This window comes from Fibrobacterota bacterium (assembly GCA_019509785.1).
Taxonomy (GTDB): domain Bacteria; phylum Fibrobacterota; class Fibrobacteria; order UBA11236; family UBA11236; genus Chersky-265.
Genome location: JAEKLQ010000063.1, coordinates 57,672 through 115,342 on the forward strand (window position 1 = coordinate 57,672; position 57,671 = coordinate 115,342).

The following is a 57,671-nucleotide window of genomic DNA, read 5'->3' on the forward strand; positions in this document are numbered from 1 at the left end:
GGAGGAGATCGCGGCCATGGTGACGGCGCATCAGGCGGACCTGGTCATCTTCGACGAGGACCTGAGCGGCTCGCAGGTGAAGAAGCTGGAGACCAAGATCGCATGCAAGATCCTGGACCGCAGCGGCATCATCCTGGACATTTTCGCCAAGCATGCCAAGACCGCGGAAGCGAAGGTGCAGGTCGAGGTCGCCCAGTTGGAATACATGCTGCCGCGCTTGACCAACGCCTGGAGCCATTTGTCGCGCCAGGCGGGCGGCGTGGGCATCGGCATGAAGGGGCCGGGCGAGACGCAGCTCGAGACCGATAAGCGATTGGTGCGTAAGCGCATCGCCGAGTTGACGAAGAAGCTGGAAAAGATGGAAGACATCCGCGCGGCCCAGCATGATCGGCGGCTTCCCACCTTCCATGCGGCCATGGTGGGATATACCAACGCTGGCAAGTCCACCTTGATGAATTCCCTGACCAAGGCGGGCGTGGAGGCCGCGGATAAGCTGTTCGCCACCCTGGACCCTACCACGCGTAAGGTATATCTGGGGCCCAAGCGGCCCGCCGTGATCTCGGATACGGTAGGCTTTATCCGCAAGCTGCCGGTGGGCCTGGTCTCGTCCTTCAAGAGCACGCTTTCCGTAGTGGCGCAGGCCACCCTGATCCTGCACGTGGTGGACGCCCACGCCGCCGACTTCGAGGAACAAATGGAAATCACCGCGCGCATCCTCGGGGAGCTGTGCCCGGAGTCGGTTCCGCGGGTAACCGTCTACAACAAAATCGATCTGCTTGATCCGGAACGCCTGGAGTACCTGCGTACCCATCATCCGCAGGCGGTGTTCGTTTCCGCCGAGGCCAAGCTGGGCCTGGACGCGCTTAAGGATCGCATGCTGGAGCACTACGAGGCCGGGCGCTTCGCGGATGCGCTGGGGGAAGCCTCCCAGGCCGCGGGCGCGGCGCCCGTCGGCATGGCGCCATGGAACGGGGCGCCAGGGACATCGGACGGCGGCGCCCGCGACGATGACGGGATCGGCTAGGTACCCCTTTTGGATTTGAACCAGGTCCTAAGCCCCGCCTATCTCTCCAGCCTGAAGGGGCTGGCCCTCAAAGCGCGCATGGTGCTGGAAGGGACCATGGCCGGTCGGCACCTCTCCCCCTTCCACGGATTCTCTTCGGAGTTCGCGCAATACAAGGGTTACGTGCCCGGGGACGATCTGAAGTTCCTGGATTGGAAGGTGTACGGCCGCAACGATCAATTGGTGACCCGGCAGTATCGCGACGAGACCAATGCCAGCGTGTACCTGGTGCTGGACAGTTCCGACTCGATGGGTTACGCGGGCGGGGGGCCGGTGACCAAGTTGGAGTATGCCGCCGTGCTGGCGGCCTCCCTGGCCATGATGGCCTTCTCCCAACGCGACGCCGTCTCCATCGCCTTCGGGGCCGACGGGCCGGAGGGATTCCTGCCGCCTCGGAACAATGCCGCCCATCTGCGCCTGGCCCTCCAGATGTTGGAAGACATGCGGCCCCACGGCCGCACCGATCTGGAATCGCTTTTCGGGAAAGTGGCCGCCCGCCTGAAGTCGGGAAGCATGACCTTTCTCTTCACCGATTTGTGGCAGGATCCGAAGGCCATCCTGACCGGCCTCAAGGAGGTTCGCTTCAAGAACCAGGCGGCCTCCCTGGTGCAGATCCTGGCTCCGGCCGAGATCGCCTTCCTGGACGGCAACAACATGGAACTGATCGACATGGAGACCAAGGAGTCGGTGCGGTTGTCGGCCCGCCATATGAAGGAACAGTACCTGGAGACCTTACGGGCGCATACGGAAGCGTTGCGGGCGGAGTGCTTCAACCTGGACGTGAAGTTCCTGCGGGCGGAAACGACCCGGCCCTACTACCAAGCCATGCGCGACCTGCTGCACCGGTCCTGATCCGTGTTCTCCCTGCTTAGCCCCATCAGCCTGTGGTTCGGCGCATTGCTGGCGGTGCCCTTGGCCATCCACTTCCTGGGCCGGCAACGGTTGGAGCGGCAGCCCTTCCCCAGCCTGTTGCTGGTGAAGGAAGGCTTCGCGAATTCCATGCGGCGCCACCGCCTGAAGAATCTTCTCCTTCTGATCATCCGTACCTTGCTGATCGCTTGCATCCTGCTGGCCTTGTCCAATCCCGCCATGGAATCGAAGCGGGCGGGCGCCAAACCCGATCAAAGCCTGGCCTTGATCCATAACGGCATCTACGGCAAGTTGGCCCCCATCGAAGGCGCGCCGGCCTTCGGAGGGACGGCATCGCCGCGCGGCAAGGATCTCCTGGAAACCCAACGCCTGCGCGTGCATGGCTTGGACTCGGCGCAAGGGACCCGTACGCGGATCTTTACCGTGATCGAGGATGGGCCGGGCGCCGGCGAAGTCGCCGAGCGCTTCGGCGATTACGGGGACGCGGTCCGCCGCTTATTGTCGGCCTTGGGGCCCGGGACCGCCCTGATCAACCTTCCCGTCTTCGCCTGGAAGGACGTATCCGCTTGCCAGGCCGATCTCCTGCGCGCGCTGCAAGAAAATACCGGGCTGCAACTGGCGCTTACCGACTTCTCGACCTTGTCCCCGCGCGTATCCGCGTTCGAGGGCTTGCGCGCGACCCCCGCCGCCGATGCGCCCACCGTCGCCTTATCGGCCCGCCTATCCCCTGCCGCCGCCGCGGGGGGCAAATCCCAGGTCTGGCTCGACGGGCGCCTGTTCCAGGAGGCAGCCGCCGCCGGGGGTCGCGTGGAGGTTACCCTGCCTTTGGGCGCGGGGCCGCGCACCGAGGGCCGCTTCGCATTCTCCGGCGGCTTCGCGACGGCCGATTTCCATTTCTGCTTTCCCCAAGCGGGAGCCTGGTCGCTGGCGCATGCGGGTAGCGCCCTGGTCTCCTTGCCCAGCCTGGGCCGGGAGACTTATTTCCGTCGCATTGTCCACGTGGCTTCGGCCGGGGAAGTGCCTTGGGGAGGGATTTCCCCTGCATCGGGAGGCAAAGCCGCCGCCCCGGCCCCATTGCGGCTGGTCTATTTGGCGGCCGAGCGCGCGGCTTCGCCCGAGGCCTACTCCCGCGCGGTCGAGTTCGTAAAGCGGGGCGGCCGCCTGATCGTGGCGGCGGGACGCGAAAGCGACATCCCCGGGCTCAACCGTTTCCTGCTGCAGCCCTTACGCTTGGGTCACCTGGGGAACCTGGTGGATACGTCCGGGCCGGTCAGCGCCGATCGCGCGGCGCTCGCTCGCGTCGGGAGGGCTTCCGGGGATCCCGCGGCCGCCGCGGGGAACCTGGGAACCGTGCGTAAACGTTATGCCTTCTCCCCCGATTCCGGGACCGTCGTCCTGCTGGCGCAGGGAGGGGCGGCGGTACTGGCCGAACGGGACTTCCACCAAGGCCATGCGTTGCTCTGGACCACCGACATCGATGATCTGGAATGGACGGATTTAGGGGTGAGCGCTTTGGTTCCCCTCTTGCATCAGGCGTTCCAGGAGGCGGCCGCGGGCGAACGCGCGGCCAACCTGGCGGTCGCGTCCGATTCGATCTACGCGTTGAACCTGGCCGAGGGGGAGGAAAACTCCCGGCCCGAGGCGCGCGATCCCCTAGGGCGTCCCTTCTCCCGGGTCCGCATCGACGGGGGCCGGATGCGGCTGGGGCCATTCGACAAGCTCGGCCTGTACCGGGTGATCCGCGGCGAGGACACGAACGCCTTCGCGGTGAACCTGATCCCCGCGGGGACGGCAACGCCTACGCCGGCTTCGGAGGAATGGGCTGCCGCCGACGCGGCCGCGAAGGAAGCTTTCCTGGCCGCGTGCAAGCCTTTCTCCGGAAGGATCGCCGTGCTGGGGCAGGACGATGCGATGGCCGCGCGGACTTCGGTGCGCCGACTCTGGCCCGCGTTCCTGCTGGGCGCGTTATTGTTACTTTTCCTGGAAGGTTTGGTCTCTTCCCGCTTTTCGGCGCGACGGACACCTAACTAAACCACTACGCATGGAAATCCTAGGTACCACCCGTCTCATCGCCTTGCTGGGGGATCCCGTTTCCCATTCCCTCTCGCCGGCCATGCACAACGCCGCCTTCGATCAATACGGGTTGGACTTCGCCTACGTTCCCCTCCGCGTGCAGGCCGCGGGGCTCAAGACCGCGCTGGATGCCCTGCGCGTCTTCAACTTCCGCGGGGCCAACGTTACCTTGCCGCACAAGACCGCGGTCATCCCCTATGTCGATCAGCTTACGGACATCGCCCAGGTTATCGGCGCGGTGAACACCATCGTCAACGAGGACGGGCGGCTGGTCGGCACCACCACCGATCCCGAAGGCTTCCTGGAAGGCTACCGGGAACAGGGCCATAGCTTCATCGGACAAGCGGTGGCCATCCTCGGCAACGGCGGATCGGCGCGCACCATCGCATACTCGTTGCTGATGCGGGACCGGCCCAAGCGCGTGGTGATCGTGGCCCGGGATATGGAGAAGTCCCGGCGCCTGGCGGCGGAGATCACGGAACGCCTGGGACTCGGGCAAGGCGGGGCCTTGCCGACGCCGGAAACCGTCGCCCTGTCCGACTACGCCTCGGTTCGCGATGGCATCGACGTGGTGGTGAATACCACCCCGGTGGGCATGCATCTCATGGTGGAGATCTCCCCCTTGGCGCCCGGGAACCTGATGGCGGGCCAGGTGGTGTACGATATCGTATACGCGCCCGAACGCACGTGCCTGATCCGCGACGCCGAGGCGCGCGGCCTGAAAACCGTGGGCGGCCTGGGGATGCTGGTGCACCAAGGCCGCGCCGCTTTCGAAATCTGGACCGGCATCAAACCGGAAGCGCGCGCCTACTATGCCGCGGCCCGGGAAAAACTGTCCAGCTGCATCGGGGAACCGCGCCCGGCCCCGACCGTCCCTTCCCCCGCGGCCGGCCGCAGCGTGGCCGAGGATCCTTAAGCCCGCGATGCCCTTCCCCCTCAAGCGCAACATCTGGTTCACCGGCTTCATGGCCTCGGGCAAAAGCCGCATCGGCTCGCTCACGGCCGCATCCCTGGGATGGAAGTTCGCCGATCTGGACAAGGTGATCGAAGAAAAAACCGGTAAGACCATTCCGCAGATATTCGCCGACGAGGGCGAAACCGCTTTCCGCCGCATGGAAGTGGAAGCCTTGCGCGAGCTGGCGGGACAAGGCCCCATGGTGGCCTCCTTGGGCGGAGGGACCCTCACCAATCCCGAAGCCATCGAACTCGTGCGGCAAACCGGCGTGTTGGTGGGCCTATACGCCTCGCCCGAAGTGATCCTGGAACGGGTGAACCGCAAGGAAGGCTCGCGGCCGCTGCTGGCCGGCCTGGACGATGCCGCCAAGATGGCCAAGATCAAGGACCTCTTGGCGGCGCGCAAGCCCCTCTATGAACTCGCCGATCTCCAGTTCGAATCGGACGAGAAGATCCCCCATCATGTCCTCACCCGCCGCATCATCCATCGCTTGCAGGTGGAGGAGATGGTACCGCTGAAGGTGGATCTGGGCCCCCGCAGCTATCCCATCTACGTCGAGACTGATCTCTCGGGCCATATGGACGCCATCGCGGCCAAGGCGGGATGCCCGGCGGAATTCCTGATCGTCACCGACGCCAACCTGAAGTCCCATCAGAAGCGCATGCTGGAGCAATTGCGCGCGAGCCTGGGCGAATGCCGGATCTTCTTCTTCAAGCCCGGCGAAGAGGAGAAGAACCTCAAGTCCCTGAACAAGCTTTTCACCTTCATGCTCCGCCACCAATACGCCCGCAAAACCACCTTGGTCGCCTTCGGCGGCGGCGTGGTGGGCGATATGGCCGGCTTCGCGGCTTCGGTCTACATGCGCGGCATCCCCTTCCTGCAGGCCCCCACCACCTTGCTTTCCATGGTGGACAGCAGCGTGGGCGGCAAGACGGCGGTGAACCATCCCCTGGGCAAGAACATGCTGGGCGCCTTCTACCAACCCAAGGCCGTAGCCATCGGCCTGGACGCCTTGTCCAGCCTGCCTGATCGGGAATTCCTCTCCGGCCTCGCCGAGGTCGTGAAGTACGGCGTCATCCGCGATGAAGCGTTTTTCCGTTACCTGGAAGACAATGCGGATGCCATCCTGGCCCGCAAGCCGGAAGCCTTGAGGGAAATCGTATTGCGTTCGTGCGCCATCAAGGCGGACGTGGTGGGAAAGGACGAGCGCGAGACGGCGGAGGGCGGGCGCGCCATCCTGAACTACGGGCATACCTTCGGGCACGCCTTCGAGGTGCTGGGCGGCTATGGCCTGCTGCCGCATGGCTTGGCGATAGCTTTGGGCATGCGCGTGGCCGCGCGCCTGGCAGTATCCCTGGGCATGCTCGGGGCCGATGCGGAACGACGCCAGAACGCCCTTCTCGATCGCCTAGGCCTGCCCAAGGCGTTCCCGAAGAAGCTGGACGAATCCAAGGCCTGGGAAGCCATGGGCCTGGACAAGAAGGTGGACGCCGGCAGCCGAGTTTACATCCTGCCTACCCGCATCGGCGAAGTGGTGCCGGTGCGCGACGTGCCCAAGGCCGACGTGTTGCAGGCCCTGGCCGCGGCCCGCGAGGCGGTCGCTTGAGCATTTTCCTGGTCGGCGGTACCTGTTGCCTCGGATACCATCTGCTCAATCTGCTTTCCCACGGAAAGGGCGATCTGGTCTCCTACTCGGGCGAGGACCCCGAGCCGCATATGACGCTCCAGCATGTCACCTATATCACCGGCGATTTACTGGACTTCAAGAACCTGGTGCAGGTCCTTTCCGAACATCGGCCCACCGAAATCTACCACATGGTTTCCCAGGGGTTCAATCTCGGCTCCTCCCAAATCAAGCCCAACGCCATCCTGCAATTCCTGATCCTGGGGACCCAGAACCTCTTCGAAGCCGTCCGCCTGACCGTGCCCAAGGCCCGGGTCCTTTTGGTGAGTTCGTCGGAAATCTACGGGGCCGGGCGCGGCATCGTCGACTTGATCCATCGCGAGTCCGATCCGGCCATACCGTTCACGCCTTACGCCACGGCCATCGCCTCCTGCGAGCTCCTGGCCAAGCAATACATTTCGGCGCATAACCTGGATATCGTGACGGTGCGGCCCTTCAGTTCCACCGGCCCCTACCAGGAAAAGAAGTTCGTACTCCCTTCGGTAGCGGCCCAGATCGCCACCATCGAGATGTACGACGGGGAGACCGCCATCTACACCGGCAACCTGGACGTCTCGCGGGATTACCTGGACGTGCGCGACCAGGCCCGCGCCATCGCCATGCTGGCCAAGCGGGCCGGAAGCGGGGAGGTCTACAACGTCTGCTCCGGGAAGGCCCGTACCATCCGGGACCTGGTGCACTACCTGATCGGGTTGTCGGGATGCCCCATCGAAACCCGCATCGACCCTTCCCTGGAGCGGGCCATCGACATCCCCCTTTTGGTGGGGTCGCCCGAAAAGATCATGAGCCTGACCGGTTGGAAGCCCATCATCTCGATCGAAGATTCCTTGAAGGATTTGTATGGCGAAATTAAGGTAAGATTGCAGGCGAAAGGAACGCCTGCATAATGCTCGCTCATTGGCTCTACGCGACCACCCATTACGCCCTCTTCGAGAACCGCCTGTTCCGGGCCGGCATCGCCTCCCTCTTCGCCTCCCTGCTGGTTTTCCTCCTGATGCCCCATTGGATCCGCTTCCTGAACAAGCTGGACGCCTCTTCCGACTTCGACCATGGCAAGCATAAAGCGCCCCCCATCATGGGCGGCGCCTTGTTGGTGGCGGCCGTGGCCATCGCTTCGGTCTGCTTCGCCAACCTCAACGCCTATTCGATCTCGGCGCTGGTGATCCTTCTGGCATACGCCTTCATCGGCGGCCTCGACGACGTGATGAAAATCCGCAACAAGAAGCTCGTGGGCCAGGGCAAACTCTCCAAGGCCGATTACCAGGCCAAGGCCGACGGCATCTCCGCCCGCCTGCGCCTGTTCCTCTACTTCCTCTTTTCCCTCCTGGTGGCCTTCTTCGCGTATAAGTTCATCCCGGGGTTATCGGGGCATCTCACCATGCCCTTCGTGAAACCGGAGGTCTGGTTCCCCTACCTGCCGCGTTGGGGATTCATCCTGCTCATTTGCCTGGTCACCACCTCGAGCGCCAACGGCGCCAATTTCACCGACGGCTTGGACTCGCTGGTATCCGTCCCCATCATCACGACTTCGATTTTCGCGGGGGTGGTCGCTTACATCTCCGGCAACGCCATCCTGTCCAAGTACTTCCTCATCCCGCACATCCCCGGCGGGGACGAGCTCTTTCCCATCTGCGCCGCCATCGTAGGGTCGCTGCTCGCCTACCTGTGGTACAACAGCCCGCCCGCGGAAATCTATATGGGGGACGCGGGCTCCATCGGCTTCGGCGGGGCCATCGGCATGATGTTCGTGCTGCTCAAGATCGAACTGTTCCTGCCCATCGTAGGGGTGGTTTTCCTGGGCGAGGCGCTGTCGGTACTGCTGCAAATCACCGGTTTCAAGATTACCAAGCGCTTGAGCAAGGACAGGACGGGCCGGAGGCTGTTCCTGCGCGCCCCTCTGCACCATCATTTCCAGCTCAAGTGGAAGAATCGCTTCGAATCGGGCCAGGCCTTGAACTCGAAAATCATCTGGCGCTTCCATCTGGTCAGCATCCTCGCCCTCATCATCGGAAGTCTCATCTTCTTCAAGGTGAGATAGCGGTTCCGAGGTAATCGGTTCCGGGCGAAGAATCTTATCTTTCCCCCAAATGGCCGAGACCCCCATGCACCAGCAAGCGCGCGCCCACGCCCGTTCCCACGGGCAAGATCATCTTTTCCGTTTCTGGGACGAATTGACGGAGCCGGAGAAAGATGCGCTGGCCGGCCAAGTGCTGGCGGTGGACTTTGCGCAGGTGGCCGCCCTGCATCGCGACCTCGTAAAGGGCCGCTCGGCGCAAACCGACGCGGGATCGGAATCCGTCGCCCCCTTGCGGGCCAAGCCTTGGGAAGGCTTTTCCATCCAGGAGCGCGCCGCCTACGCCAATATGGGCATGCGCGCGTTGCGGGAGGGCAAAGTGGCCGCCTTCCTGGTGGCCGGCGGCCAAGGCACGCGTTTGGGGCACAGCGGCCCCAAAGGCGTATTCGATATCGGCCTGCCTTCTCGTAAATCCCTGTTCCAGCTCCAGGCCGAACGCATCCTGCGCCTGTCGCGCCAAGCCGGCAAGGCGATTCCCTGGTACATCATGACCAGCGAAGAGAACCATGCGGAGACTACCGGCTTCTTCAAGGACCGCCGCTTTTTCGGGCTGCCGGAGCGGGACATCTTCTTCTTCAAGCAGGGCGAAATGCCCGTGGTGGATGAGGATGGCAAGGCGCTTTTGGCCTCCAAGGGCCGGCTCTCGATGGGGCCCAACGGCAACGGCGGCTGCTTCCTGGCCCTGGCCAAGAGCGGGGCGCTGGAGGACATGGCGCGCCGCGGCGTGGAGCACGTGTTCTTCTACGGCGTGGACAATGCCCTGGTTCGCGTCTGCGATCCCCATTTCATCGGCTTCGCCATGGCCGAAGGCCATCCCGCGGCCAGCAAGGCGGTGGTCAAGGTACAGCCCGAGGAGAAGGTGGGCGTGCTCTGCCTGCGGGACGGCAAGCCTTCGGTATTGGAATATTCCGAGATGACGGAAGAGATGATCTACGCGAAGGGCGATGACGGACGGTACATGTACGATTCGGCCAACATCGCCACCCATCTCTTCACGCGGGAATTCCTGCAACGGCACGCGGCGGCGGCCCTTCCCTTCCACGTCGCGCATAAGAAGATCGCCCACGTGGACGTCTCCGGATCGACGGTCTCCCCGGAAAAGCCCAACGCCTGGAAGTTCGAACTCTTCATGTTCGATCTCTTCCCGCTGGCCGGATCCATGGCCGGCCTATTGGTGAGCCGCGAAGAGGAATTCGCCCCCGTCAAGAACAAGGACGGGGTGGACAGCCCCGCCAGCGCGCGGGCCATGCTGTTGGACCTGCACCGCAAATGGGCCTTGGCCGCCGGCATCACCGAAGATGAGCTGCGCGGCAAGATCGTGGAGATCTCGCCCTTGGCTTCCTACGCCGGCGAAGGGGTCAACCCCGCCATCATCCGCTCCCAACTCGGCAATCCCATCATCCACGTCTCATGACCGGCGCTTCGAATGAGGCGGGCGCTTCTAGCGAAGCGGGCGCTTCTGGCGAAGCGGGCGCTACCGTTGGCGCGGGCGGCAACGCGCCACGCAAGGCAGCGCTCGCCTTCATCTTCGTCACCGTGGTTTTGGACATGCTGGCCTTGGGCATCACCGTGCCCGTGCTTCCCAAGCTGGTGCTCGGCTTCGAAGGCGGGGACTCGGCCAGGGCCGCCCATATCATCGGGATGTTCGGCACCCTCTTCGCCGCCATGCAATTCCTGTTCGCCCCTTTCCTGGGCGCCGTCTCCGATCGCTTCGGCCGCCGGCCCGCCATCCTCCTTTCCAACTTCGCGCTGGGCGCCGACTACGTGCTCATGGCCCTCGCGCCCTCGGTGTCTTGGCTGTTCCTGGGCCGTACCATCTCCGGCATCTGCGCGGCCAGCTTCAGCATCCCCAGCGCCTATATCGCCGACGTGACGACCCCGGAAAAGCGCGCGGCCGGCTTCGGCTTCCTGGGAGCCGCCTTCGGGCTGGGCTTCATCATCGGTCCCGCCTTCGGGGGCCTGCTGGGCAGCATCGATGCACGTCTGCCCTTCTGGGTGGCCGCAGCCTTGAGCCTGGCGAACGCGGCTTACGGATTTTTCGTCCTGCCCGAATCCTTGCCTTCCGGAAAGCGCGGGACCTTCTCCTGGGGGCGCGCCAATCCGGTCGGAGCCATGGGCATTTTGCGCAAGCATCCCCTCGTGCTCGGCATCGCGGCGGTGGCGTTCTTCTCCTACCTGTCCCATGAGGTCCTTCCCAGCATGTGGGTCCTCTACACCGATTACCGCTACCATTGGAGCGCCCGCGCCGTGGGGTACACCTTGGCCTTGGTGGGCGTGTTCAGCGCGCTGGTGCAAGGCGGCCTGGTGCGCACCGGCGTCGCGCGCATGGGCGAGCGGCGCGCCCTACTCTTCGGTCTCGCTTGCGGAGCCATCGGCTTCGCGATCTATGGCCTGGCCCCCAGTTCCTACTGGTTCTTCCTCGGCATCCCTTTCGGCGCCCTGTGGGGCTTCGCCGGGCCTTCGGCCCAGGCCCTGATGTCCCAGCGCGTCGATGCCTCGGAACAGGGACGGCTGCAAGGCGCCTTGGCCGGCGTCCGCGGCATCACCGGTATGCTGGGCCCGACGCTTTTTACGTCCGCCTTCGCCTGGTCCCTGAAAATCCCTGATCCCAAACCGGGGACCCCGTTCGTCCTGGCTGCGGGAATGTTGGGAATCGCCACCATCATCGGCATGATCGTGACGAAGGGTATTACACCCGCCGCAATTAAATAAAGTTTTTTCTTTACTAAATAGCCCGGGCATGGTATCTTGGGATCATGCCCACCAACCCGCCCAAGCCGAATACCCTCGCCACGCCCCCCAGAAGCACCCGGCATGCCTTGCTGGATATCCTGAAACGGGAAGGCCCGCAGGAAGCGAAAGCCCTGGCTACCCGATTGGGGCCTTCTGGATTCGCTGCAAGAGGTTTACGGCGAAGGCGGCATGCAGAAGCTGTTGGACGCGCGCACGCGCCATCAGCGGGAAGAATACGCGCGCGTGGTGCCGGGGCCGGCGGACTTGAAGGACAAGGTAAAGGCGCTGGCGCGCCTGCGCGATCGCGAAGGCTATATGACCGAAGTGAAGGCCGCGCCGGGAGGCGGCTGGCTCCTGATCGAGAACCATTGCCCCATCTGCACCGCGGCCAAGGCCTGCCGCGGGTTTTGCCAAAGCGAGTGGCAGGTCTTCAGCGGATTGATGGGCTCCGGGGCCGTCGTTACCCGCGAGGAACATTTGCTCACCGGCGGGCGCCGTTGCGTGTACGCGATCAAGCCCGCGGACGGGCGTGGGATTAAAGCCAAAGCGAAACAAGGAGACGGAAAATGAAACGCGTGGAAGGCAAGCATATCGTGGTGACGGGCGCCTCCAAGGGCCTGGGGAGGACCTTGGCGTTGGAATTCGCCCGCGAAGGGGCGGCGGCTCTGATCCTTACGGCCCGCAACGCCGATCGATTGTACCAGGTGAAAGAAGAAATCCGCATCCTGGCGCCGGGAACGCGGGTGCTGGCGGCGCCGGCGGACTTGCGGCATTCCAAAGCCGTGGAACGTTTCGCGGCCACCGCCCTGGCGGAGTTGCAGGGCCGCGTGGACGTGCTGGTGAACAATGCGTCCGCGCTCGGCCCATCGCCCATGCCTTACTTGTTGGATTATCCGCTGGAGGAATTCCGGCGCGTGTTGGACACCAACCTGATCGCCCCGTTCTTGCTCACCCGCAAATTGCTTCCGGGCATGCTGGAACACGGGGGTTCGCTCATCAATGTGACCAGCGATGCTGGTGTAAACGGTTATCCGGGATGGGGAGCGTACGGCATCTCGAAGTTCGGATTGGAAGGTTTGTCCCAGACCTGGGCGGCCGAGTTGGATGGATCCGGCATCCGCGTGAATTGGGTGGACCCCGGGGATATGAATACGGACATGCACCGCGCGGCCGACCCTCAAGGCGATCCCTCCCAATGGGCCGATCCCGCGGACGTGGCCGAGGTTTTCCTCTGGTTGGCGTCCGATGCTTCCCGCGGAACGACGGGCCGGCGTTTCCAGGCCCAGGAAGATTGGCGGGCGCAAGCCTCCGGGGATCCCGCCGAACTGGCGACGGAAGAGGGTTGAACCATGGTCGCCGCTGCGCCCTTCCGTTTCGAATTGCCCGATGCCTTATTGGCCCGGGAACCCCCGGAAAAGCGGGGGCTGGAGCGAGATCAAGTGCGGCTGCTCGCGGCCGATCGGCAGACCGGGGCGCTGAAGCATACCCGTTTCGATCGCATCGGCGATCTGCTGAGGCCGGGGGATTGCCTGGTGTTCAACGCCAGCCGCACCTTGCCGGCGGCATTGCGGGCCGTTATAACCGCGGGCCCTTATGCCGGCCGTACCGTGCAACTGCGCTTGGCCCGGGGTAACGAGGATGGTACCTGGTCGGCACTGCCCTTGACCCCGGAGGATGAGCCTTGGTTGGGCGAACCGGGCGGGGCCCGCCTGGAGTTCCGATCCGCCGAGGTTAGGCCGCAGGGGAACCCGGGATCGCGCTTCAGCGCCGAAGTGGTCGGCCGCGATCCCCTGGTGGAACGGCTATGGCGGTTGCGCTTTTCCCTCCATGGGGCGGCATGGGTGGAATGCCTGTCGCGCCTGGGGAGTCCCGTGCGCTACTGGTATTCTTCCGCGCCTTGGGATCTGGATTTCTACCAGACGGTATATGCCCGGGAACCAGGCTCGATGGAAATGCCCTCGGCGGGCCGCGCTTTCTCTTGGAAGCTGTTGCTGGACCTCCGCAGGCGCGGAATCGGCACGGCTTTCCTGGTGCTGCATGCCGGGCTTTCCTCCTACCTGGACGAAAAATTCGACGCCGGCCATCCGGCTTCGGTCGAGCCCTATCGGCTGGAGGCCGAAGCGGCCGCCCGCATCAACGCGGCCAAGGAAACCGGCGGTCGTATCGTGGCGGTGGGAACCACGGTGGTGCGGGCGCTGGAGACGATGGCCGGGGCCGATGGGCGCGTAAGCGCCGGCGAGGGCCGGACCTGCTTGCGGATCACTCCCTCGCATCGCCTGAAAGCGGTGGACGGCTTGTTGACCGGTTTCCATGAACCCCAGGCGAGCCATCTGGATTTGCTCTCGGCCTTCCTGCCCCCGGATAAGCTGAAAAGCGTTTACGATGCCGCGCTGGAAGCGGGTTACCTCTGGCACGAATTCGGGGACGCGAACCTGATCCTTTAGCGGGCAGGGATAATCCCATCTAAAATCCCGGATTGCTAGATTAGCCCCATGCTAGCAGCCTTGATCCTCGCGTCATCCCTCTCCGCGGCCCCGGCCAAGCCTTCGACGGGCAAGGCTACCGCGGCTAAGCCTTCGGCCTCCAAAGCCCGGGCTGGCAAAAGCCCCGATCCCGCCTTCGATTCCACCCGCGCCTACCGTTACCTGAAGGAGCAATGCGCCTTCGGACCGCGCGTGGCCGAGAGCGAAGCGCATCGCAAGGCGCTGGAATATTTCCTGGCGCATTTCCGCGGCCTCGGTTTCCCGACCGTGGAACAGCCTTTCGTGCATACGGACATGGCCAGCGGGGCCAAGGTTCCCATGACCAACGTCATCGTGACCATTACCGGGCGGGAATCGGCACGCAAGCCGATCTTGTTTTGCGCGCATTGGGATTCCCGTCCCCGCGCGGATCAGGAAAAAAGCGAGATGCTCGCCTCCCGGCCCATCCTCGGCGCGAACGACGGGGCTTCCGGGATCGCGGTGCTGATGGAGTTGGCGAACGGGATGAAAGCGAAAGCGCCGGTGCAAACCGTGTACTTGGCCTTGTTCGACGGGGAGGATTACGGCAAGGAGGGCAGCCTGGATGAATACTTCCTGGGGGCGCGCTACTTCGCCGAGAACCCGACCGTGGGCGGCCTGGAGTATGCCTTGCTGCTCGATATGGTTGGCGATAGGGATTTGCATCTGCCCATCGAGCAGAACTCCCTGAAGCAAAGCCCCGGCGTGGTGGAAAAGATCTGGATGCGGGCCAAGGAGTTGGGCGTCTCCCAATTCGAAGCCCGGCCCGGACCCACGGTCTGGGACGATCACATGCCCCTGCAGGCCGTGGGCATCCCCGCGGTGGACATCATCGATTTCGATTACGCCCCGTGGCATACGCAAGGCGACACCCCGGACAAGTGTTCGGCGGGCAGCCTGGGCGCGGTGGGCCGCGTAACGGCCAGCCTGGCCTATCGTGGACTCGATTGAAGCGGAGAAGCGCCTGGGCTTGATCCCGGCGTCTTCCCTCATGACGGCCGCAGGGACCCGTTCGCAAGGGCCCGTCCCCCCGCCTTCCACCTCTTCCCCATCCCTATTCGTCCGTTCCGCCGGAATCCTTGCGGTCTGTTTCTTACGCGCTTTGGGGGCCGTTCCCGTCCCCTTATCCCAAGCCCTGCTCTCCCCATTCCTCATCGCTTATCGCATCTTGCGACGGCGCCACGCGGCGCGGTTGCGGGCTTGCATCACGGCTTCGCCTTTCGCGGATCGGCTCTCATTGGGGGACTATTACCGCCTCCGGCTACGGCTGCTCTTGCTGGGGCTACGCGCCCATGGCCGTACCGTAACTGCAACGTTTCCCCGTCTAGATACGCATGGGGAGGCCTTCTATGCTAAGGCTCTGGCTTCCGGTCGGCCCGTCTGCTTGCTGGGCCTGCATGCCGGGCCTTGGGAATTGCTGCATCGCTTGCCCCGGGCCCCCGCGGATCGGCCCTTCGCCATCGCCACCGCGCCGGCATTCGCGCCGGCCTTGACCGCCTTCATGGCCGCAGGCCGGGAGGGCGAGGGGAAGCGGATCCTGTGGGTCGGGGTCGCCGGCCCGAAGGGGTTGGAAGCCGGCCTGCGGGATATCCTCACGTCCAAGGGCGTGCTGGCCCTGATGGTGGATCAGGTCCCGGGGCCTGAAGAGGAATGCGAATACGTGGAACTGTGGGAACGAATCCGCGCGCCTTATCCCGCCCGGCTCTTACGCTTTCTGGAAGCGCGGGGATGCGTATTCGTGCCAATCTCCGTCCGCCTCGCGCAAGACGAGGCCATGCTCACTTACCATGGATCTTGGGATGAAGCCGGCCCGGAGCAGGTGCGGGGATTCCTCGAGGAATCCATCGCCGCGGCTCCGGACCAATGGAATTGGTCATACCCGAAGGTGTTCCCGGGCCCTAAGGCGAAACGTAGGCCGCGTCCAGCCAATTGATATTGAACCCCCCGGTCGCCATGGCGATCCGCAGGCTGTGGTTTCCGGCCGCGAGCCTGACGCCGCTGACCTGAATGCTTTTCCAGCTTTGCCATCCCGATGCGTCCGTGAAGGCGAAGGAGGCCGCTTGCGTCCCGTCCACGCTTAAGGCGGCGGTTTTGGTCCCGGCCGTTGCCGATGCCATGCGCAAGGTGAGCGTATATAAGCCGGCTTTGCCGACGGCCACGTCATAGGCGAGCCATTCCCCGGGGTCGATCCAGCCCACGTTGTAGCCTCCACCCGCGTCGGTCGTGGCTTCGATGTCCACGTTGTCCGTGCGGTATTTGCCGCCGGCATTCCCGGCGCTCAAATCATGGTAGCCCACGCCTTCGCCGCCGGCCTTATAGTCCTCGGCCTGGATGCGTCCGGGGAGCGCGATGGGCGTGCCGGTCGAACCTCCGGACAGGCTTACGCCTCCGGCCGCGAAGAACGACGCGCCGCGGCTTTGCATGAAGGATTTGCCATCGGTATAGATATCGTTCCCGTAGCTGCTCTGTCCGCCCGCCCCCGCCCCGAACAGGAGCGCGATGACGCCGGCGTCGGCAAAGGCTTTGGCGCGGGCCAAGCCGCCGTTCCCGAGGAAGTACTCGGGGCGATTGTCCTTATAGCCTTCCCGCGCCCCGCCATTGTTATACACGTTCAGATGGTTGGAATTGCCCAAGGGGATTTGCCAGAGGAGCCAGCGCTTGCCCGATTTGGCGTTCCATAGGCGCAGCCATTCCCGGTAGCGGTTCATGCTCCGCGAGGATATGGAAGCGGTGGAGGAGGTATCCCACCAGCGGATGCCCCCGTCGTTCTGGGTCAAGCGGTAGAAATCGGCATCCCGATCGCAAGGATCGGATACGAGGCCGTCGTAGGCGATGCCGGTCGCGTTGGATGCCAGTCCCAAGGGCGATAGGAAGGCATACACGTTGTCGACTTCCGGTTGGAGCGAAACCGTATAGCTGTAATTGAAGAGGTCCTTCCCGCTGGCCCATCCCGAGACGTGCATGCATAGGAAGGCGTTGTCGGCGCCTACCGCTTTTTTGATGGCGAGAAAGGCCAGGCCCCAGCCGGCCACGGTATTGGGCAAGCCCGCCAGCTCGGGCAATCCGGTGGAAGCCACGGCCGCGGCGGTGTTGGGATTTCCTCCGGTTTGCGCTTGCAAGAAGGCGTACCCGTCGGCTTCCAGCTCCACGTATACCGGCTTCCCGAAATCCTTGGCCCGCTGCATCAGGAGCTTGAAGTCGCCGAAATAACCTTTCATGGTGGCCGCATTCTGGGCCTTGGCCAGGAACTGGGCCTCGCCCCCGCCCGCCTCGCCGTTCATCTGGTAGAATTCGACGACCGGCACGGCGCCAATGCCGTCGCTCTCCTTCATGAAATTGAGGGCCCAGGAACCGTCGTACGCGCTCCAGCCCCAATTGTTGACCCATCCCTTGGTGAGGTAGCAGTAGCGGGCGCTCCAGGGCACGGCGCTGTTCTTCATCCAGGTCTGGCCGGGGTTCTCGAATAGCCCGAGGAGAAGCTTGTCCGGAAGGCCGACGGGCGAAATGGTCAGGGCCGAATAGGAAAGGCCGGGCGCCGCGTCGCCGGTGGACCCCGTTGGCGAAACCTGGCAGGAGAAGGCGAGGAAGGCGGGCAGGGCGGAGAGGAGAATTATGCCGAAGCGGCGCATAGGGACCTCCGATTTGGATTGCATGGCGGAGAAGATACCGGCGGGAGGGCCGGGCCACGGCACGATTCGCCGGCGGGAAAAGGGGTGCAGGCTCCCGGGCGCCCTCGCCGCCGTGGGGAATGGGCGCGAAAAAGAAAGGGCGGGCCCTGCGGCCCGCCCTTCGCGATCCCGTAACCGCCGCGTTACCATGCGGCGGCGCGGCCTTGGCCGCGGTAATCCCGGCCGCCGCTAGCGGTAATCCGCCGGCAGCATGCCTTCGTCGCCGCCGTGCTTCTTGAAGGCCTTGAAATAGTCCTTGGCCTGCTTCTTGTCGTACTTCTTGTCGGCGACCACGCCGGCGTAGTAGTAAGGCGAAGCCTCTTCGGGGCAGATGGAAATGGCGTACGTGCTGTTCTGCTTGCTGGTCTCGTAATTGCCCGCCGCGAAATTGACCTTGGCGGAACCGATCAGCAGATCGCAGGAATTGGGATTGCCTTCCAACGCCTTCTTGACCAGGGACACCGCTTCGGGTTTGCGGTTTTGCGCCAAGAGCACGTCGCCCATGGCGGCCACCGCCACGGAGTTGCCCGGCTGCAATTCCAGGGCGCGGCGCGCGTTCTTCTCCGCCTCGCTGGGCTTACGCAGCTTGAGCAGCACCTTGGCCAATAGGCTCAGGGCCTCGGGATTTTCCTCGGCGGCGTTCGACTTCTGCAGGAAATTCTCGGCCGCTTCGTACTTCCGCTCGGCCTCGAAGGCCATGGCCAGGCCCAGGAAACCCTTGGCTTGCCAGCTCGCATTGGCGTGCTGCGACAACTCCTTGAAGTAGTTCTTGGCGTCGGTCGAGCTTCCGTCCTTCAATAGGCACAAGCCGATATGGTAGACCGCGTCCATGTAATCCTGGTTGATGTCCAGGGCCTGATCGAAGTCCTTCTTGGCTTTCCCGTAATTGTGATCGTAGTAGTAGCTGAGGCCGCGGTAATGCCAATAACCGGCATTGTACTTGTTCATCTTGATCAGGCGATCGAGGATCTCGCGGGCGCGATCGGTCTCGCGGGAATCCACGCGCGCCTTCGCCAGGGCGAACTGGACCGTGGTGTCGCCCTTGAAATCCGAGGCCTCGATCAGGCGGATGGCTTCGCGATCGTTCCCCTTGTTGATCTGCAACTCGGCCAGCTTAGCCAACACCGGAGCCGAAGGATCCTTGACGAACACCGCGTTGATCTCGGCCAGGGCCGCTTCGTTCTTGCCTTGCTTCATCAGGCAATCCCCGTACATGAGATGGCCGGGCGTGCTGAGGTTCGCCTTCACCGGCTCCAGGAGCTTGGCCGCCGAAGCGAATTCATCCTTGCCGTATTGCATCCGGGCCAAGGCTTCCACGTAATCGGGGTTGGTCGGGGCCAGCACTTGGGCCTTCTTGAGGTAATCCTCCGCCACGCCGGGCTGGTTGCGTTCCAGGGCGATCTGGCCCAGCCAATAATAGGCCAGGTGATTGCGGGGATCCTTCTTGACCATCTCGGAAAGGATGGCCTCCGCCTTCTCGCTATTGCCTTCCTCCTTATAGATACGGGCCAGGCTGGTCATCACCTTGGGGCTCTTCTCCCCCAGGTCCACCGCGCGCTGCAAGGCCCGCTTGGCGCCTTCGATGTCCTTGGTCTCGATCAAGGCGTTCCCGTAGTTGGCCCACAGGTTCTTGTCATTGCCCTTTACCGAGGTGACCTTGGCGTACAAGGCCGCCGCGTCCGCGTACTTGCGGTCGTTGAAGCGGATGTCGGCCAGCGCCGCGGCCGCCTCGACGTTGGACGAATCCAGGCGCACCACGTCCGCATAGGCCCCTGGCAGTTCGTCGCTACTCCCCGCTTCCTTGGTCATCTGCATCTTGGCCACCGCCAACGGCAGGCTGTTCGGCTGCAACTTATAGGCCTTCTTATAGGCTACCAGGGCCGCCGGATAGCGTTTCTCGGAGCGATAGGCATCGCCCAGGTAACGCCAACCCATGGCGCTGTCCGGGAACTTGGCCAATCCGGTTTCCAGCATATGGGTGGCCTTGGCGTAGTCCTTGCGGGCCGCCAGGATCATCCCGTAGTTCATGTTGGATGCGGGATGGTTCGGGATCTTCTTCAGGATCATCTCGTACTGCGCTTCGGCCTTCTTGGTATCGCCTTTGCCGCGGTACAATTCGGCCAATTCCACCCGGTAGTCGTAATTCCCGGGTTCGGCCGCGATGAGGCGCTCCAGGATGGCGCGGGTGCCTTCGGTGTCCTGCGTCCTCTTATACAGGGTATACAACTCGGCCAGCACCTTGATGTCCTTGGTCTTGGCGTAGTAGTCCTCGTAGGCCTTGATGGCGCGCTCGGGCTCCTTGTTGGCGATATAGGATTCGCCGAGCATGCGCAGCACGTCGGGCCGGTTCAGGTCGGCGCGGTCGAGGCTGTTGATCGCCTGTTCCCAGTTCTTCTCGTCGTAATAGCATTTGCCCAGGTAGTAGAAGGCCTCTTCGCTCGGCGTGTTGCGCACGTAAGTCTCGAGGATTTCCTTGGCCTTGGCCCGCTGCTTGGTCTCGTAGAACAGGATGGCCAAAGGCAAGGACTGCTTGGCTTCTTCCGGGAACTTGCGGATGAGGACCGGTCCCAAGGCCGCGGCGCGATCGCGTTGGCCTAGCTTGAAGTAACCGTCCAAAAGCAGGAAGGACATGTCGGCGTTCAAATCGTCCTTCAGGTTCGGGCGCTCCAGGATGCTCACCGCCCCGGCGGGGTTCTTGAGATCGGATTCCAGTCGGGCCAGGCCGTAGGCGTATTCCTTATTGGCCGGGCGCAGGGCGAACAGGAAGCGCAGGCGCTCGCGGGCCAGGCCCTTGTTCTTTTCCGCCACGTAGATGTTGTAGAGGGCCGTGTTGATGGACTCGTCGTTCTTGAGCGACTTATCGGCGATGAGGAGCGGCGCCTTGGCGCGCGCGGTCTGTCCCGCCGCGAAAAGGGCCAAACCGAACTCCTTCTGATAGAGCGGATTGGTGCCGTTGAGGGCGACCGCCTTGGTCAGCAACTCCAAGGATTTTTCCTTATTGCCGATCTTCTTGTCCGCCAGGGCCGCCTTGAAGGCGAGGTCGCCGTTCTTGGGCGACAAGGCCGACAAATGCTCCAAGGCATCCGCCAGCTTGGTGTCGTTCCGTTGCTGGGTGTAGATGTCCACCAACAGGCTCCAGGGGCGGGGCTGTTCCGGTTCCAAGGTCGCCCAATGCGTCAGGTGATCGATTGCGTCGGCCTGCTTGAAAAGCGCCACCGACACCTCGGCCGCATTGCGCACCACCGCCAGGTTGTTGTGGTCCTTCTGCAAAATCTCGTTATAGAGATCCAAGGCCTTCGGGGTCTTGCCCAAGGTGAGGGCATAGTCGAACTTGAGCTGGCCGTCGTCGGGGAATTGCTCGTAACCTTGCTTGAGCAAGGCCGGGCGATAGGGCGAATCGTGGTCCTTGGCGTACTTATAGGCCTTGTCGAACAGGTCGCGATCCTTCTTATCGAAATGCACCGCGTCGAAGTAGGCTTCGTTCGCCGGCCCGGACTTCTTCATGGAGGCGTAAAGGTCGGCCAGCGGTTCCGACAGGCTCTTGTCGGTCTTGGCCTGGGCGGACAGGAAGGGCAGGAACGGGACCATCTTGGAATAGGCGCCCTTCTTATAATAGGCCTTTATCAGGATGATCTTGCCATGCGTATAGGTGGGATGGGTTTTCACCAGGCGCTCGATGCCGGTGAAGTTCCCGGAACGCACGTAATCCACTTCAGCCATCTGGAAGGAGTAGACGGGATCGGCTCCCTTCTTGCGCGTCAGCCGCACCAAGGCGTCCATCAAGGCCGCGGTGTCCTTCTGCATTTCCGCCAGGCGATGCATGGACTTCAAGGCCGTCTCGTCTTCGGCGTTGCGGGTTACCCATTCGGAGTATTCCTGCAAGGCGCCCTTATAATCCTTGGCCTTTTCCTTCTCCACCGCCAGGATGAGCTGATAGCCCTTGTACTTGGGATTCACGGCAACGATCTTCTCGACCGTGGCCACGTAGTCCTTCTGATCCCCGGAAGCCTTGTAGATGCCGGCCAGGGTTTCCAGGATGGGCAGGTTGTTGGGATCGGTCGCCAGGCGCTGCTCGTATAGGCCCTGGGCCTTCTTGGTCTGCCCGGTCTTCATGTAGGCGTCGGCGTACATGGGATCGGTGGTGCCGACGGTGGGATCTCCCTGCAACTGCCAATCGAACTCCTTGGCGGCATTGGCGTAATCGCCGTTCAGGTAATAGGCCATACCGAGCTTCTTGCGTTCATCCACGCTGGGCCCGTTGGCGGCCAGGGTCTTGAAGAGAGGCAGATTCGCCTTAATCTCATCGCGGGTATCCACGCTGCGCACGTAGGCGCGGGCATAGGTCAGGTTGTTGGGTTCGAGATGATAGGCGCGGGCGTATTTGTCCGCCGCTTCCTTATCCTTGCGCAACTTGACCAGGGTCTCGCCCAGCTTGAACCAGAGCGAGGCGTTGGCCGGGCTCGTCTTCACCGCGCTGGAGAGGGATTTCTCGGCGCCTTCGAAATCGCCCTTTTCGAAATACAGGTTGCCCAATTCGAGATCGTAGCGGGCGCGCATGCCGGGGTCCAGCACGACCAACTTCTCCAGGGTCTGGATGTAGATGTCCTCTTGGCCCGGCTTCTTGGCCACCAAGGGAAGAAGGAACTTCCAGCCCGCCGTTTCCTTGGGATTCTTCGCCAGGTATTCGCGCGCATGCGCCACCGCGACGGACGTATCGTGCGCGGCCAAATCGAGTTGGGCCAGCCGCAAGTAATACTTGTTGGCGTCGGGGTCCACGGCCACCAGGCCCTTCAGGGCTTCGCGCAACTTCTCGGGCGGCTGGGCGGTGGCCACGTAGGCGTTGTAGCGGATCTGCTGGATGACGAGATCCTTGTCCGTGCCGGGAGCGTTAACGGGGGCATTAGCGGGCGGATTGCCCGTCGCGCCGCCGGGAGGGGTGGCGGGAGCGCTGGGCGCGCCTTGCAGATAGGCATCGGCGAGCTTGCCGGCCATGGGCCAGTTCTTGGCTTCGCTCATGGCGATCACCGCGTCGCGGTTGCCGTCCAGCAGCTTGGGATTCTTGGCATAGGCGTCAGCGAAGAGGCGGTTCGCGAAGATCCAGTTCTTCTTCTTGGCGTAGCCGCGGGCCACCAAGACCTGCAGTTCGGGCTTGGCGCCGGGGAGCAAGGCGAACTTCTCCAAGGCGGGGAAGTTGGCCATCACTTGCTCGTCGGTGATCACGGTCTGCGGGAGCAAAGACAAATAAAGCTGGTTGTTCGGCTGGTTGCGCAGGGCCTTGGTCGCGTAGACGTAGGCGCGATCGCGATCGTTGTCGGCCAGGAACATCTTGGCCAGCATGTATTGGGCCTCGTGCGCCGTGGGATCGTTCTTGTCGATGGACAGCAGCAGATCGCGCAACTCGGGCTGGCGGTTCTGGGCCGTGAACAGGGAAATCAGCTTGTTCTGCACCGCCTTGTTCTTGGGATCCAAGGCCAGCGCCTTCTGGTACATGTCGGCGGCCTTGTCCGGCTGCTTGCCGTCTTCGTACAGGCGCGCCAGCTGCAGGGGATAGTCCTTATTGTTCGGGAAGAAACGCGAGAGCTGTTCCAGGTCCTCGATCATGCGCGGCACGTTGTGCATCTGGGTATGCACGGCCAAGGCCTGCTGCCATACCTTCGGTTCCTTCGGCTCGACGTTGGTCCACTTGTCGAGCAAGGCCGCGGCTGCCTGGGTCTGGTTCAGGGCCAGCGCGATCCCCAAGGCCTTGCTGATGATCTTGACGTCGGTTTCCTTCTCCAGGATTTCCTGGTAGATGGCCAGCGCCTTGGGGGTATTGCCCAAGGTGGCGGCATAGGACCGCTTGACGTCCATATCGTCGGGGAAGGCTTCGTATCCGATGCGGTAGACGTCGGGAAGGTAGGGCGATTTGTTGGCTTCGGAGTACTTCACGACCTTGGTGTAGGTTTCGCGATCCTTAGGATAGGCAAGCAGCAGATCATGATAGGCGATATTGGCCTGCAAGGTCTTCTTCTGCATGGCATACAGATCCGCCAGCGGCTCCAGCAATTCCTTGTTGGTCTTGGATTCGGCCAAGAGGAAACCCTGCAAGGGGACCAACTTGGGCATGGCATGCGTGCGCAGGTATTCCTTCACCAGGATGCCCTTGCCGACCTTCCATTCGGGATGGGTCTTGACCAGGCGCTCGACGCCGCCCACGTTGCCGCTGCGCTTGTAATCGAGCTCGGCCAATTGGAAGCGGTAGGCGGGATCGACCACCTTCTCGCGGTTGAGGCGCACCAAGGCGTCCATCAAAGCCGCGGTATCCCCCGTTTGGGTCGCCAAGCGATGCATGGCTTTCACCGAGGCGAGGTCGCCGCCGTTGCGGGACACCCAGGCGGAATATTGATCCAGGGCGCCTTTATAATCCTTGGACTTTTCCCGCTCCTGGGCCAGGGTCAATTGGTAATTCTTGTACTTCGGATCGGCGGCCACGATCTTCTCGACGGTGGTCACGTAGCCTTGGTTGTTCCCTTCGGCCTTGTAGATGTTCGCGACCGTCTCCAGCAATTGCAGATTGCTGGGATCGTCCTTCAGGCGGGCTTCGTACAGGGCGCGGGCCTTGGAGGCCTGGCCGGACTTCATGTAGGCGTCCGCCACCATGGGCTCTTTCACGGCCAGATCGGGATCGGCCGGGAGCAAGGCCTCGAATTCCTTGGCCGCGTTGGCGTAGTCGGCATTCAGGAAATAGGCCTGCGCCAACTTCTTGCGCTCGTCTCCGCTGGGTCCGTTCTTCGACAGCAACTGGAAGAGAGGCAAGTTGATCTTGATCTCGTCCTTGGTATCGACCGAGGCCGAATAGGCGCGGGCGTACTGCACGTTGGTACGATCGAGCATATAGGCGCGCTGATAGGCGGCGGCCGCATCCTTATCCTTGCGCAGCTTGGTTTCCACTTCGCCCAGCTTGAAGAACAAGGCGGCGTTGGCCGGGCTGGCCTTGGTGGCGCTAGACATGGCCTTCTCGGCGCTTTCGAAATCCCCCTTGCCGAGGTACAGATCGCCGAGCGCGAGATCATAACGGCCCTTATTGGCCGGCTCCAACTGCGAGAGCTTCTCCAGCACTTGGATCTGGGTCTCCTCTTGTCCGGCGCGCTTGACCACCAACGGGGCCAGGAAGCGCCAGCCGGCGGCGTCCTTGGGATTGCGGTTCAGCCATTCCTTCGCATGCTCGATGGCCGAGGCGGTATCCTGGGCTTGCAGATCGAGTTGGGCCAGCTTCATCGACCATTTGGCGGCGCCTTCGGCGTCCAAGGCGGCGAGACCTTTGATGGCTTCGCGTACCTTATCGGCGGGCTTATTCGTCGCCGTGAAGGAGTTGACTTCGATCTCGCGGATCTGGCGATCCTTATCGTCGGTGGCCAGATACTTTTCGGCCAGGGCTCCGGCCAGTTCCAGGTTTTTGGCTTCATAAACCGAAACCACCGCCTCGCGTTTGCCGTCGAGGACCTTGGGGTCTTTCGAGTAGGCCTCGGCGTAGAGACGTGCGGACATCAGGTTGTTCTTGCGCTTGCCGAAGCCGCGCGCGACCATGGCTTGCAACTCGGGCTTGGCGCCAGGCAAGAAGGCCGACTTCTCCAAGGCCGCGAAATGGGCGTCGACCTGATCGTCGCTTTGGACCACGGAGGGCAAGAGGGCCAGGTACTCCTGGTTGTTCGGCTGATTGCGCAGGGCCTTGGCGAGATAGGCATAGGCCTTGTCCTTGTCGCCATCGGCCAGGAAGGTCTTGGCCAACTGGAATTGGGCCTGATGCGCGGTCGCATCCGCATCGTCGATGCGCATCAACAAGCCGCGGATTTGTTCTTTGTCGCCCTTGGCGGTGTAAAGCTGCAACAGCTTGGCTTGCACCGCCTTGTCCTTGGGATCGACACCCATCACGGCGGAGTAGAGCTCGGCGGCCTTGTCCTGCTGCTTGGAATCCTCGTAGAGGGCGGCCAGGCGCAGGGTCAGTTTCTTATCGGCGGGATCGGCGGTATGCGCGGCCTCGAGGAAAGGCAAGGCCTCGTCCGGCTTCTTGGCTTGTAGGGAGATTTCCCCGGCCTTCAGGTTGACCGCCTTGTCGGTGGGCGCATCCTTGGCCAGCTTCTGGTACAGCGGCAGGGCTTGGGCGACGGCGCCTTTGGCCTCGTAGGCCTGGGCCAGGGCCAGGGCCTGTTTGCTATCCTCCGGATTCTCCTTCAACAAGCGTTCGCGGTACTCGATCGACTTGGGGCTGTTCTTATCATAGAGGGAAATCAGCTCCGAGAGCAGGGCGACATCCTTGGGGCTCTTGGCCAGTTGCAATTCCAACTTGGGGATCAGCTTGTCCTTCTGGAGAGGCTGACGATAGTAGTCGATCAGGAACGCCAAGGCGTCGTCGGCATCGGGGTATTTGGCCAGGTATTGCTCGTACTGTCCGACCGCCAGGGTCTTATTCTTGGTCTCGAGCAAGGTCTTGATGTACTTGCCCCAATCCGCGCGGTTGGCGGACACGTTGGGCATCTTGCGGAAATATCCCAGGGAGGCCTTGTAGTCCTGCAATTCGAAGAGGGACAGGGCCATCATGCGATTGCCGTTGGCGGAAAGGACCTTCTGCTTATGGAAGTCGTCCACCACGCCGCGGAAATTCCATTGCTTGAAATGGATCGTGGCCTCGGCTTCGACCAAGCGGGAATCGGAGGTCTTGGCGCGCGCGATGCGATCCTGCAATTTGGCCAGTACGGCGGCGGTATCGAGTTGGGCCGGCTGTTCGGCGAGCAAGGCGGTGACCTGGCCCTGGAACTGCTTTTCGGCTTCGGCGGCCAGGCGGCGGTCCTCTTCCACTTTCGCGAGGCTATCGGCCTTGGCTTTGGCCCTGCGTTCCGCCTCTTCCTTAGCCAGCTTCGCGGCTTCTTCCTTGGCTACTCGCTCCGCTTCCGCCTTCGCCTTGCGATCGGCTTCCACCCGGGCCAGGCTGTCCAGGCGCTCCTTCGCCCTGCGATCGGCCTCTTCCTTGGCCAAGCGGGCGGCTTCTTCGCGGGCGGCCTTGCGTTCGGCTTCCACCTTGGCGAGACTATCGGCGCGAGCCTGGGCGCGCACCTTCGCTTCTTCGCGGGCGACGCTGTCCGCCTTCACCTTGGCGATGCGGGCCGCTTCAGCCGCCGCTTTCTTCTCGGCCAGCGCCTGGGCGATGCTATCGGCCTTGGCTTTCGCGCGGACCCTGGCTTCCTCGCGGGCAAGGCTATCCGCTTGCAGTTTTGCGACGCGCGCGGCCTCCAAAGCGGCCTTCTTTTCGGCCAGGACTTGGGCGACGCTATCGGCTTTAGCCTTGGCGCGTGCCTTGGCTTCTTCCCGGGCCAGGCTATCGGCCTGCAACTTCGCCACGCGGGCGGCTTCCAAAGCGGCCTTCTTCTCGGCCTGGACCTGGGCGATGCTATCGGCGCGGGCCTTCGCGAGGCGCGCCGCCTCTTCCTTGGCCAGGCGGGCCGCTTCCAGCTTGGCTTGGCGATTCGCCTCCAGGGCCGCCTTCTTTTCGGCCTGGACCTGCGCTATGCTATCGGCCCGCACCTTCGCGAGGCGCGCCTTCTCTTCCTTGGCCAGACGGGAGGCTTCCGCCTTCGCAGAGCTGTCGGCCTTGGCCTGGGCGATACGCTCTGCCTTCACCTGCGCGATGCTATCCGCCCGCGCCTTGGCCAGGCGCGCCGTTTCTTCCTTGGCTAGGCGGAGGGCCTCCGCTTTCGCCTGCCGATCCGCTTCGGCGGCGGCTTTCTTCTCGGCCTGGGTTTGCGCGATGCTATCCTGGCGCGCCTTCGCGAGGCGGGCGGTCTCTTCCTTAGCCAGGCGGGCTGCTTCCATCCGCCGCGGCCTTGGCCTGGGCGGTGCTGTCCTGCTTCGCCTTGGCGAGGCGGGCTGCCTCCTCCTTGGCCAACCGATCGGATTCGGCCTTGGTCTTGGCGGCGGCTTCCACGGCGGCCTTCTTCTCGGCCTGGGCCTGGGCCAAGCTGTCCTGACGGGCCTTCGCCACGCGCGCGGCCTCTTCCTTGGCGAGGCGGGCGGCTTCCGCCTTCGCGGTCTTGTCGGCTTCGGCGCTCGCCTTGGCCTGGGCTATGCTATCCTGCTTCGCCTTGGCAAGGCGGGCTGCGTCTTCCTTGGCCAGCCGATCGGATTCGGCCTTGGCTTCGGCTTTGACTGCCGCCGCCTTCTTAGCGGCGGCCGCTTCCGCATCCGCATTGGCCTTCTTTTCGGCTTGGGCTTGCGCGATGCTGTCCTGGCGGGCCTTGGCCAAGCGCGCCACTTCATCCTTGGCTTGGCGTTCGGCGGCGGCCTTCACTTCGGCGGCGGCCTTCTTCTCGGCTTGCGACTGCGCGATGCTGTCCTGCCGGGCCTTGGCCATCGCGGCCTTATCGGCTTCGGCGGCGGCGGCGTTGGCGATCGCTTGCGCCTTGGCGGCCTTGTCGGCGTCGGCCTTGGCTTCGGCAGCCTTCTTGGCGGCGGCGGCATCGGCGGCGACCTGGGCTTTCGCGGCGGCTTGGGCATCGGCTTCCGCCTTCGCCTTTTCAGCGGCGGACGGCGCGGACGGCGCCGCTGCTACCGGGGGAGCGGCGGGCTTGGCCGGGGTTGCGGCAGGGGCCGCAGTGGCGGCGGGTTGGGCGGGAGCGGCGGCCGGTGCGGGCGTGGCGGCAGCGGTTTTGCCCGCTCCCTTGCCCAGGGCGGCCATGGACTTTTCCAACTTGGCGCGGTCGTCGGCGCGATCGGTATAGAGGATCGCCTTCTTATAGGATTCGCGGGCGGCGTCGGGATCGATCTTGGCTTGGGCGTTGGCGAGGCCGGTCCAGTATTCGCCGTTATCCGGATGGTCCTTCACCAGTTCCTGGTAAACGCCGGCGGCCTTGGCGTAATCGCCGGTCTTATTGTAGGCGCGCGCCAGCTTGGCGGTATAGGCGGGATCGAAGTTCGGGAGCTTACGCAAATCCTCCAGCACCGCGATATAGTCGTTGACGTATTTCTCGCGGCCGGCGGCTTCGATCAAGGTCAGAAACTTGATCCCCGTAACCATGTCGCCCTTATTCAGGTTGAAGAGCTTTTTCACCACCGGCAGCTCGTCGTCCTGGCGGCCCGCGCCTTCCAAGGCGTTGGAGTAACCGAGCAGAATGGAATAATCGTTGGGCTTAAGCTCCGAAGCCTTCTTGTAAGGTTCGACCGCTTTGGCGAACTCGCCCGACTCGACGTAGGCGGCGCCCAAGAGGTTCAAGGCCTCGGCGTAGTCGGGCTTCAGCTTGATGGCTTCCTGGAGGGAGCCGATGGCTTCGTCCACCGCTCCTTCCTGGTACATTTCGTTCGCGCGCTTGAACCAATCTTCCGCGGTCTTAGGGCCGTCGGCCCGACCCGCGCCCGCCAAAGCGAGCACCATGGCCAGGATCAGGGAAGCATGCGCGCTTGCGCGTCCCAGGCAGAAGAAGGAAGATTTGCGGTTGAACGTGCGATAAGACATGTTGTCTCCAGTGAGAATCGGCATCAAAAATGATTTTTAAAATCCAGCAATCAAGCGAAGGGTTCGCCCTATCCCCAGCGAGATCCTAAGGCTCGGACAATGTGCCTTCGGATCGCTCCAAGTCACCGGAAAGCAAGGATTTCCGGAAACCCCTGCAAAGATAGATAAATCCGGTAAACTAGACGGGTAAAACGGGCCCGCCGATGGGGTACTCATGGGGCTTCAGGCCCCGATTTATCGCGGGTCCGGGCCGGAGCGGAAACCAGGCGCGCCTCGCCCCATGCCTCAGGCATTTTCCCAAGCGAAAGAAAGCGTGGGGCCGATTTCCGGCAGGCGTAAGGCCCATTGGACCAGCCGATCGAAGCCCATGGCCACGCCTGCGCAGGGCGGCAGCCCCCGCTCCAGATCGGCAAGGAGCGCGGGATCGATGGGGAGTTCCGGCTTCCCATGGGCGCGGCGCTTGCCGTTTTCGGCATGGAACCTCCGGGCGTATTCCCCGGGATCGGCCAGCTCGAGATAACCGTTCCCTAATTCCATTCCGCCCCCATAGACCTCGAAGCGTTCGGCGATGCGGGGATCATCGGGGCGGACTTGGGCTTGGGCGGCTTGCTCGGCGGGAAAGCCCGCGACGAAGGTGAGCATGGCAGGATCGAGACCGGGCTCGACGAGATGGGCCATTAGGAAATCCAGCACGTCGGCGCGGGCGGGCAAGGTCTCCGGCGCAGGCAGGCGGCCTTGGGCCGCTGGCAGGGCCAGCAGGGCTTCGCGATCGAGGACATGCGGGTCGTCCCCGAGGGCGGCCCGGAACGCGTCGCGGTATTCCAGCCGTTGGATCGGGACATCCGGGCGCAGCATTCGGCACAACGCTTCCACCTCGTTCATCAGGTCCGCCAGGGAAAAACCTTTACGATACCATTCCAGCATGGTGAATTCGGGATTGTGCCGTTCGCCGCGTTCGCCGTTCCGGAAGGCCTTGCAGATCTGGTAGATGTCCGGGAAGCCGTGGCATAACAGCCGTTTCATATGCGGTTCGGGCGAGGTCTGCAGGAAATAATCCCGGTCCGCGGGGGCGGGGGCGTTCGCATGGCCTAGCGCGCGCCAGCGCGCCGCGAACACATCGATGTGGCAATCCAGGGAGATGCCTCGGGAAAGGCTCGGGGTTTCGACTTCCAGCACGTCGCGCTCGCGGAAGAATTCCCGCACGCGACGCAGGGCCTCCGCTCGGTAGCGGAGGATTTCGGGGTCCGGCCTACTTGGCCCGCTCAACGTATTCGCCGGTCCGCGTATCGATCTTGACCTTGTCGCCCGTGCTGATGAACAAGGGAATCTGCACTTCCGCGCCCGTCTGCACGGTGGCGGCCTTGGTCACGTTGTTCGAGGTGTCGCCTTTGACGGCCGGCTCGGTGTAGGTGATGAGGAGATCCATGAATACGGGAGGGGTCACCGAAATCGGCTTGTCGCCCCAGAACGAGATGTCGCACTCGGTGTTCTCGAGCAGCCATCTCTCGGCGCCCTCCATGGCGTCCTTGGGGATCTCCACCTGCTCGTAGGACTTGGTGTCCATGAAGGTATAGTTCACGCCATCCGTGTAGAGGAATTGCATGGTGGTATTCGTGATGTCCGCTTCTTCGAAGGTATCGCCGGACTTGAAGGTCTTCTCGAGCTGGCGCCCGGTGATGAGGTTCTTCAGCTTGACGCGATTGAAGGCTTGGCCTTTGCCGGGCTTCACGAACTCGTTTTCGACGATCATGCAGGGCTGGGCATCGAACATGATCTTCATGCGCTTCCTGAACTCGTTCGTGCTTACCATGCCCATGATGCCCGCCTCCGGAATGATTGGCTATATTCGTATCGTTAAAGAACGCGAGGGATGGCGTGGCTTCCGCGCCCAGCCTCGAAATCGGGGCAACAAGGTAGCAAAAGCATGGGATTCCAACCAAGCGCGCCCGTCGCAGGCCCCCTCGCATGGCAAAAGGAAATGCAGGCGGCTTTCCGGAGCCTGGGGCCATTGCTCGCTTACCTCGGGCTGGACCCGCATGCCGCGCCCGAGGCCTTGGACGCCGATCCCGCCTTTCCCATCCTGGTCCCCCGCCCCTTCGCCGCGCGCATGGCCAAGGGCGATTGGGCCGATCCCCTGCTGGCCCAAGTGCTGCCCCGGGCGCGGGAAGCGGCCGAAGTCGCCGGCTTCGCCGCCGATGCCGTGGGCGATCTCCCCTCCCAGGTGGTTCCCGGCGTGTTGCATAAGTACGCTTCCCGGGCCCTGTTGATGGTTTCGCACCAATGCGCGGTGCATTGCCGCTATTGCTTCCGGCGCGAATTCCCCTATGGCGATCTCCCGCGCGGCCGCGATGACTGGGATAAGGCCTGGGACTACCTGGCGGAAGCCGAGGGCGTGGACGAGATCGTTTTCAGCGGCGGCGATCCGCTCTTCCTAGACAACCGCAAACTGGCCTCCCTGCTGGAACGGGCCGCTTCCCTTCCCCGTATCCGCACCATCCGTTTCCACACGCGCATCCCGGTGGTGTTGCCCTCCCGCCTGGAAACCGATCTGCTCGACCTGCTGCGCGCGGCGGCTTCCCGCCAGGCGTTGGTGGTGGTCATCCACGCCAACCATGCCCGGGAATTGGGACCGGATTGCGACGCGGCCCTGGCGGCCTTGCGCTCCACGGGCGCTTTGCTGCTCAACCAGTCGGTTTTGCTGCGCCGCATCAACGACGATGCGGACGCGCTGGCGGATTTGTCGCGGGCCTTGATTGCCCGCGGCGTGCTCCCGTACTACCTGCATCAGCTGGATCGCGTGCAGGGCACGGCGCATTTCGAAGTCGCGGAAGCCGAAGGACGCGCCCTGATGGAGGAGCTCCGGGGGAAACTTCCCGGTTACGCCGTGCCGCGCTACGTGCGGGAGATCGCCGGGGAGCGGAACAAGACTCCCCTGGCCGGTTGATTTCCCGATCCTCCCAGCCCCGGCTGCTGGGCTCCCCGCTCAGAAATTATTCGTGACGCTCAAGTGCACGAACCCGTTGGCGATGGCCCGATCGGGATTCAAGGCATAGCTGATCCCGAAGGTCCAATCCCGGCCGCCCGATTCCAATCCCGCGCCGTAGCCGATAACCCGCCGCCACCAGATATCCCCCGTCCCCACGCGATCGATGAACCCCGGCACGGCGAAAACGGCCGCCCGGCTGCCCGGAGCCAACAGGAATTGGATTTCCAGGTTCGCGTAAGCGTAGGCGTCGGTCAGGAATTCGCGCTCGCGGAAACCGCGGATGGTATTGGCCCCGCCTAGCTCGAAGAGATCGCCCCGATCCGGATGGATCTCCAAGGGCCAATCGCTCGCGGCGGAAAGCAGGGAATAAAAAACCCAACGGCCCGCATTGGCCCATAGTCCCAGCTCGTCGATGGATTGGGCCAGGAAGCGGGAGGAGTCGGAGGCTTGCCGGCGGACCGCGTTGAGGCGCGCCGACCAGCGCGCCCCGTTCAGGGTGGACGGGACGCGATCCCTCGCATCGTATTGGAATCCCAGTCCTGCGATCTGCGCATCGGAACGGGTGCCGGCAAGGTAATCCCGGTTGTACTGCCGCCCAAAGGAGATGGACAGGCGCGAGCGGAAATCGAGATCCTGGAACAGGGTGAGATCGCCGCGCAGTTCCTGGTAGACCGAATCCTCGATGGCGGCGGAAAGGTCCAGGCGCGCGCCGACCTGCGTGGACAGGAGCCACGGTTCCACGTATCCGAGCTTGGCGTCCTTGCGGCCCGCCGTGCCGGCGGCGCCCGCCGCGCCAGGGGCCCCCGCCGCGCCTTCGCTTCCCGAGCCGGCATCGGCCGAAGTCCGGCTGTCGAAGGCGAAGTCCAGATCGCGGGCCGTGCCGCGCAGATTGATCAGGTGGATGTCCAGATAGCCGTTGAGCCCGTCCCCGTTTTTTTTCTCCGAATCGTATCCGAGGATTCCGCTTAGGCGGTTTCCCTTCAGATCCGTGAGGGCGAGCCCGGGATAGATCAGGTTACGGACGGAATCGCGATACATCGCCGTGGGCACGACGGCTTCGTAATAGCCGGTGCGGGATAGGCGCGCCTCCGCCAGCCGTAAGCGCGTTTCGCTGAACGCTTCCCCGAAGCGGAGTAACGACAGGCGATCGAGGGCTTCGGGAGTCGTGCGGCTTCCGTAACCCTTGAACCCCCCGTGACGGAAGCCTTCGCCAGCGTCCACGGCCACCTTCAGATCGGCGATGGGCGCGCCGGGACGGACGGAGAAGTCCACCGAGACGGACGCGAAGGGCCGCCCATGATCGACCAGCCAGGCGCGCGCGCGTTCGCCCACGATGGAGACGTACGCGGCGGTGGCGGGCGATCCCTCGAATTCGGCGATGCCCAGCCCTACGGCGGTGAAGGGGCCGCCTGCCACGTCGATCCGGCCCAAGCGATAGAGCGGTCCTGGTTCCAGCGATCCATCCGCATCGTGGGCGGCGGCCAGATGGCCTTGGGACATGAGGCGGGCCACGGTATCGGCCGGAGGCGGATCGGACCAGGCGACGATCGCCAGCAAGGCGATAGCGGATAAAATCCGCATCGGTATACGCGGGCTCATCAGAATACCGCCCTCGCTTCGGCGGTCATCTTCTGCACCAAGCGATCGCCGATCGGTTCCACGCGCGCCACGTAATCGAAGTTCAGGTAGATGTTGGCCCCGACCTGGAAATTGGCGTTGGCCTCGAAGCGATGGGTGAGGCCCTTGGAGAAGTCCCCCGTGGAATAGAAGCCGCCGTCGCCTTGGCCCCAGAAATAGACCAGGCCGTACTCCGCGAAGGCGCGGCCGTTGAAGAGCGATGTCTTCTCGAACTTCAGGGCGGGTTTCACGCCTTGCAGATCGGACGGGCCTTCCGGCCCTTTCCCGTTGATCAGGAGGTATTGCGAACGCGTCTCCACCTGGAAGTTGTCCGGCAGCTTGCGCGTCAGGCGGGCGCCGTACAATTGGTTCCGGTTCAAGGTGCCCGAGGCGGAGGTAGCCCCCGCGTTACGGTCCCGGTTCTCGTAGGATTGTTCCAGGAACCACTCCCATGCCGGACCGGCCTCGGCGCGGAAATCCGCCCGCTGGGACCAAAGTATCTCGCGGTAAGCGTAGATGCCCGCGGCCCGGCTATAGGACCGATCCGCCTCCAGGTTGGCCGCCCTCCCTCCGCCGGGCGCCTTCCAGCGCAAGGCCGGCGCATAGCGGGCATGCCCGCTGCGCATGCGATCCAAATCGGCATCGGTCAGTTGCGGCAGCAAGGCGGGATGGGCGCTCGTGTCCTGCGCGTCGAAGGCGAGGTCGAGGCTGAATTCGATATCGGCCAAGACCCCGGAAACGGGGAACGGGAAGCGGGCCGGGGTCAAATCCAGGTTGGCCGTGAAGGAAAGATCCTGGTAGGGCCGCGATCCCACCGTGGTATCGCGCATCAGGCCGACGAGGACGAAATCGCCCCCCGTCTCCACCTTATGGTAGGTTTTCGCCGTCGAATCGTACTGGTAATCGCCCCGGCCCGGCAGCGATCGGTAATCCTCCACCAGCGGGAACTCCGCCGTTTGGCTCACGCGGTAGGACGAGATCAAGCTATACCCTTTGCGGCCGTCGGCCAGATGGCTGTTCCATTCCACCTGGTTGTATTGGTTTTCCTCGGATTGCGGCGACCAGGCTCCCGTGGCATCCAGCCTCCAAGCGCGATGATCGCGATAACTGTAGAAGATATCGGACGTCCAGGGGCCCCAGCCCGAGAGCACGGCCTTTTCGTCGAATCCCAAATCGCGGACAGAGTCCCGCAAGCCTCCGGCGACGCCGGCGAAATCGGAACGCTGCGAAAGCAGGGACAGTCCCGAGGTCAAGGTCAGGCGTTGGGCGATGGGGGCGGTGGCCAAGGTGAAGGCCGGCTCTTGCTTGATGCTACGGGCCGTTCCGCCCGTGGGCAGATCGGCGATCCATTCGTTGCGGGCGTAATGGAAGGAGGGGATAAGGCTCCCCGCATCGAGCCCCGCGCCGGCGGTCTGCTTGTAATTATCCTGCCGTTCGGGGGAACGGGCCAGCTTGGCTTCGCTGGATGCTTCCGCGAACAAGCGATCGTCCCCCAACCGCGCGGAGATGCCTCCGCGCCGAGACAAGCTTCCGCGGAAAGCCTGCGGGTTGGACGCGTCCGCGGCGGAATCGGCTTCGGCGCGGCCCAACTCCGCCCCCAAGGCCAGGGCCGAGAAAGGCTTTTCAGCCAAGAGCACGCGGTCGGCCAGGAAGCCCCGACGGGCCACGCCGGCGTCCAGGTTCCAGGTCTCCAGGAACGCGCGCGGTTCGATCAATTGCTTGAAAGGCTCGTAATCGTGGGACCTCGATTCATGGTCGAGGGTAATCTCGGTATGCCCCAAGCCCCCGCGGTTGAGCGGTTTCCCGAAGGCATGCGTCCCCAGGTAACGCGTGGAATACCCCAGGTCGTCGCCATCGTCCTTGGGGGAATAAAGGTTGCGATCGAGCCGGGAAAAGAGCACGGCCGCATGGCCGTCGTAGCCGGGGAGCTTGAGACCCGCATCGATGGCCGCGGAGGATTGCCGGTGCGGCATGGCCACGGGACGGCCCACGGAATCGAGGTAAACCTTATCGCCCAGATTCCGGAAAGTGTCGGCCAGGGCCGAATCCGGCTTCAGCCCCAGGGGATTGTCCTTGTCCTCGCTCTCGTCGATGGCGCGCAGGGACCAGGTGAAGGCCCCCGCGGTATCCCGCACCTCCCCGGCCGCCAGGCTGCGGGGGAAATCCTGCTCGGTATATTGGTACTCGGCCGCGAAGAGGTTTTCCCCGGTCACCACCATAGGCGGGAGGAAATCGAGGCGGCCTTCGCTGTAATCGATGGTGTAATCGGTGCCGCGCTTCAAGGGCACGCCGTTGCGCCACACGCGCTCGGTCCCGGCCAGCACCGTGATGAAGGTACGCCCGTCGCGTCCGCGCAGGTAATACCCGCGCTGCTTCCCGTCCACGCCCCGCAAGGTATCGCTCTGGTATTGCCCGTCGCTCACCGACCAGCTTCCGTGGGCCTGGTATCCGCCCCGCCCGTACTTCCCGTCCACCCCCTGCACCTTGGCGAGGAAGCGGTCCTCCCCTGCGACGCCGTAGTCGAGCATGTAGTCGCCCAAGGTATAGGCATAATGCTTTCCGAACACGCGCACGAACTTGGTGTCCACCTCCTTCAAGGTGGCGGTATTGCCCTCGGGCTGGATCGGCACGTTCTGATCCGAAAGCTGCCCTTCCACGAACACGTCTTCGGCCACCTGTCCGCTCAGGTTCAGGAACAGGGATGCGTCCAACCCCAGCCCTCCCCCGTTCCCCACCGTTACGGCCATGGACTTGCTGCCGGAATAATTCAACCGGTACTTGCCATAGGCCGTATCTGACCCGGCGGGCCCGGTAGACCAGGCTAACGAGGGAGTGGAGTCTTGCAGGCCGCGGCGATAGATCGGAACCGATTCCAGCCGGTACAAGGGCGGGATGGGACGGGGAAGGAGCGGAGTATAGGCGCGTTCCCAGCATACGGTATCGCCAGCGGCCACCGCCGCGGCGAAAGCGATGAGGGAATCCCCGGGCGGCAGGCGGAAGTCCTGATCGGCGAGCAAGGCACGCCCTCCGAGGAATACGCGCAGGCGCCGGGGAGAACCGATCCCGCCGGAAGGCCGCAAGGTGTCGGGCGAAAGCCAAGGTCCGGCCCCGCTCGGCCCCGCGGCGCAAGCCCGCTCCCACACCCAGCCGGGTTCTCCCGCCCGCGCGTGGGAGGCTAAGGCCGAGGCGAGGGCCAGGACGAACCAGGTAACGCGCATGCTACTGGGGGGGCGCCGATCCCGTGGGGCAGGCGGAGAATCCCTTGCCCGGATCGAAACAGGCGGGCGCCGTCGCGCAGGCCGGCCCTCCATCCACCTGCCACTGCCAACCCCGACCATCCGGGGCGGGCCGGGGTTTCAATCCCGCCGCGCCGGAGCCGCTTGGCATCCACGGCCCTACCGCGTTGAAATAGGCGTCGAAACAGGTCGCGGGCCCGCGCGCGGAGAGGCAACAGGGATTGCGCGTGTAGGGTTCCCAAACGCAGGCGCCCGTGCCAACCGGCAGTCGGATGGTGTTGCGCAAACGCCAATCCCCTTGGTCCGAATAGGAACGCAGTTCCGCGTACTGCCTCACCACCCCTTCCCCCAAGTCCACGAAGGAGAAGGAGCCGTCCCGGGTCCAGAAGATTTGGAATTGGTCCAGGTTGCGGCCGCGTATTTCCGGGGGAAACGGAACCCCCGAGAGGAATTGGGCGTTGCTATCGTAAAGCTCGAGACGGGGGCCCGCGCGATCGAGCAGGAAAAAGTCGCCGCTGGGGCCCCAAGCCGATTGCATGGGGGCGAACGGCCGCATGGGGGAAGACAATGCCAGCCAGCGGCCCGGATCGGGGAAGCCCGCCCGGATGCTGTCCAGCAGAAGGCAGGCGCCAACGCTATCGACCGGTCCCTGGGTGAGGGAGGCTTTTTGATAGCGCGCCCGCGCGAAATCGAAGGCGAAGAGGGAACGGCCGGCGGGCTGGAGGGCATCGATGGGCGCGCGCGGCTCCGCGCCCGTCGCGGTTCGCGCGGGCGGCGGGACGCATGCCGCCAGGAGAGCGGTCGCGATCATTCCGATCATCCGAAAGGCCCGCCGTGCGGCGAGCGGCTTCCAATCCATAGGCTTCGGCCCCCGACCATTCATTGTGGATCTTCCGCCCGCGGCGCGGCAAGCATCGTCCTGAAGGACTCGAGCCGGGCAACTGCGCAATTCCCGCTCGTCCGTACAGCGCTTGCGCAGCGGACTCTGCGCGAGGTGCGCAAGGCCTTGCGCACACCCCTGGGGATACGGGCGAAATCCTCGTAATCCAGGCGAATTCGGGGAATTCCTCGTATGGCACACCCGTTGCTTTTCTCTCCGGTCATGATAAATACAACCGTCACCGCAGAACCGACTCCCGCTCTCGCCAAGACCCTCGCGCCGGATGCCTTTGGCGGTCTGTACGAGACCCATTATGGGCTCGTCTATCGCGTGTGCTACAGATATACGAAAAACCCCGAGGAGGCGGCCGACTTGGCCCACGAGGTCTTCCTGAAGGTCTACGGGAACTTCTCCACCTTCGAAGGCAATTCGCAGACCTCGACCTGGCTATACCGCGTGGCCTCCAACCATTGCCTGGATCACTTGCGGTGGAAGAAGCGGCAAGCGGATCTGATGGTCGGCTACGGCGATGATCTCGCGGCCAGCCGGGTTCCCGAGGCCGCGCCCGACAATCCCGCCAAGCGTTTGTTCCGCCGACTGTTGGAGGGCCTGGATCCCGCCAACCGCCAAGTGGTATTCCTCCGCTTCGAAGTAGGCCTCACCCACGAAGAGATCGCCGAAATCTGCGGGGTCTCCCGCGTCGCCATCACCAAGCGCTTGGCCAAGTTCCAAGCCAAGGTGGTCTTGCTCAAGTCCGAGCTATCCGATTCCTTGGATTCGTTGGAATGCGATGTCGGCCGCCGGGTCGCGATCTCCGACGATTGCGAGGATTGATTCCGGCCGGCGCGCCGGCTTCTGAACGGTCCCAGGTCCGGCGACCGCCCCTCCCCCGGGGGTCCCGGCCTTTCGCGGACATGGCCCCCCGCCCCCTGGTTCGCCGGGGGTACCCGCGCAGGGGGGTCATGCTCCGCTCCTCCCCTGCGCATTGAATTGATCACGGCCCGCCCGCGTTATTGCCCTCGTCGCGGTACCCCGGTACCGCTCCTCGGGCGGCTTAGCGGGCGGAGTCCATTCCAAGTGGCCTTACCTTGCCCGTGCTCAAATCAATGCGCAGCGGAGTAGACCGGTCCTGATTTAAAGGCACCGCCCTTCACGCGAGGGGATACCGCCTTCAGGCGATGCCATATTCCTTGATCTTGTATAGCAGCGACCGCCGGCTCATTCCCAGCGCTTCGGCCGACTGGGTCTTGTTCCAGCGATGGGACTCCAGGGCGCGGAGGATTTCCTCGCGTTCCACCGCCTGCTTCTTTTCCTTGATGGCCAAGGCCGGCTTCGGAGCTCCCGCGGGGGCCGCATCCTCGAACTGGAAGGCCAAACCCCCGCCCGAGGCCAATACCACCGCGCGCTCCATGGCGTTGGCCAATTCCCGCACGTTGCCCGGCCAGGCATAAGCCAATAGATCAGCCTCGTTGGCCGGCGTCAAATCATAACGGCATCCGTAACGATCGTTATAATACGCGAGGAAGTTGCGCGCCAGGATGAGGATGTCGCTCTCCCGATCGCGCAAAGGGGGAAGATCGATGGGGATGATGTTAAGCCGGTAATAGAGGTCCTCGCGGAAGCGGCCGGCCTTGATTTCCTCTTTCAGATTCCGGTTGGTGGCCGCGATCAGGCGGTAGTCGACCTTGCGCGATCCCGTGGACCCGACCGGCTCGATGGTGCGTTCCTGGATCACGCGCAGGAGTTTTACTTGCATGAGCAGGGGCATTTCGCCTATCTCATCGAGGAAAATGGTGCCGCCGTCGGCCAAGGCGAACTTACCCGGCTTGGAAGCGATGGCGCCGGTGAAGGCGCCTTTCTCGTGCCCGAACAACTCGCTCTCGAGCAGGTTTTCCGGGATGGCGCCGCAGTTCACGGCGATGAAAGGCTTTTCGCAACGTTTGCCGAGGTTGTGGATGGCGCGCGCCAAGACCTCTTTGCCGGTCCCGCTCTCCCCGCACAAGAGGACGGTGGAATCGGCGGCCGCGGCTTTCCGGGCCTTGTCCAGGCATGCGACGAAGGCGGAGCTTTTACCCACCACCCCTTGCAGCACGCTGCCGCCCGCCTCTTGCGCCGGAGGAAGATGGGTTCCGCCCGCGCTGGCCCGTTCGCGCATCAGCCGGCGCGCGATCTGCCGCACCGTTTCATTCTCGAAAGGCTTGGTCAGGAAATCGGAAGCGCCGTAGCGCAGCGCCTTCACCGCCGTATCCATGGTCCCATGCGCCGTGATCATCAGGAACTTGATGGCAGGCTGTTCCGCCTTCACCTTGGCGAGGAACTCCAGCCCGTCCATGCCCGGCATCTGGATATCGCAGATGACCAGATCGAGGTTCTCCTCGCGGACCAAGTCCAGGGCCTCTTCCGCCGATCCCGCGACATGGACTCCCAGGGCCAAGGGTTCCAAGGTGGCCTTCAGGATCTCGCGGATATGCTCCTCGTCGTCCACGATGAGGAAGCGGCCGCGGGGTGTTTCGGGCTGGTTCAAGCGGCGTTCTCCGCGGGTTTGGCGGGCTTCAGGGCGAGCACGAAGCGGGTGCCCGGCCGTTTCGGCTCATAATATAAATCGCCGCCCATTTCCTGGGCAATCTTACGGGAGATGGCCAGGCCGAGCCCGGTGCCCTTGGCGGAGGTCGTGAAGAAAGGGTCGAAGACCTTGTTGCGGTTGGCTTCGGGGATGCCTTCGCCATCGTCTTCCACGGCCAATTCGGCGCAGCCGTCCCCCATCCGCACGCATACCGCCACGGGCTTGCCCGCCACTTGGTAGCGGCGCGCATTCTGGTAGAGGTTGAGCAGGATTTGGCGCAGGCCCTCCTGGTCCGCGGACACGCGAGCCGAATCGATTTCGGCCCGGAAAGCCACCGCCCCTTCCTCCGCCAAGGAGGCCTGCTCACGGCAGAAGGCGGAGGCCGCCTCCACCAGATCGAAGTCGGCCAGGCGGGCCTGGAAAGGACGGGAGAATTGCAGGAACTGCTGGACCACGCCGTTCAGGCGCACCGAGTCCTTGAGGATCATGCCTATGAACTTGGGATTTCCCTTGCCTTCCTCCTGCAGGATCTGCGCGGCGCCGTAGATGCCTTCGAGGGGATTCTTGATCTCATGCGCCACGTTGGCGGCGATGGCGGCCCGTTCCTTGGCCTTCAAGGCGGCCTCGCCCTCGCGCACGCGCACGTTGACCAGCCGTTTCACGTTGTACATCAAGGTGTAGATCAGCATCGTGAAGACAATCAGATAGAGGATGGTGAATCCCAGGTAGGAAACCGAGATCTTGGCGGAGGTGGTGTGTTCCAACCCCGTGCCGGTGGCGAAGTGGTAGACATGCCAGAACCACAGGCAATTCCCCAGGTACCCGATTACGGCGGCTACGCCGGCGTAGACGGCCAAATGCATGCGGTAGCGCATGGCCGCCAGGCCCATGCAGCAGAAATAATTGAGGTAGGTGGGCACCTTCAGAGCATAAGCGGGCCCGCCGGCGTACTGGTAGATGAAGAGCATCGCCGAGATGACCAGCATGTCCATGGTGGTGGAGAGGTACTTGAAGGACTTGCGATAAGGGCGCTTCAGGAGATACCACTGGAAGCCGATGCACCACGTTAGCCAGATCCCGCCCACGCCCAGGTTGGCGACGTTGGACCAGTAAGCGTTCCCGGGGGCGTGGACCACGGTGCAGGTGAACCACAACACCACGTAGCCGATGCGGATGAGGTTGGAGGAACGTTCGCCCTTGGCCTCGAATTGGAACCAGATATTGCTGCGCCGCTCGATGGGATTGGAGCGGGTGAGATGATTGACCGCGCGGTAAAAAGGATCCCGCAGGGCCCTCACGGCGATTTCCATCGATATCCGTGCGAGGACCCCTGTAAAAATCCGCCAGCGGCGGGTTTTTTCCAAGCGACGAGGGAGCGAGGAGCCATACTACGCGGCGATCCGGCTGGCTTCGTCGAGCTGCACGCTCACCAGCTTGGATATGCCCTTGATCTCCTGCGTGACCCCGTACAGCATGTCCGAGGCCGCCATGGTGCGCTTGTTGTGGGTCACCACGATGAACTGGGTCTGGTGCGAGAAGCGGCGTAACAGGTTGACGAAGCGCCCGATGTTGGCGTCGTCCAGCGGCCCGTCCACCTCATCCATGATACAGTAGGGCGAAGGGCGCACCAGGTACAGGGCGAACAGCAGGGAGATGGCGGTCAGGGCGCGTTCTCCGCCCGAAAGCAAGGACACGCCACGCATCTTCTTGCCCGTGGGCCGCGCGTTGATCTCGATCTTGGCGTCCAGCGGATCGACGTTGTCTTCCAGGGCCAACTGGGCCTCGCCGCCTTCGAACAGGCTGGAGAACACGTCCTGGAAATTCTTCTGCACCACCGCGAAGGTGGCCAGGAACTGCTCGCGGGCCACCTTGTCCAGCTTCTTAATGGCCTTCTCCAGGCCCTGGCGGGCGCGATCCAGATCGGTGAACTGCTTGTTCACCTCGTCCAGCTTAGCCTTCTCGGCCTCGTAATCCTCGAGGGCGCCGGGATTGATGTTCCCCAGATTCTTCAGCTTGTCCTTATAGGCGGCGATCTCTTCCATGGCCGTGGCGGCGTCGTAGGCCACCTTCTCGAAGATCAATATTTGCTCGCCCTCGTCGTTCAGCTTGTGCGGGTTGGAAAGGTCCACCTCGTGGAGTTCGAACATGCGCTCGCGGATGTTGGACATGGCGGCGCGGGCCTGCTCCATCTTCATGGCCGCATCGTGCCGGCCCTGGGTCACGGCGCGCAATTCGTCGTTCCGGTTGCGGATCTGCACGCGGATCTCGTCCAAGCGGCCCACCTTGGAATCGTAGACCTCCTTCGCCTGATCGCGCAGCTTCTCCTCCCCGGCCATGCGCGTATGCAGGATCTCGATCTGATCCATCACCGTTTCCATGCGGCCGTTCATTTGCGCGATGAGGTTTTCCCACTCCGTCTTCTGCGCCGCGTTCTTGGCGGCCAGTTCTTGCTGCTCCTTCTGGGCGCGGTCCAGGTACTCCAGCCTCAGCACCATGGCCTTGGACTGGGACTCGTTCTGGGCCTTCAGCTTATCCAGATCGCGCAGCCGTTCCTCGAAGCGGGCCCGCTCGGCCTCGGCCTTATGCACCTCTTCCAGGGCATGGTGGAATTGGTTCTCCAGCACCTTGCGGGCTTCTTCGCTTTCTTCCAGGCTTCCGGCCATCTCGGCCTGATCGCGCTCGGTGGATTCCAACTGGTCGCGCACCGTTTCCAACTTCAGGCGCTTCTGGCTCTTGTCCTTGTCCATCGTCTCCATGGAAGAGAGGATGTAGTTGAGCTTGGATTTCTGTTCCTGCCACTTGCGTTCGGCTTGCTTCTGCTCCTGTCCCATGGCCGCCTGGCCCTGTTCCAATTGCTTGCGCTCGGCCTCCAGGGCCAACAGGCGTTCGCCCAGGTCCTTGGCCTTGACCGTAACTTCCACGAGACGGGCCGCGGTCTGCTCCAGCAGGTGCTTGCGCTGCAAGAGGCCGGTCTTTTCGCCCTTGCGGGCCCCGCCCAGGACCAACCCCGAGGCGTGGACCATTTCCCCGGCGGGAGTCACGAGCCAGATATCCTGGCCTTCGATGCGCGCGAGCGCGCTCCAGGCCGCATCCTGGCTTTCCATCAGGGCGTAATTGCCGAGGGCCAGCTCCAACAAGGGCTTGAGACCCGCGTCCGCCGAGACTTTCTCTATGATCCAGCCTTGGAAACCGGGAACCGAGGTGAGATCAGGGCGGGGACGGACGAAGGGCGTAGCCGAGCCATGGGAGGCGAACAGGATGGCTTCGCCTTTCTGCGATTCCTTCAGCTCGCGAAGCAGATCGAGTTGGGTGCCTTGATCGGGCACCAGCATGGCCTGCAGGTATCGGCCCAGGCATTTCTCGGCCACCAATACCGCTTCTTCCGGCACCTTCACCGCGTCGGCGAGGAGGGACTGGATGCGATCCTTGGCCTTGGCCATCAGATGCTGTACGCCCCCGTCCACGCCTTCCATGCTTTCCTGCAAACCCTTCAGCATCGCGTGACGGGTCTCCAGGGCCACCTTCTCCGAAGCGGCTTCCCGCTCCTCCCGGCGCAAGGTCTCCCATTCCCGGGCGATATCCACCAAACGGCTCGATCCCGCGCCGATGCGGCCCCCCAGCTCGGTCACCTGGGCTTCCAGGATCCGCACCTGCTCTTCGACCGTGGCCTTCTCGTCCGAGAAGTTCAGCACGCGTTCGGTGACTTCCTGCAGGGCGGCGTCGAGCTCCTGCTCGTCTTCCTTGAGATGCTGCAATTGGGTATTGGCGTTGCCGGCGCGATTGCGCAGGGCCGACAGCTCTTCCAAGGCCTGCAAGCGCTCTTCGGCCAACTCATCGGCGCGGCGGCGCGTATCGGAGTAATTCCGGTACAGGCGTTCCTTCTCCTCGGCATGGCCCGTGGTCATCCCGGCCAACTCGCCCTTTTCCGCCTCCAGCCGGACGATCTCTTCCTGGTCCTTATGCTTTTCCTGGGCGATCTCCCCCAAGCGGCGGCCGGCCTGCTCGGTCTCCGCGTCCAAGCGCTTGATGGATTCGCCCAGGTGCAGGATGCGATCCTTGGACTTGTCCAACTCGTTTTCCAGGCGCACCACTTCGGCGTTGGTGGCGGCCACCACCTGGTTCAGGCGGGAGAGCGCCTGCTCTTCTTCCACCATCATCAGCTTGCCCTCTTCCAATTCCGTCTCGCGGGCGGTGATCTGGGACTGCAAGCTGTCGATGAGATCCTGGCCTTTGCCGGCTTCGGCCTGCATGGACCGGTAGCGGGCGTCCAACTCCACGAAGGAATCGAGGTTGTAGCTCAGTTCCAGGGAGACGTAGGCCTTCCTGAGCTCGCGCCACTTTTCCGCCTTCTTGGCCTGGCGCTCGAACATGTTCACGTTCTGCTGGACGAACTTGAGGTTGTCTTCCACGCGCGCCAAGTCCAGCGCGGTGCGTTCCAATTGGCGCAAGGTCTCTTTGCGCTGCTGCTTGTACTTGGAAATGCCCGAGGCTTCTTCGAACATGGTCCGCCGCTCGTCGGCCTTCTCCGACAAGATGCTGTCGATCATCTTGGCTTCGATTAAGCTGTAGCTGGCGGCGCCCATTCCCGTATCGTAGAACAGGTTATGGATGTCCTTCAGGCGGCACGGCTGGTTGTTGATCAGGTACTCGGTCTCGCCGTTGCGGAAGGCGCGCCGGGTGATCATGATCTGGGTGTACTCCGAGGGGAGAACGCCGGAATCGTTATTGATAAGCAGGGAAACCTCGGCCATGTTCAGGGGCGGCTTATCCGCTGTGCCGCTGAAGATGACGTCCTCCATCTTGCTGGAGCGCAAGGCCTTGGCGCGTTGCTCGCCCAGCACCCAGCGGATGGCATCGATGATGTTGGACTTCCCGCAGCCGTTGGGGCCGACCACCGAGGTGATGCCTTCCCCGGGAAAATTGACCTCCACCTTATTGGCGAAGGATTTGAATCCGAAGATCCGCAGCTTGGATAAGTACATGCCAATCCTTAGGAAAGGGGGCCAGGTCTGCCGGAAAATGGCAGAGGCCCGGTAATGCTAATCGGGGAAAGATAGTCTCTGGGACCCCGTAAACCGGGGCTTGGAGCCGGTTTAGAGGGATGATGACGCAAATCCTGCGAGGTTAATGCGTTAGTGGTTTTCGAAACAGTCTATCCACCGTCTATCCCCGGTTCGCGAGCCGGGTTGCCAACAAAGTACCAACCGGGATTCCGCATAGCTCCATCAGAAGGGGCGCAATAAACCCAAGTGGCCGGGTCCGGAGTCCCGTCGACCCCGCGTTCACATCCGGCAACGAATTTCAGGGACCGCGGGTTCCGGCCCTCACCCCAAAGCGCTACCTTGAAAGGGACCATGCGCCCCGAGCCGATGCCGCTCAACATCCTTATGTATTCCGACTATCGGCTGTACCTCAAGGAATACTACGAGACCCGTAAGGCCTCGCAACCCAGTTTCTCGTTCCGTTACCTTTCCACCCGGGCGGGCATCAACTCCTCGGCGTTCTACAAATACATCATCGACGGCAAACGGAACCTGACCAAAACGACCATCCTGAAGACCTGCGCGGCCCTGAAGCTGATGGACAAGGAAGCCGAATACTTCGAGAACCTGGTCTTCTTCAACCAGGCGAAGACGATCAAGGAAAAGAACCTTTATTTCGACAAGCTGACCCGCCTGCGGGGCGACTACGAACGCCGCCGGGTGGAAGAAAGCCAATACGCCTTCTACGGGGAATGGCACCATAGCGCGGTGCGCGAATTGCTCGGGTGCATGCGGTTCAAATGGGATTACCCGTTCCTGGCGAAGTGCCTGACGCCGTCCATAACCCCGTCGCAGGCGGAAGAATCGGTGGCCTTACTGGCGCGCTTGGGGATGGCGAAGAAGGATGCCCAGGGGCGCTGGCGCCAGGCTGATCCGGTATTGACCACCGGCGGGCAGGTGGATGCGGCGGCGGTGGTGGATTTCCAGAAGCGCATGCTGGAGCTGGCCCTGGAGGCCTTCGATCGGGCCGCGCCCGGGGAACGGCTGATGTCCTCGACCACGTTCGGGATTTCCCCGGAAACCTTCGATTTGTTCAAGAAGAAGATCCGGGATCTCAAGGCGGAACTCCTCGAGCTGGCTCGGCTGGACGGGAATCCCTCGCGCGCCTACCAATTGAACCTGAACCTGTTCCCTTTGTCCCGGGAAAATCGCGTATGAAGATCCGCGCCGTCCTCGCGGCCCTGGCCCTGGCCGCCTGCGTGCTTTCCCCAGACCGCCAGGCCCGCGGCGGCGGTTCCGACACGGAGACCCTATCGGGCCTCGTGACCGGCGCGACCGGCGCGCCGGCCGCCGCCGTCCAAGTCAAATTGATACCTGCCGGATATGATCCCAGCCGGCCCGACACGACGCTCATCCGCCGCACCCTTACCGGAAGCGACGGGTCCTTCCGATTCGAGAAGGTGGACACGTCGATCGCCTGGAACCTCATCGCGGGCGAATCCGCCCTGAAGTCGTGGGCTTTCGCCGGCGCCTTGCGCGCCGGCGGGTCACGGCACGCCCTGGCCCTTTCCGAGCCCAAGGTTTTCCTCGTTTCCCTGCATTCCGCCGCCTATGCGGCGAAGGATTCCGGCATCGCGTATTTCCCCGGCACGGATATCCTCGCGCGTTGCGACGCCATTTCGGTTTCGCGCCTGGATTCGGTGCCCGCGGGGGCCTCCCGGATCGTGATCGAGAGCCGCGCCGGATGGAAGCACGATACCACCTTGGTCGCCGTTGCCGATACGGCGCGAGTGGTGGCGGATAGCGCGGGGATCCGCATAACACCTTGAGAAGGATCGCGTCATGAAAAACGCTTTCGCCCCTGCGCGCATTCGTCTTGCCCTGATCCAGGCCCTGCTCCTGGCGATCCCGGCCGGCGCCGGCTGGACCGCCCTGGCGGCGCCCAACATCCCGGAGGCGACCGCCTTCCGCGATTGGCGCGGACTGGAAACCTCCCGATTGATCGCCGATGATAGCGGCGCGCTTTACCTATACCTGGGGGATACGCTGTACCAGGGTCGGAACCGCGGGGAGGATTGGTCCGTCCTCACGACCTGTCCCTACGGGGAAGCCAGTCCCGTGTATCGGCCTATCCTACTGTACCGGGACGATTGGCTGGTTTGCAATCGCGAGATCAGCTTCGACCGGGGAAAGGAATGGCGGGAAGCCCCGGCGGAATTCGTAGGCATGATGTGGCTGACCCTGATGCCGGGGAATCGCTTCTTGGGCAGCCGTTTCTATGGCGAAAGCCTATGGCTGAGCCCGGATTCGGGATCGACTTTCGATCAGGTGGGGGGCATGCGGGGCCGCTACCAGGATCTGGCCGATTTGGGGGATGGCCAATACCTGGTGGCGGGAGCGACCTCGAGTTCGGTGGCGGGCATGAATACGGATATGCTCTATACCCCGGACGGAGGGCTGACTTGGAACCCGCTGGTTAAGCCTTCCGGCGATTCGGTGGAGCCGGTACGGGCCTATGTCCTCGCCACGGATCCGCATCCCGCCGCCGGAACGGCCTATGCCCTCTCCGATTCGGGAAGCCTTGCCCGCCTGAACGTCATCCGCTGGGTGGGAGGCGTGATCCATGTCGCGACCCGTTCGGCCGGCGCCGGATTCCCGGACTCCGCCGTAACCTGCTTCCGCGCCGTGGCCATACCGGGCGGCGCCGGGACACGGCTTTGGCTGGGAACCTGGGGGCAAGGCCTTTTCGCCAGCGACGATGGTGGCCTGTCTTGGGTCCGCGGTAACGAAGGGTTATCCGATCTCCATGTGGGAGGCCTGGCCGTTTCCGGAGCGGACATCTTCGCCTTGACCCGGGACGGACTCTACCGGGCGATGGTTACCACCGGAATACGCAGGGGCGTCCTGCCGGAAAGGCGCGGGGCGGCGGAACGGAAAAGCGATGCCGCCCTTTTGTTCCCGGGCCCGGGGCCGGATGGCAGGTCCGGACCGGGTTTCCGCATCGACGGCAGGCGGGCCAAGGCGATGGCCGGGCAGTGAAAGGATCGCATATGGATAGAAGGAGATTCCTGCGGACCGGCGGAGCGGCCCTGGCCGCCCTCGCGCTTCCCCGCCGCTTGCGCGCCGACGCTTGCCCTGCGCCCACGACCGATGACTATAACGGTTACGGCCCTTATTACCTGGACGGCGCCCCGCGGCAGTCCCGCCTGGGCCTGCCCGATGAGCCCGGCGTCCCGTTGCAAATCCAAGGCACGGTCTCCAATTGCGCCGGCCCCCTCTCCGACATCAGCCTGGAGGTCTGGCATGCGACCGATGCGGGATGCTATATCCATCCCTCCCAACCCGAATGCGATGATCACGGCAACCCCGAGGCCTCGCGGCTCTGGGGTAGGATGATCACCGGCGCGGACGGGGCATTCGAATTCAGGACCATCAAGCCCGGCGCCTACCTCAACGGGGACGCCTACCGGCCCAGCCATATCCATTTCCGCGTCCGGCAACCGGCTTCCGATCGGTACGGGGCCTACGAACTCGTCACCCAACTCTACTTCGAAGGCGACCCCTACATCGCGGGCGACGCTGGCGCCGAGGATCCCGGCGCCAAGACGCGCATCATCCCCCTGACAGCCATCGACGGCGTAATGTCGGGTAACTTTCCGGTTTTCTTGCCCGGGGGAAGCACGGCCCTGGGGCATCGCAACCTCTTGGCCGATCCCGCGCTACGGGCCTTCGACGTCTACGTGGAGCGCTCCGGCGACTTCTTCCGGATCCTCCTGCCGCCCGTACCTGCCGGGCAGCAGATCGAAACGCGCATACACGATGCCGCCGGGATCTTAGTCCGCCGGAGCCTGCACACTTCCCCTATCGAATTGGATGCGTCCTTATTGCCAAGGGGGGTTTACCAGGCCGAGTTCCAATGGTGGACCGACAAGGGCCGACGGACCGAATCGGTTGCTTTGCGCAGGTAAGGCCGAATCACGCACGTTTCGGCTACCGGGTTGACAGAAAACGCGGTTTTTGCTCAAGTTTGCACGGCTTTTCCAGAAGCGGTACACTTGGGGCCTTGAGCCTCGCCCGACCAAAGCCAGCAACTTAAGTTCAGCCCATCCACGCCCGCCCCGGGCGCATCGCAGAGTTAGTCCCATGAAAAGTTCGCATATCCGCAACGTCGCCATTATCGCCCACGTCGATCACGGAAAGACCACCCTCGTCGACGGCCTTCTCCGCCAAAGCGGCGTGTTCCGGGAAGGCGCGGTCATGACCGAACGCGTCATGGACTCCAACGACCAGGAGCGCGAGCGCGGGATCACCATCTTGTCCAAGAATGCCTCGGTGCAGTATAAGGACTATCTGATCAACATCGTGGACACCCCCGGGCACGCCGATTTCGGCGGTCAGGTGGAACGCGTGCTCGGCACCGTGGACGGCGCCCTGTTGATCGTGGACGCATGGGAAGGCCCCATGGCGCAGACCCGCTTCGTCACCAAGAAGGCCTTGGAAATGGGCCTCACCTTGGCGGTAGTCATCAACAAGATCGATCGTCCCGGCTGCGAGCCCCACAAGGCCCTCGACAAGGTCTTCGATCTGTTCGTCGAACTCGGCGCCAACCATGACCAGCTCGATTTCGGCCACATCTTCGCCGCGGGCCGCAACGGCACCTGCCGCCGCGAGATGACGGATCCGGATTCCAACTTCATGCCCCTGTTCGAGATGATCGTGAATAAGATCCCGGCGCCCACCATCGGCACCTCGCCGAATCCGCTGGTCCAGATCACCTCCTTGGATTTCCAGGAGTTCATGGGCCGCTTGGCCGTGGGCCGTTTGCGCCAGGGAAGCCTCAAGACCAACCAGACCGTCACGCATATCAACGAGGCCGGCCAGGCCAAGAAGGTGCGTATCACCAAGATCCTGTTCCCCGAAGGCGTGAAGCTGAAGGAAATCGACGAGGCCATCGCCGGCCAGATCGTGTGCCTCGCCGGCATTCCCGACTTCACCCTGGGCGACACCCTGACGGGCGAAGAGCCGCCGGTGGCCCTCCCCCGCATCAAGGTGGATCCTCCCACCATCTCCATGCGCTTCTCCGTGAACGATTCGCCCTTCTGCGGCAAGGACGGCGGACGTTACCTGACCTCCAACCATATCGCCGAGCGCCTGGAGCGCGAAGCCGTTTCGGACGTGGCCCTACGGGTCAACAAATCCGGGGATGGCGCCTATATCGTCGCCGGCCGCGGCGTGCTGCATCTTTCCGTGCTCATCGAGAAGATGCGCCGCGAGAGCTATGAATTCACCGTCGGACGTCCCCGCGTCATCACCCATGAAGAGGACGGCGTGGAGATGGAGCCGGTGGAAACCATCACCATCGACGTGCCCGAGGTCTACGCCGGCGCCGTCATCGACGAAATCAACAAGCGCAAGGGCGACATGCGGGACATGCAGCTGGAAGGCACGCAGAACCGCCTGATCTACGACATTCCCGCCCGCGGCCTCATCGGCCTACGCTCCAAGCTGATGTCCCTTTCCAAGGGCTACGCGGTGTTCCAGCAGATCTTCAAAGGCTACGAGCCTATGAAGGGCGCCATCGAGCAGCGCCCCAACGGCGCGCTCATCTGCAAGGAGCGCGGCGTTTCCGTCGCCTATGCCCTGTGGAAGCTGGAAGAACGCGGCACCATGTTCATCGGCCCGCAGGTGGACGTCTATACCGGCATGATCGTCGGCGAGAACAACCGCGGCGAGGATCTGGTCATCAACATCAACAAGGGCAAGCAATTGACCAACATGCGGACCACCTCGTCCGATGAGGCCACCGTGCTGACGCCCCACCGGCAGTTGTCCCTGGAAGAGGCCCTGGAATTCATCAACGACGATGAAGCCCTGGAAATCACCCCCAAGAACATCCGCATCCGCAAGATCCTGCTCGACGAGAACCAGCGCAAGCGCGCGGGCTAATCGATCCAGGCATCCCCAGGGTGCATGTTTGCGGCGTTTGGGGTATAATGCCCCCAGAGTGTTATTTTTCCGGTATGTCCATCGCCCCAGGCCGCGACCGCGGCCGAGCTCCCTCTCCGTGCGCTCCCGGGCTGCGCGCATGAGGAACCGACTCGCCGCGCTGGCCTTAGGCCTGCTCCTGGCCGTCGCCGCCCAGGCCGACACCCCAACGCCCGCCTCCCCCGTCCCCCGCTGGGTCCGCACCGACGAAACCGTGGTCCCCATCCGCGCGGATATCTCCCGTAACGGCGAGATCCGGGGCTTCCTGCGTAAAGGGCAGGTGGTAGCGGTGGAAAGGTCAACGGAACATTGGGTGAAAATAAGGGCTAACGATACGCTCGAGGGTTGGGTGCCCGCCGCATCCATGGCCGAATCCGGCCCTCCCGTGCATCTGGATCCCGGATCCGTGAAGAGCGTATTCCTGGCCATCCTGCTCTTAGGGTTGGGCGCATTCCTGTTCCTGGCCGTATCCCTGCGGCGCAAACGCAAGGCCGATGCGGAGGAGAGGGCCCGCCAAGCCCTGGCCGATGCCAAGCGCCGCCTGCAGAACAAGCTGCAATTGCTCTTCTCGGACGAACCGCGCATCCGCTCGCACCTGGCCATGGACGAGTTGCCCCTACGCGAATTCCTGCAAGGGATCGGCTACGTGGCCAATCTGGAAGGCGATCCGGAACGCTTCATGGCTTCGTGCAAAACCTTCAAGCCGAATCTCATCGTGTCCGACTACGCCTTCCAAGGGGAAGTAGAGAAGATGGTCGAAACCGATGCCCTGCTGATCAATACCCCGGTGGTCTATTTACGCTGCGGCGAAACCCCGGCCACCCCGCCCGATCGGGTGCGCGCATATCTCGATCCCAATGCTACGGAGCGGGACCTGACCGAGACGCTGTCGGCCTGCCTGAAACGCTCGCCGGAGAAGATCCGGTATTCGGTGAAGCCGGTCGCGCTGAAAGGCGCCATCCATGCCGGGACCTTGCTGGAGCTCTTGCATTTCCTGGCGGCGGTGAAGAAAACCGGCCAACTGATCGCAACGTCGGGAGGGATCGTAGGCGAGGTATCGCTGCATGACGGGAACGTTTCCAAGGGATCCTGGAAAGATTCGACCGGCGCGGGCGCGGTGGAGTCTATCTTGAACCTGACATCGGGCGCGTTCGAGTTCCACGAGCGGAATCCCGAAGGACCTGCCCCCGAAGGCGCCCTCAATACCGAGAAGATGCTGATGGACTGGGTCAAGGCTAAGGATGAAAGCAACCACCGTTCTCGGGCTTGATTTCGGGGAACGCCGCATAGGCGTGGCCTTGAGCGATGCCGGGAAGACCCTGGCGACGGGCCTTACCACCCTCGATTGCCGGGCCAACCCGGGTTGGCTGGAAGCCCTGGGCGACATAATCCGCGAGGAGACGGTGGAAGCGATCGTGGTGGGCTACCCGGTCCGCACCGACGGGAAATCCCCGCCCGGAGGCAAGACCGAGGCGGTGGACGCGTTCATCACCAAACTGGAGAAGGCCTTCCGGCTGCCGATCCATCGCGAAGACGAGAGTTTCACGAGCGCCATGGCCACGGCCAGCCTCAAGGCCCGCGGCAAAGGCAAACGCAAAACCGGCAAAGCCCTGGTCCGGGAACGGCAGCGCGCCAAGGCCGAGATCGATCGCGTCGCGGCCTGCTATATTCTTCAGGACTGGCTGGACCAGCATCCAGCGGGTCATGGGAACGCGGGTGCGTAGCGCCCGCATAAAGTGACGAGCGTGGAGTTCGCGCAGCGAACCCGGAAACCCGCGCAGCGGGTTTCATAGCGAGGAACCATTTGTGCATATTTCACCTTGCGCCTGGTATTGCTTCGAATTCGCCGGCTCCTCCCTCTGGGAGGTCAAGGACCTGCCGGACAAGACCACGGTCACGGCCAAGGATCAATCCTGCTTCATCGAACTGATCGCGGCGCGCAAAATCAAGAAGGCGGAGGACATGGAGATCTCCGATTTCCACGAGAACTACTTGCGCGAAGAGAAGATCCAGCCGCTAAAGACCATGATGACCGAGAATCCCTATAAAATCGTCACCATCGTAACGCGGGGAATCGGCTGCGATGAGCGCTACTGGATCGTATGCCATGCGTTCTGGAACAATTACTGCGCGTTCATCCGTTATCACGGCTTGCGTCAAGAGGGGATGGAGGCGAAGGTGCAGGCGTTTTACGACATCGTGAATTCCTTGCAGCCTTTGGCTTTGGAGTAGCGCGGCTCGCGGTGCTCCTCGCTGGGTCAATGGGCGATCGGGATGGGTCTGGGCGGGGCGGTGTGCGTGTTTCGCCTCAGACAGGGCTGGTTGCTGTAGTTGGTCGATGCGGCTTCCGGGAAATGGGACGCCCGCGCATTTGAAGAGCGCGGGCTGTCTTGCCGCTGGTATCGATTCCATTTCCCGGAAGCCGCTCCGCCCTGATTCGGCGAAACCCGCACCCCGACCCGCCCGCCCCCTGCCGATCGACCGCTGTCCCGGGGAAGCCCCGGGAAGCGCGTGGGACTAGGGGAGTAGGGCGGCTCGAATTTTTCGTCTGGGGAGTGAGGCGAGGTTGGGAAGCGGAGCGTGGGAAAAATAAAGTCGGGGAGCGGGGCAGGAACGCTTGGCGGCTTAGTGCTTGTAGGAACCCAGATTCTTCTTTAGGAAGGCGATTTGTTCGGGGGACAGGTTTACCTGGTTCCGGGTTCCGCAATCCACGGGGTGCATGAGGTTGAGGAGGTCGCAGCCGTTGTTGGCGTTGCAGGAGTTCTCTTGGATGCGGAGGCAGTATTTCGTGCCGGTCGTTTCCAGCCAGGCGGGGACGGCAGCCAGCTTCGCCAAGGCGATGTCCAATCGGCAGAACTTCGTATCGGTGAATCCGTCCTCGAGATTGGATTCGTCGTCGTCTTGCAGGATGTCATTGCGGGTCGATACCGTATGGCGGAGGCCGAAGAAATGGCCTAATTCATGGGTCGCCGTGATGGCTACGCTGGCGGGGTCCCGTACCCGGCCCGATAGCAGAACCCGGCTTTCCTTATGGGTATCCAGGTCCACCACCTCCCGAGGGGCGAACCCGAGCACTTCGCCCACGAGGCCCGAATTGGGATCGCCGATGGAAATGCTGTCCACCAGGTACAGATGGGCATTGTTGGGAATGCGCGTGCCGGGCAGCGACACGTAGGTATTGCTGAAGGGGAAAGTCATGGGCGCCGCCAGCGGTTCCACGATCTCGTAGGTGCCCACGAGGGTGATGCCGAAAGGCGAGTAGATCTTGCCCATTTGCTGGAAAAGGCTTTTGGCGAAGGCGCCTTTGGAGGCCGAGTCCGGGAAATTGCGCAGCTGGCGGATGAAAAAGAGATGCACGTGCAGGGTGTCGGAAACGACCGTGGCCGGAGAGAGCATGGATACATGGGGAAGCGAGGCGATGGCCTTTTCCCCTTCGGGAGCCTGGATTTGGGCCATGAAGAATTGCGCGGCGGTTTGATCCGAAGTCAGGGAAAACGTTTCGCGGCCGCCGACGTTGGTGGCCGATAGGGTCTGGTAATCCCGCGGCACGTTGGAATCGAAATAATACACCGCCAGCTTGTCCGATGCGCGATTGGTGCTGTCGATGGAGAATTCGTAGTCGCGGCCCGGTTGCAATACGAACTTGATCCCCTTGCGGACCAGATCCTGGGGCAGGGAATCGTTGGCGGCCATGTCGTTGACGTAGAGGCGGCGGTTGATCGAATAGTTCTGGGGAGGGGAGTCGTAGAACAGGCTTCCGCACCCTTGTATGGATAGGGCCAAGGCGCAAGCGACCAGCCAGACGGCGGCAGCCATGCGCGGCGAAAGCGCCTTTCGAGGCGAATGCGTCCTTAAGGCGGTAATGCCTGATCTTTTTCCGGGACGCCGTCCCGGCTTTTGCGCAGTTCCGATTTCAGTTTCTCCCGAATCGCGAGCAGGCTTCTATCATACCTTCCATCCTTGAAGTCCGGGAAGGCCCAAGGCAAGGGTTCGAACCGCCCCTTCGCGTATTTAAGCAGCAAATCCGCGTATACGCCGTCCGTAAGATACAATTTGCAGGGTCCGCGCTTAAAGGAAGCGAGAACGACCTTATCGGCATCCAGATAACCCGCATCCAGGTTGCAGGACCGCTTTCCGCCCTTGCTCCAGGAAGCTTCCAGATCCGCGGCTTCGTGCTTGAAGGCGGCCAACCCCTTGGGATCGAAGAGGCCGCGGAAAGAGGCGAAGCCGCGATGCAGGTCGTCCCCGAACTCTTCCCGATAGTACAGGGTGGTGTCGAAAGCCCGGAAGGCCCCTTTGAAATCGAGGGGGCCGAACCTTCTTTCCAGATCGTCCCAGAGGGCCTCGGAGGGCCTCGGGCCGGATATGAGGATCGCTACGACCCGCTTGGAGAGGGCTTCCGTCGGGGCCGCGGAGACGTCCAATCGAGGTTCCACGGGAAGAAAAGTAACAGGTTCCCGGGCGCGATGGAGCGAAGAAATGGCAAGCGTCGCCGGGAAAAATTGATAGAATGATCCAGTCCCCCATGCGCCGCTACGCCTTATACAGCCTGTTTGCCGTCCTTTGCGCCGGTTGTTCCAACCACGCGGTCGTTAAAGGCGCCCTCTCTTCGGACGAGCGCCGGGAGTACGTGGAACAGACGGGAGCCCTTATACCACAACGTCTTAAGGAGGATTTCGTCTCCGGCCGGGCGGCCCCGGGCATGAGCAAGGAGATGGTGATATTCCTCTACGGCCAGCCCGATCGCACCGAGCAGAACCGCTACGGGATAGGCTGGATGGGCGCCAACGATACCGCGGCCCTCTCCGACATGAACGATTCGATGTGGAATTACCTCAGCCCCGATAGCGTTTCGATCAAGCGGGGCATGGCTTTCAGGGGGGATACGGTCGCGCGCGTCACCGGGGACGCGTCGAAGTGAATCCCCGCGGACCTCGTCCGGGAGCAATCTCCATCGTATCGAGAAGCGTTTTCCCGTTGAAGCCCCGCGGGATTTTTTTATATAAAGGCTGTGCCGTTTCCTCTGTCTTCTCGTTATTCACCCCCTAGAAAGGACGCCACATGGCAGACAAAGCCCTAACCCAAAGTCAAATCGTGGATCAGCTCGCGACGTCGACCGGCCTCACCAAGGTGCAGGTCCGTTCGTTCTTCGAGAGCCAGTCCGCGCTGGCCTATAAGAACGCCAAGAATGGGTTCACCATTCCGGGCCTCGGCAAGATCGTGCTGGTGAACCGCAAGGCCCGCATGGGCCGGAATCCCGCCACCGGCGAAGCGATCAAGATCCCCGCCAAGAAGGTGGTGAAGTTCCGCGTGGCCAAGGCCGCCAAGGAAGCCATCGGCGGAGTCGCTCCGAAGAAGGCCAAGAAGAAGAAGTAAGCTCAAGAGCCCCTTATGAAAATGGGGCTCTAAGGTCGGGGCCGGCATCGTCGGCCCCTTCTTTTCCTCCTCCCCCTCTCCTTCCTCTCCCGCCCTTTAAACACAGACTCTCCAGCGCATCGGCCCCCACGTCGGCCATGTGATCGCCATCCCGCTTGTCCTCCGTTTCCCCGGTTATCTTCCGTCCATGCGCGCCGTCCCGCGGGAGATCGTCTCGTTCGCGCGCGGCCTGCGGGCCGCCGCCCGGAAGGGGTATCACCGACGTTACGGTCTGGCCGCGGCCCTGCCCATCGCCTGGGCCGCCCTGGATGCCTACGTTTGGCCCGGATGGTCCTACCTGGGATTCGCGGCCATGGCCTTCTTCCTCGAAGCCAGGCCGGGCCTTCGCTTGGCGGCATTGGCCGCCGCCTTCGTGGGCGCATCGATTCTCTTCTCCGCGCGTACGCCGCCGATCCCGGCGGCCTTGCCGGAGGGTTCCTTCTCCATCGAGGGTACGGTGCGCGGCTTCCCCTCCCGGCAACGCGGGGTCCAATTCGACTTGGAGACGGACCAGGGCGGATTCCGGGTCCGGGCCGAGGATCCCGGCTTCGAAGTGCTTCCGGGGCAAAAGCTGCGCATGCGCGCCCGCCGCACCCCGGCGGAAGGCCCGACCAACCCCGGCCAATTCGATTTTCCGGCCTACCTGCGCTCGCAAAACCTGCGCGGGACCCTCAAAGCCGATTCCCTATCCGTCCTGGCGGGGCCGGGCCTATGGGATAGGCTCGTGATAGCCGCGCGCCGGGCCATGGTTCATGGGCTCGATCGCGCCGTGCCGCCGGGCGAAGGTCCACTGCTGAAGGCCGCCCTGGTCGGGGACACGGACGGGATCGATCCCGGCTTGGTGGACGATTTCAAATCCAGCGGCATGCTGCATATCCTCGCCATCAGCGGCCAGCACGTGGGC

40 protein-coding genes (2 of these 40 cut by a window edge) are annotated in these 57,671 nt (G+C 63.3%); 27 read left to right on the forward strand and 13 right to left on the reverse strand.

The genetic code is table 11. The features are described from left to right. The 14 genes from hflX to JF616_18605 form a co-directional block, all read left to right on the forward strand. On the forward strand, positions 1-1,024 hold the 3' portion of the coding sequence (hflX, locus tag JF616_18540) for a GTPase HflX (GenBank protein MBW8889761.1). 266 nt of this gene lie to the left of the window's left edge; 1,024 of the gene's 1,290 nt are visible here — the last part of the coding sequence; its start codon lies off the left edge, out of view; its stop codon occupies positions 1,022-1,024. 9 nt (positions 1,025-1,033) lie between these two features. Beyond that, positions 1,034-1,915 (forward strand): DUF58 domain-containing protein, encoded by an 882-nt coding sequence (locus tag JF616_18545; GenBank protein ID MBW8889762.1) that lies wholly within the window; start codon positions 1,034-1,036, stop codon positions 1,913-1,915. A 3-nt stretch (positions 1,916-1,918) separates the two neighbouring features. Further along, positions 1,919-3,964, forward strand: a complete 2,046-nt coding sequence (locus JF616_18550) for a BatA domain-containing protein (protein MBW8889763.1) — start codon at positions 1,919-1,921, stop codon at positions 3,962-3,964. 10 nt (positions 3,965-3,974) lie between these two features. Then, positions 3,975-4,922 (forward strand): shikimate dehydrogenase, encoded by a 948-nt coding sequence (aroE, locus tag JF616_18555; GenBank protein ID MBW8889764.1) that lies wholly within the window; start codon positions 3,975-3,977, stop codon positions 4,920-4,922. Positions 4,923-4,929: 7 nt separating this feature from the next. Next, positions 4,930-6,567: a 3-dehydroquinate synthase gene (gene aroB / locus JF616_18560; protein MBW8889765.1), complete on the forward strand. Its 1,638-nt coding sequence runs from the start codon at positions 4,930-4,932 to the stop codon at positions 6,565-6,567. Continuing rightward, positions 6,564-7,532 carry a GDP-mannose 4,6-dehydratase gene (locus tag JF616_18565; protein MBW8889766.1) on the forward strand — a complete coding sequence of 323 codons (969 nt, stop codon included), beginning with the start codon at positions 6,564-6,566 and terminating at the stop codon, positions 7,530-7,532. The genes aroB and JF616_18565 overlap by 4 nt, the downstream gene beginning before the upstream one ends. Beyond that, positions 7,532-8,683, forward strand: coding sequence for a phospho-N-acetylmuramoyl-pentapeptide-transferase (mraY, locus tag JF616_18570; protein ID MBW8889767.1), 1,152 nt, complete (start codon positions 7,532-7,534; stop codon positions 8,681-8,683). Before JF616_18565 ends, mraY begins: the two co-directional genes overlap by 1 nt. A gap of 64 nt (positions 8,684-8,747) precedes the next feature. Then, the gene (locus tag JF616_18575) at positions 8,748-10,133 is read left to right on the forward strand and encodes a UDPGP type 1 family protein (GenBank protein ID MBW8889768.1); all 1,386 of its coding nucleotides are present in this window, start codon (positions 8,748-8,750) and stop codon (positions 10,131-10,133) included. Further along, a complete protein-coding gene (locus tag JF616_18580; GenBank protein MBW8889769.1) occupies positions 10,130-11,431 on the forward strand; it encodes a TCR/Tet family MFS transporter in 1,302 nt (433 codons plus the stop codon). Before JF616_18575 ends, JF616_18580 begins: the two co-directional genes overlap by 4 nt. 210 nt (positions 11,432-11,641) lie before the next feature. Next, complete coding sequence (locus tag JF616_18585) at positions 11,642-12,022, forward strand: hypothetical protein (GenBank protein MBW8889770.1); 381 nt, start codon at positions 11,642-11,644, stop codon at positions 12,020-12,022. Further along, positions 12,019-12,798, forward strand: a complete 780-nt coding sequence (locus tag JF616_18590; protein ID MBW8889771.1) for an SDR family oxidoreductase — start codon at positions 12,019-12,021, stop codon at positions 12,796-12,798. The genes JF616_18585 and JF616_18590 overlap by 4 nt, the downstream gene beginning before the upstream one ends. A 3-nt stretch (positions 12,799-12,801) precedes the next feature. Continuing rightward, positions 12,802-13,896, forward strand: a complete 1,095-nt coding sequence (locus tag JF616_18595; protein ID MBW8889772.1) for an S-adenosylmethionine:tRNA ribosyltransferase-isomerase — start codon at positions 12,802-12,804, stop codon at positions 13,894-13,896. 48 nt (positions 13,897-13,944) lie between these two features. Then, entirely contained in the window at positions 13,945-14,904 is a 960-nt protein-coding gene (locus tag JF616_18600; protein MBW8889773.1) for a M28 family peptidase, read from the forward strand. Then, positions 14,891-15,886, forward strand: a complete 996-nt coding sequence (locus JF616_18605) for a hypothetical protein (GenBank protein MBW8889774.1) — start codon at positions 14,891-14,893, stop codon at positions 15,884-15,886. Before JF616_18600 ends, JF616_18605 begins: the two co-directional genes overlap by 14 nt. On the opposite strand, the gene JF616_18610 is transcribed toward JF616_18605, so the two are convergent. The 5 genes from JF616_18610 to efp form a co-directional block, all read right to left on the reverse strand. Next, positions 15,852-17,582, reverse strand: a complete 1,731-nt coding sequence (locus JF616_18610; protein MBW8889775.1) for a carbohydrate-binding protein — start codon at positions 17,580-17,582, stop codon at positions 15,852-15,854. The two genes, JF616_18605 and JF616_18610, sit on opposite strands and share 35 nt — an antisense overlap. Positions 17,583-17,810: 228 nt before the next feature. Continuing rightward, positions 17,811-27,467: a tetratricopeptide repeat protein gene (locus JF616_18615; GenBank protein MBW8889776.1), complete on the reverse strand. Its 9,657-nt coding sequence runs from the start codon at positions 27,465-27,467 to the stop codon at positions 17,811-17,813. Then, a complete protein-coding gene (locus JF616_18620; GenBank protein MBW8889777.1) occupies positions 27,445-29,103 on the reverse strand; it encodes a tetratricopeptide repeat protein in 1,659 nt (552 codons plus the stop codon). The genes JF616_18615 and JF616_18620 overlap by 23 nt, the downstream gene beginning before the upstream one ends. 285 nt (positions 29,104-29,388) lie before the next feature. Continuing rightward, complete coding sequence (gene genX, locus JF616_18625) at positions 29,389-30,306, reverse strand: EF-P lysine aminoacylase GenX (GenBank protein ID MBW8889778.1); 918 nt, start codon at positions 30,304-30,306, stop codon at positions 29,389-29,391. 46 nt (positions 30,307-30,352) lie between these two features. Then, on the reverse strand, positions 30,353-30,919 hold the full coding sequence (efp, locus tag JF616_18630) for an elongation factor P (GenBank protein MBW8889779.1): 567 nt from the start codon (positions 30,917-30,919) through the stop codon (positions 30,353-30,355). 108 nt (positions 30,920-31,027) lie between these two features. Here efp and epmB point away from each other — a divergent pair, with 108 nt between their 5' ends. Beyond that, on the forward strand, positions 31,028-32,047 hold the full coding sequence (gene epmB / locus JF616_18635; GenBank protein MBW8889780.1) for an EF-P beta-lysylation protein EpmB: 1,020 nt from the start codon (positions 31,028-31,030) through the stop codon (positions 32,045-32,047). A 39-nt stretch (positions 32,048-32,086) separates the two neighbouring features. On the opposite strand, the gene JF616_18640 is transcribed toward epmB, so the two are convergent. The 3 genes from JF616_18640 to JF616_18650 are packed head-to-tail and all read right to left on the reverse strand — an operon-like array spanning position 32,087 to position 37,753. Then, positions 32,087-33,670 carry a hypothetical protein gene (locus JF616_18640; GenBank protein MBW8889781.1) on the reverse strand — a complete coding sequence of 528 codons (1,584 nt, stop codon included), beginning with the start codon at positions 33,668-33,670 and terminating at the stop codon, positions 32,087-32,089. 17 nt (positions 33,671-33,687) lie between these two features. Continuing rightward, positions 33,688-36,924, reverse strand: a complete 3,237-nt coding sequence (locus tag JF616_18645; GenBank protein ID MBW8889782.1) for a hypothetical protein — start codon at positions 36,922-36,924, stop codon at positions 33,688-33,690. 1 nt (position 36,925) lies between these two features. After that, positions 36,926-37,753 (reverse strand): hypothetical protein, encoded by an 828-nt coding sequence (locus JF616_18650; protein MBW8889783.1) that lies wholly within the window; start codon positions 37,751-37,753, stop codon positions 36,926-36,928. 291 nt (positions 37,754-38,044) lie between these two features. Here JF616_18650 and JF616_18655 point away from each other — a divergent pair, with 291 nt between their 5' ends. Further along, positions 38,045-38,656: a sigma-70 family RNA polymerase sigma factor gene (locus JF616_18655; GenBank protein ID MBW8889784.1), complete on the forward strand. Its 612-nt coding sequence runs from the start codon at positions 38,045-38,047 to the stop codon at positions 38,654-38,656. A 337-nt stretch (positions 38,657-38,993) separates the two neighbouring features. Here JF616_18655 and JF616_18660 read toward each other — a convergent pair whose 3' ends face one another. The 3 genes from JF616_18660 to smc all read right to left on the reverse strand — a co-directional run bounded on the left by JF616_18660 (position 38,994) and on the right by smc (position 45,367). Next, positions 38,994-40,346, reverse strand: coding sequence for a sigma-54-dependent Fis family transcriptional regulator (locus tag JF616_18660; GenBank protein ID MBW8889785.1), 1,353 nt, complete (start codon positions 40,344-40,346; stop codon positions 38,994-38,996). Then, positions 40,343-41,695 (reverse strand): HAMP domain-containing histidine kinase, encoded by a 1,353-nt coding sequence (locus JF616_18665; protein MBW8889786.1) that lies wholly within the window; start codon positions 41,693-41,695, stop codon positions 40,343-40,345. Before JF616_18665 ends, JF616_18660 begins: the two co-directional genes overlap by 4 nt. A 78-nt stretch (positions 41,696-41,773) precedes the next feature. Continuing rightward, on the reverse strand, positions 41,774-45,367 hold the full coding sequence (gene smc / locus JF616_18670; GenBank protein ID MBW8889787.1) for a chromosome segregation protein SMC: 3,594 nt from the start codon (positions 45,365-45,367) through the stop codon (positions 41,774-41,776). Between the two features lie 372 nt (positions 45,368-45,739). Here smc and JF616_18675 point away from each other — a divergent pair, with 372 nt between their 5' ends. The 8 genes from JF616_18675 (at position 45,740) to JF616_18710 (ending at position 53,584) form a co-directional block, all read left to right on the forward strand. Then, positions 45,740-46,585 carry a TIGR02147 family protein gene (locus JF616_18675; GenBank protein ID MBW8889788.1) on the forward strand — a complete coding sequence of 282 codons (846 nt, stop codon included), beginning with the start codon at positions 45,740-45,742 and terminating at the stop codon, positions 46,583-46,585. Further along, entirely contained in the window at positions 46,582-47,196 is a 615-nt protein-coding gene (locus JF616_18680) for a hypothetical protein (protein ID MBW8889789.1), read from the forward strand. Before JF616_18675 ends, JF616_18680 begins: the two co-directional genes overlap by 4 nt. Positions 47,197-47,209: 13 nt before the next feature. Next, positions 47,210-48,406 carry a hypothetical protein gene (locus tag JF616_18685; protein ID MBW8889790.1) on the forward strand — a complete coding sequence of 399 codons (1,197 nt, stop codon included), beginning with the start codon at positions 47,210-47,212 and terminating at the stop codon, positions 48,404-48,406. 11 nt (positions 48,407-48,417) lie between these two features. Further along, a complete protein-coding gene (locus JF616_18690) occupies positions 48,418-49,335 on the forward strand; it encodes a hypothetical protein (GenBank protein MBW8889791.1) in 918 nt (305 codons plus the stop codon). Between the two features lie 175 nt (positions 49,336-49,510). After that, positions 49,511-51,313, forward strand: coding sequence for a translational GTPase TypA (gene typA, locus JF616_18695; GenBank protein ID MBW8889792.1), 1,803 nt, complete (start codon positions 49,511-49,513; stop codon positions 51,311-51,313). 139 nt (positions 51,314-51,452) lie between these two features. Continuing rightward, complete coding sequence (locus JF616_18700; protein ID MBW8889793.1) at positions 51,453-52,622, forward strand: DUF4388 domain-containing protein; 1,170 nt, start codon at positions 51,453-51,455, stop codon at positions 52,620-52,622. Continuing rightward, entirely contained in the window at positions 52,594-53,076 is a 483-nt protein-coding gene (ruvX, locus tag JF616_18705) for a Holliday junction resolvase RuvX (protein MBW8889794.1), read from the forward strand. Before JF616_18700 ends, ruvX begins: the two co-directional genes overlap by 29 nt. Positions 53,077-53,158: 82 nt before the next feature. Next, positions 53,159-53,584: a hypothetical protein gene (locus JF616_18710; protein ID MBW8889795.1), complete on the forward strand. Its 426-nt coding sequence runs from the start codon at positions 53,159-53,161 to the stop codon at positions 53,582-53,584. 393 nt (positions 53,585-53,977) lie between these two features. Here the strand turns inward: JF616_18710 and JF616_18715 are convergent, their stop codons facing one another. Both JF616_18715 and JF616_18720 read right to left on the reverse strand, forming a co-directional pair. Beyond that, positions 53,978-55,168 (reverse strand): hypothetical protein, encoded by a 1,191-nt coding sequence (locus JF616_18715; GenBank protein ID MBW8889796.1) that lies wholly within the window; start codon positions 55,166-55,168, stop codon positions 53,978-53,980. A 35-nt stretch (positions 55,169-55,203) separates the two neighbouring features. After that, positions 55,204-55,776, reverse strand: a complete 573-nt coding sequence (locus tag JF616_18720; GenBank protein MBW8889797.1) for a DUF4416 family protein — start codon at positions 55,774-55,776, stop codon at positions 55,204-55,206. Positions 55,777-55,862: 86 nt separating this feature from the next. On the opposite strand from JF616_18720, the gene JF616_18725 reads away from it, so the two are divergent. The 3 genes from JF616_18725 to JF616_18735 all read left to right on the forward strand — a co-directional run. Next, positions 55,863-56,273 carry a hypothetical protein gene (locus tag JF616_18725; protein MBW8889798.1) on the forward strand — a complete coding sequence of 137 codons (411 nt, stop codon included), beginning with the start codon at positions 55,863-55,865 and terminating at the stop codon, positions 56,271-56,273. 140 nt (positions 56,274-56,413) lie between these two features. Next, the gene (locus tag JF616_18730) at positions 56,414-56,728 is read left to right on the forward strand and encodes an HU family DNA-binding protein (protein MBW8889799.1); all 315 of its coding nucleotides are present in this window, start codon (positions 56,414-56,416) and stop codon (positions 56,726-56,728) included. A 187-nt stretch (positions 56,729-56,915) separates the two neighbouring features. Further along, positions 56,916-57,671: the 5' end (the start) of a DNA internalization-related competence protein ComEC/Rec2 gene (locus tag JF616_18735; GenBank protein ID MBW8889800.1), read on the forward strand. 1,665 nt of this gene lie beyond the right edge of the window; 756 of the gene's 2,421 nt are visible here — the first part of the coding sequence; its start codon is at positions 56,916-56,918; its stop codon lies off the right edge, out of view.

Excerpts from the sequence above, each read along its gene's own strand:
- JF616_18590 (MBW8889771.1), top strand. The coding sequence starts at position 12,019 with ATGAAACGCGTGGAAGGCAAGCATATCGTGGTGACGGGCGCCTCCAAG.
- JF616_18580 (MBW8889769.1), top strand. The coding sequence starts at position 10,130 with ATGACCGGCGCTTCGAATGAGGCGGGCGCTTCTAGCGAAGCGGGCGCT.
- JF616_18715 (MBW8889796.1), bottom strand. The coding sequence starts at position 55,168 with ATGGCTGCCGCCGTCTGGCTGGTCGCTTGCGCCTTGGCCCTATCCATA.
- JF616_18690 (MBW8889791.1), top strand. The coding sequence starts at position 48,418 with ATGGATAGAAGGAGATTCCTGCGGACCGGCGGAGCGGCCCTGGCCGCC.
- aroE (MBW8889764.1), top strand. The coding sequence starts at position 3,975 with ATGGAAATCCTAGGTACCACCCGTCTCATCGCCTTGCTGGGGGATCCC.
- typA (MBW8889792.1), top strand. The coding sequence starts at position 49,511 with ATGAAAAGTTCGCATATCCGCAACGTCGCCATTATCGCCCACGTCGAT.
- JF616_18655 (MBW8889784.1), top strand. The coding sequence starts at position 38,045 with ATGATAAATACAACCGTCACCGCAGAACCGACTCCCGCTCTCGCCAAG.
- JF616_18665 (MBW8889786.1), bottom strand. The coding sequence starts at position 41,695 with ATGGAAATCGCCGTGAGGGCCCTGCGGGATCCTTTTTACCGCGCGGTC.
- JF616_18620 (MBW8889777.1), bottom strand. The coding sequence starts at position 29,103 with ATGTCTTATCGCACGTTCAACCGCAAATCTTCCTTCTTCTGCCTGGGA.
- efp (MBW8889779.1), bottom strand. The coding sequence starts at position 30,919 with ATGGGCATGGTAAGCACGAACGAGTTCAGGAAGCGCATGAAGATCATG.
- JF616_18600 (MBW8889773.1), top strand. The coding sequence starts at position 13,945 with ATGCTAGCAGCCTTGATCCTCGCGTCATCCCTCTCCGCGGCCCCGGCC.
- JF616_18645 (MBW8889782.1), bottom strand. The coding sequence starts at position 36,924 with ATGCGCGTTACCTGGTTCGTCCTGGCCCTCGCCTCGGCCTTAGCCTCC.
- JF616_18730 (MBW8889799.1), top strand. The coding sequence starts at position 56,414 with ATGGCAGACAAAGCCCTAACCCAAAGTCAAATCGTGGATCAGCTCGCG.
- aroB (MBW8889765.1), top strand. The coding sequence starts at position 4,930 with ATGCCCTTCCCCCTCAAGCGCAACATCTGGTTCACCGGCTTCATGGCC.
- epmB (MBW8889780.1), top strand. The coding sequence starts at position 31,028 with ATGGGATTCCAACCAAGCGCGCCCGTCGCAGGCCCCCTCGCATGGCAA.
- JF616_18675 (MBW8889788.1), top strand. The coding sequence starts at position 45,740 with ATGCGCCCCGAGCCGATGCCGCTCAACATCCTTATGTATTCCGACTAT.
- JF616_18725 (MBW8889798.1), top strand. The coding sequence starts at position 55,863 with ATGATCCAGTCCCCCATGCGCCGCTACGCCTTATACAGCCTGTTTGCC.
- JF616_18640 (MBW8889781.1), bottom strand. The coding sequence starts at position 33,670 with ATGCGGATTTTATCCGCTATCGCCTTGCTGGCGATCGTCGCCTGGTCC.
- JF616_18650 (MBW8889783.1), bottom strand. The coding sequence starts at position 37,753 with ATGATCGCGACCGCTCTCCTGGCGGCATGCGTCCCGCCGCCCGCGCGA.
- JF616_18575 (MBW8889768.1), top strand. The coding sequence starts at position 8,748 with ATGCACCAGCAAGCGCGCGCCCACGCCCGTTCCCACGGGCAAGATCAT.
- JF616_18685 (MBW8889790.1), top strand. The coding sequence starts at position 47,210 with ATGAAAAACGCTTTCGCCCCTGCGCGCATTCGTCTTGCCCTGATCCAG.
- ruvX (MBW8889794.1), top strand. The coding sequence starts at position 52,594 with ATGAAAGCAACCACCGTTCTCGGGCTTGATTTCGGGGAACGCCGCATA.
- smc (MBW8889787.1), bottom strand. The coding sequence starts at position 45,367 with ATGTACTTATCCAAGCTGCGGATCTTCGGATTCAAATCCTTCGCCAAT.
- JF616_18585 (MBW8889770.1), top strand. The coding sequence starts at position 11,642 with ATGCAGAAGCTGTTGGACGCGCGCACGCGCCATCAGCGGGAAGAATAC.
- JF616_18610 (MBW8889775.1), bottom strand. The coding sequence starts at position 17,582 with ATGCGCCGCTTCGGCATAATTCTCCTCTCCGCCCTGCCCGCCTTCCTC.
- mraY (MBW8889767.1), top strand. The coding sequence starts at position 7,532 with ATGCTCGCTCATTGGCTCTACGCGACCACCCATTACGCCCTCTTCGAG.
- JF616_18680 (MBW8889789.1), top strand. The coding sequence starts at position 46,582 with ATGAAGATCCGCGCCGTCCTCGCGGCCCTGGCCCTGGCCGCCTGCGTG.
- JF616_18615 (MBW8889776.1), bottom strand. The coding sequence starts at position 27,467 with ATGGAAGCAGCCCGCCTGGCTAAGGAAGAGACCGCCCGCCTCGCGAAG.
- JF616_18700 (MBW8889793.1), top strand. The coding sequence starts at position 51,453 with ATGAGGAACCGACTCGCCGCGCTGGCCTTAGGCCTGCTCCTGGCCGTC.
- JF616_18595 (MBW8889772.1), top strand. The coding sequence starts at position 12,802 with ATGGTCGCCGCTGCGCCCTTCCGTTTCGAATTGCCCGATGCCTTATTG.